Below are 41,721 nucleotides of genomic sequence, written 5' to 3'. Positions count from 1 at the left end.
GGTCTCCGACCGGCCGACGGGACCGGCGGTCACAGGGGCATGCCCTGCCAGCCGCCGAGGTTGGTGGGCGTCGTGCCCGTGCGGAAGTAGACGCGGCCGTCCGTGCCGATGGCGAACACGTACAGGGCACCGCCGCCGTCGACGATCGCGGTCGGGTAGTCGAGGACGGTGCCGCCGAGGTCCTGCCAGGCGCCGTAGCCGGCGTTCGGCGCGGTCTGGGCGGTGGTGCTCACACCGCCGCCGCCGTTGCGCTCGAACAGGACGACCCGCCCGCCGAGGTTGGCCATCGCCGGCTCGCCCACGCCCTTGTGGCCGCCGAGGTCGGTCGGGGACTGGCTCCACGGTCCCCCGGGCCGGGTCTGGTAACTGACGAGCATCGCGCCGGTTTCGGCCTCGCGGTAGGCGAGTTCGATGCGGCCGTCCTGGTCGAGCGCGGCCTTGGGCGGGCTGGCCGGCCGGGAGTTCGGGATCGGGCCCGGGCCGTTGATGGCGTCGTTCGGAGCGGTCTGCCACCAGTTGACGACCCCGTCGCGGGTGCTGGCGAAGACCTCGATCCTCCCGACGCCGTTGCGGATCGCGGTGACCGGGTCCTGGATGTCGATGCCGTGCAGGTCGTCCCAGGTGGTCGTCCAGGCGCCGTTCGGGCTGGTCTGCCGGATCGCGCTGAGCCCGCCGCCGCCGTTCTTGACGAAGAGCTCCAGCCGGCCGTCCTGGGAGGCGACCACCGCGGGCACGCCGACCTGGCCCGCGTTGACGAGCCCGGCGTTGGGGTTGCCGAGGTCGGCCCAGCCGTCCCGCCACACGCCGTTGGGCGTGGTCTGCGGGACGGAGACGATGTGGTGGTCGGTGAGGCGGCGGGCGAAGACCTCCATCCGGCCGTCCGCGTTGGTGCCGACGGCGATGCCCGGAGCCAGCCGCCCGCCCGGGTCGGCGAACCGTGCCGGGCCGCCCCAACTGCCGTCCCCCTGGCGCCAGTACGTGTAGAGGGAGCCCGCCCGGACGACGAAGACCTGCGGGCGGCCGTCCTGGTTCAGCCCGGCCCAGGAGGTGCCGCGCGACCAGCGGTAGTACATCCGGGAGAACCAGGCGGTTTCGTAGTTGCCCGAGTGGTCGTGGCTCGCGTACTCGGAAACGAACACGCCCTTGGTGCCGACCGTCGCCGGGTCGAGGTTCACCGGGCAGTCGCTGATGTTGTAGTCCCGGTAGTTCACCTGGACCAGCGAGCCGCCGTACTGGCTCGCCGCCATGCCCGCGAACTTCGCGGCGGAGATGTGGTCCGAGTGGTCGTCCTTGTAGCGGGTGTCCGGGAGTTCGTCCTGGGCCCGGAGCACGGTCGGCTGGTACGTCACCATGATCTGCCGCAGCACCTCGACGACGTCCGCCGCCGTGTAGGTCGATGGCCCGGACAGCGGGCTGCCCTTCGGGACGACCGTGGTGTCGGTGCCGCCGTTCAGCACGTTGGCGAGCCCGGCGTCGTGCAGGTTGAGGAAGATCAGGTGCACCGGCCGATCCTTGAGCATGTACCGCTCGACCTGTTTGCCCGCGACCGTCCACGCCTCGACCGTCCAGTGCCCGATCTCGTCGGTCGCCGGGTCGTTGTCGCCGACCCCGGTCATCCGGGAGTAGGCGTTGACGGCGCCCATCTGGCGGTTCCAGGTGCGCAGCGGGTCGCCGGCGGGGTCCCAGCAGCCGCCCGCGCACGGGTCACCGGTGATGTTCCCGGCGGTGACGAACACCGTGACGGACGGCGTGCCGTCGGCGAGGGCGTTGGACAGGTCCGGGTTCATGAACAGGATGTCGTCGTCCTCGTGGGCGACGACCTGCATGAACAGCGGCCCGGAGCCGGCGGCCATACGTGCGGCCGCACCCGTACCCGTACCCGTGGCCGCGGAGGCTCGGGTCGCGGTCCCCTTGGCCAGGACGGGTGCGGCGAGGGCGGTCAGCGCGAGGGAGGTGAGGAGTTGCCGTCGTCCGATTGCCATGTGATGTCCCCTCATTCGAGATTTCGAGGTTCGACAGGTGATCACGCCAGGAGGAGATTGGCGGATTGTCGGGGCGGAAAGTGCCCGAGACGGTATATCGCAAATTCCGTCAGGCGCGACAGTCAGCTGACGCACGATCAGGCCACTCCGCCTGCTTCCCGCCGATCTCGCCTGTACAGCGCGGTTTCTGCTGGAACTTCCCCATGGCTTCCGCCTGATGTTCCTCCTGGCGGAAGCCGGGCCGGCGGTGATTGCATGGTGGATGGCGAGCGGTCTCCGAGATTTCTCGGCGCATTCTCGGACCTCCTCCTCCGGGAAGCGGATCGCCGCCATTTCCTGGTCACCCGAGCCATGCGGGAAAACGGTCTTCCGTACCCGGCGAAAGGACTCCTGTGCACGTCGCCCACCGCCCACCGCGGGGCCGCCTGTCCGCCATGACGGCAGCCGCCGTCGTCCTCGGCGCGTTCGCCGCCCTGCCGCCCGCGGCCCCGGCGAACGCGGCCGCCGGCTGCGGGCAGGTCCCCGCCGCGCTCCCGCCAGGCCCGGGCGCGCCGCGCCCCGAGTCCGCGGCCTGGACGGGGAGTTGGGGTACCGCCATGAGCCTGGCCGGACCGTCGGCAGCCTCGGGCGTGACGGGGCGGCAGACCCTGCGCATGGTCGTCCACACCAGTATCGGCGGCAGCTCCGCCCGGATCCGCCTGGTGAACACCTTCAGTCCGGACCCGGTGACCATCGGGCACGTCACCGTCGCGGCCCAGGAGCGGACTTCGGCCCGGATCGGGAACCCGGCCACGGCGGCGGCCACGCCGGTCACCCTGACCTTCGGCGGTTCGGGCCGGACCGTCGTCCCACCCGGCGGCGAGGTCTACAGCGACCCCGTCGCCTTCCCGGTCGCCGCGGACGAGAACCTGCTGGTCAGCCTCTGGCTGCCCGACAAGGTCACCACCGCGCCCTACCACCCGTACACGCTCACCACCTCCTACACCTCCGCCCCCGGCGACGGTGCCGACCGCACCCAGGACACGGGCGGCGCCAACCTCTCCACCCCGTACGCCTACTGGGCCTTCCTGGCCGGCCTGGACGTCACGGCCGCCGGCAGCGACGGGACGGTGGTCGCCCTCGGCGACTCGCAGGTGGACGGCGGGCACACCGACCAGGACTCCAACACCCGCTGGACCGACGACTACGGGCGCGCCCTCAACGCCCGACCGACGCCCGAGGGCGTCGTCAACAAGGGCATCTCCGGCAACCGGATCCTCACCGACGGGACGGGAGGACGCGTCGGCTTCGGTCAGAGCGCGCTCAACCGCTTCGACCGGGACGTCCTCTCCCAGACCGGAGTGCGGAGCGTCGTGCTCTACGAGGGCATCAACGACATCACGATGGACGACGCCTCCGACTCCGCGCTCGAGTCGGGCATCCAGCAGCTGGCCTCACGCGCGCACGCGGCCGGGCTGCGCTTCACCGTCGCCACCATCCCCGCCTTCCAGGGCCACGCCGACTACACCGCCGCCCGCGACCGGGTGCGCCGGTGCGTCAACGACTGGATCCGCACGACGACGGCCATCGACGGCTTCCACGACTTCGACCGGGCGACCCGCGACCCGCTCAACCCGAGCGCCGCGTTCGCCGGTTACGTCTCCTCCGACCACCTGCACTTCACCACCAACGGGAACGCGGCCCTCGCCGAGGTCCTCGCCCCGCGGCCCGCCCCGGCCAGCCCCTCCCACACCTTCTCCCAGACGACGGCCGGAGCCTTCCACGGCAAGGGCACCGGCGACCTCGTCGCCCGCGACGACTCGGACGGGCACCTGTACGAGTGGGCGGGGCGGGGAGACGGGTCCTTCGCGGCCAGGACCGACCTGACGGCCGGCTGGGGCGCGTTCTCCCAGACCACCGCCGGTGATTTCCGGGGGACGGGGCACGCGGATCTGATGGCGAGGGAGGACGCGACGGGCAACCTGTACATGTGGCGGGGTAATGGGGACGGTACTTTCGCGGGCCGGGTGCTGGTCACTGGAGGATGGGGTCCGTTCTCGCAGACGGTCGCCGGTGATTTCCGGGGGACGGGGCACGCGGACCTGATGGCGAGGGAGGACGCGACGGGCAACCTGTACATGTGGCCCGGTAACGGGGACGGCACCTTCGCCGACCGGGTGCTCGTCACCGACGGGTGGGGTCCGTTCTCCCAGACGGTCGCCGGTGACTTCCGGGGCACCGGCCGCGCCGACCTCATCGCCCGCGACGACACCTACGGCGTCCTCGACGAATGGACGAACACGGGCGGAGCCTCCTTCTCCCACGCCCTCCGGCTCACCGACGGCTGGTGACCGGCCGGTCGGCCCCGTCCAACTCCTCCGACTCGTCCTGCCCGGCCGATGCGCTCGCACGGGACCACCGTTCGCAGCGGCGGCCCACCGGGCGGGGCGGCTCGCCGACGGCGAGGAGGGCGGCCACCACCGCACCGACCCCGGCGCGGCGGTGGCCGCCCTACGCCCGACGTGGAACGGGTCGCCTCCCAGAGGAAGGCCCTGGCGGACCTCCCGAGCAAGGCGGGACGCGTCCTGTCCGGAGAGAACGCCGACCGCCTGGCCTCCGCCGTACAGCACCTGGTCGCCGTGCTGACCGCCGTCGGCATCGACTGGCAGCCGCCCGAGCCCCCGGCTGGCGAGATCAAGAACCTGGCCACGGCGGCCCTCAAGCCGAACGAGATCAGCGCGGCCCTCGCGCTGTTCGCCGGTGCCCGGGCCGAACCGAGTTGGTGATCACCGACTGGTGCCGTACAGTCGGGAGCACGACGCGGGGTGGAGCAGCTCGGTAGCTCGCTGGGCTCATAACCCAGAGGTCGCAGGTTCAAATCCTGTCCCCGCTACCACGAACGCCGAAGGGGCGGACACAGTCACGTGTCCGTCCCTTCGGCGTTCCTCGACCTCTACTGAAGGCGCCGGTTCTTCGGTGCGCCAGCACGCCGGTTGACCTGTTGATCGGGGGATTCCAGCCGGTTCCGGACGCGGCGGCGGAGATTGCCGATGGCGAGACGCCGAGCCGCTCGGCCAGGTCGGTCGGCGAGTGATTGCCCCGGCCGAGCTCGTCGTTCCGGTAGGTGTCGCGGGCGATCGTTCCCAGGTCGACAATGGCCCACGTCGCCAGTACCCGGTAGCCCTCCCGCACCCGGAACTGGGCTTCGATCGCCCGGATTCCCGAGGGTGCGGCTGGCGGCGAACGGGGTACCGGCGGCGTCGGGAGGCGCCGTGAGCGGGCGGTTGCGCTGGACGCTGCCGCCGAGACCGGGGAGGAAGCGGCGGCCGGCTCCCGTGCTCGGGCTGCGCGACATCGGCCGGTTCGCCGTGGCGGGTTGCGGGTACCGGTTGACCTGCTGCGGCGGGAAGAGTGCCCTCCCGCCGAGGGGCGGTGGCGAGGTGTGCCCCGGGCGGGCCGGGGCACACCTGCGGGAGTCCGGCGTCAGCAGGCCACCACGGTGGAGACGGTGGCGGTCGAGGCGGGCCAGCCGGGCTGGTTCACCGAGAAGGTGTTGCTGACGGTGGCGCCGCACGGGGCGCTGGAGAAGACGCTGCCGACCTGGTTCGAGCCGGCCTGGACGAGGACGGTCGGGTTGACGGGGGCGAGGGGGGCGCCGCCGACGACCGTGCCGGAGACGGCGAAGCCGACGGACTGGGGCTGCCAGGACGGGTCACCGGCCGTGGCCACCCCGTAGAAGCGGACCTGGTTGCCGGTCACCTCGACGCAGGCTCGGGTCAGCAGCGGACCGGGCGCGCCAGGGGTGCCGCAGGTCACGACCGCGCCGACCGGCCCGGCCGGCGCGGCGGCGGCCCCCTGGACGGTGGCCAGGGTGGTCAGGGTCGCGGCGGTGGCGACGGCGATGACGGTGGTCTTCATGGGTGTCTCTCCTCGGGGGCAGGGATAGGAGGATGGGCGAAATGTGAAATGTCACATTCCTTTGATGTCAGCATGGCAGTCCCCCGCACCCCGGGGTGCGGCATCCGGGAAGAAGGCGACCTTCCGCGGGTATCGGCCACCGAATGACCGGAATGGCCTGTCGGTGATCGCGCAAACCCCTGGCCCGACCCTCCCGGGCGGCCGAACCCCCGACCGGGAAAGCAGGGTTCGGCGCCGACGGGTGCGGGGCACGTAGCCCTCTCGCACCCGCACTGCACCGCGGCCGGAGCGGTCGCCGGCGACGGCGGTAGCTGACGTCGCGGCGGTCGCCGCCAGTGTTCAACTCCTCTGCCTGGGAAGAGACTTGCCGACCGGTCCAGGCATCGCCTTGCGAGGTCGCCGCGTACAAGTCCACCGGCCGCCCGGTGCCCGGCCGGCTCGCGGCCGGCGCCGACCCCACCCCGTACGACGGCTGACTGCGCGGGTACATGGCCGCGGTGGGCGTCGCCTGCGGTAACGGCGGGGGAGTGGTGGTGGTGTGAGAGTCCCGCTGGATCGGCGCCGCCCCCACGGCCTGCCCGTCGTCCGGGAGCCGCCTGTCCAGACCGATGTCTGGGCATCGCGCTGCACCCGGTCCGGGCGACGGTGGCATGAGGGACCAGCGGTCGGACGGTGCCGGCCGTGTTCCCCCGGGATTTGTGAAGGCCGGGGCGCCGTCGAGGGCGGCGTGGCAGGATCGGCGGCACAGTCACGTTGAGGGAGGGTTTTGTGGCTCTGAGTCACGATGAGTGGGTGCTGCTGGAGGCCGTCGCTGCCGAGAGTTCGGGCTGGCTGGCCGGGGAGCTGCCTCTACAGCGCCGGATCGCGGAGCACGGGACCGTGCGCCGGCTCGTCGGAGCGAAGGTGTGCGAGTTCGCGAGTCCCGAACTGCTCGACGGTCTCGCCGTCGGCGAAGCCCGCCCGGCGTGGGCGGTTCGCGTAACCGGCCTGGGGCAGGACCTGCTGCGCTACCGGGCCCTGCGGGACCGTCCAGCCGAGCAGCCCGTCGTACCGGTGGACGACTGCGTGCCGGACACCACGATCAGCGTGCGTGCCTTCGACATGCCCCTTCTCCACGCCGTCCGCGAGGAGGCGAAGGCCGGCCTCCTCCCCGGGGTCGACGCCGACCTGCTGGGCGCGGCGATCGCCAGGGCGCGGACCGTAGAGGGCTCCAGCCGGCGCAGCGTGGACGTCACCGAGGCAGAGCTCGCCGTGATCCTGAAGGTGTTCTATCTGGAGTCCCTGCGGGGTGGCGGTGCTGCCGGCTACCGGCACGTCCTGCGCTCGTCGCCTCTGGCGAATGCCTTGAGGCCCGATCCGTACCGCCCGGAGGCGACCGTTGTGCGGCCTCGCGCCGCTGATTCCGCCGTGCTGGCCCGCTAGGGTCGGGCGGGCTTCTCCGTGATGCCGATGCCGGTGGCGACCCGGGCGAGGACGTCTTCGGCCTGGTGGTCGCCGACGTAGGCCGGGACGGTGGTCGCCGCGTTCCGGACGGGTGCGCCCAGGTCCTCTCCCAGGCCCTTCGCGGTACCCGCGGATGCCCGCAGGTCCGCTGGTCGGATCGGCGGGCACGGGTGGAATTCAAACAGAATGCCGGACCCTGTTGACCGTGGGGCTGATGTTATTCGAGGCTTTTATTCGCCGATTCTAAACATTCGCACCGGTGTTTAAATTGCCGCTTCCTGTTTCTATTCTCCGGATATGGCGAACGGCGTTTTCCACACCGCGTACGGCATCGAGATCAACCTGACCATGCCCGACCTCGGCCATCCGGGTCGGCCCGGCCTGCTGGAGGAGGTCACCACCCCGATCGACCGGCGCGAGCGCGAGCTCCTGGAGTGCCTGGAGCACCACGGTGACGGCGCCTGCCAGGCCGAGGAGGACGGCCGGTCCCCGTGGATGACGATCCGCCGCCGGACGGTCGGCGGCCGCACCGTCTGGGTGGCCGCCCACCTGCCGGTGCGCCACACCCCCACCCCGGAGGAGAGCGCGAAGCACCAGGCGATGAAGGAGCGGATCGCCCGGGCCGCCGAACGCCACGGCCACCGGGCCGAGATCGAAGCCCGCGCGACCGACGGCCGGATCCGCACTGACGTCCTCGTCACCGGCGACGACGGCCGGCGGATCGGATGGGAGGCCCAGTACTCGCCGATCACCGCCGACACCGTCCGCCGCCGCTCCCGCGCCGCTGCCGAGCACGGGATCGTCCCGCTGTGGGTGACCGACACCGACCGCTCCGCCGTCGTCGAGCGGGCACCCTGGGCCCGGGTCGACGACTTCAGCTGGAAGGAGATCGCCTCCCCGCTCGCCATGGTGGTGCGCGCCGGGGTGCGGCACCTGCAGCAGTGGAAGTGCCTGCCGGGCAGTGTGCGGCCCTGCCCGGTCAACGGCAGCTCCTGCGGGCGCTTCCACGCCGAGTGGTTCCTGCCCGCGCTGTGCCTGCCCGCGAAGGCGCCCACCGAGGTCGACCAGCTCGTCGTCGCCAGCGCGGACGGCGAGTTCGTTCCGATGCGCATCCCCGACCAGCACGACCCGCGCTCCGTCTCCCGGATGTGGGTGCCCGCGGTCGATCGGGACCGCTGGCACGACATGTTCGGCCCCGACGAGGACGAGGACTCCCCGGCCGAACCCGGGGCCGGGGACGCCGGCATCACCTACACCCGCCAGGAACTCGACGCGACCTGCCGCTACGGCGAGGAGACCTTCACCTTCAACGACCCCCGGCCCCGGCGCGGGAACTCCGCGGGCACCGGCCTGCACATCTTCGACGAGGTCCCCGAACGGCTGTTCACGGTGCCCCGGCAGGACCGCCGGCTCGACGCCACCGAGACCCAGCGCCGCGAAGTCGCCCTCGCCCACGGCTGCGAGCCCTGGCAGATCGGCCCGTGCGCCGGCTGCGGGACACCGATCCGCCGCTACGGCGACACCGGCGTCCACGCCTGCGAGGCCTGCCGGGCGAGGACCGCCCGACGGTGAGCACCAGGACCAGCACGGTCGGCTTCCACAGGACCGCCCGGGGACTCGGGGGCACGCGGTGGGCGGGGCGAGGCCGTCCCTCCGCCACCCGCCGCCCGGTACCACCAACCGTGCGGCCGGCCCCCTCGTACGGGCCGTAGTTGCCGCCGGTGCGGGCGACGCTCTTCCGGGCCCCGCGCCCGCCGAGCAGCGCGGCCCGGGTGGCGAAGTCCGGCAGCAGCAGGCGCGGCGCCCGGCGTCCGTACAGCGCGGTCGGCAGTCCTGCCCCGTCAGGCCCCGGCGGTGTGCCACCTGGCGCTGCCGCCCCGTTCAGGGGGTGTCGGCGGCGCAGCTCGCGCAGCAGTCGGTGTCCGGCGAGGGTGCGGGCCGGGGCACAGAGCAGTCGAGTGGGAGTACGTGGTCGGTGACGGGGCGGTGCGGTATCCGTGAAGTTCGACCTCCCGATTCCCAGTAGCCATCGGACGATAGGGTTCCGTCCATGGAGTTCCAGGTCCTCGGCCCCGTGTCGGTCAGCGGGAGCGACGGGCCGTTGCCGCTCGGGCCCGCCAAGCGGCGTAGCCTGCTCGCGATGCTGTTGCTGCGGGCCAATGTCGCGGTCTCGGTCGACACGCTCACCGAGGCGCTGTGGGACGACGAGCCTCCCCTGCACGCGCGCACCGTGATCCAGGGCCATGTCTCTCGCCTGCGGGCACTGTTGGCGGGTGTCGACGCATCGGCGTACGGCGTCGAGCTGAGCACGCGCGGCTCCGCGTACCACCTGGAACTGCCGGAGACGCTGCTCGACGCCCACCGCTTCGACGGCCTGGTGGCGCTCGCCCGCCGTGCCACCGACCCCGGTGACCGGGCCGCGCTGCTCACCGAGGCGCTCGCCCTGTGGCAGGGCCCCGCGCTGGCCGGCGCCTACCCGTCGCCGCTGCTGCGCTCCGCCGCGCACACCTTGGACGAGGCGCGGCTCGCCGCGGTCGAGCTGCTCGCCGACACGTACGTCGCGGGCGGCGAACACGAGCGCGCCGTCCAGCTGTTGCGGCCGGAGACCGGGGCCCATCCGCTGCGCGAGCCGCTGGCCGCCCGACTGGTCGAGGCGCTGCACCACGCGGGGCGTTCCTCGGAGGCCCTGGACGCCTACCACCGGGCCCGCCAGGTCCTCGCCGACCAGCTCGGCGCCCGTCCGGGCGCCGAGCTGACCGCCGCCTTCACCGGCGCGCTCGGCCCCGAAAGCGCCCCCGCGGTCCGGGTCGAGACGCCCCAACCCGTCCTGGAGTCGGTGCAGTTACGGCCCAACCTGCTGCCTCGTACCCCGCGCGGATTCCACGGCCGCACCGTCGAGAGCGCCGCGCTGACCGCGGCCGCGGCCGGACCTGACGGGCCGGTCGTCGTGGTCACCGGGCCCGCCGGGGTCGGCAAGACCGCGCTGGCCGTGCGCTGGGCGGCCGACCGGCACTCCGACTTCCCCGACGGGACGCTCTACGCCGATCTGCGCGGGTTCAGCGACACCTCGGACCCCGAACCGGCCGAGCTGCTGCGGGAGTTCCTCGTCGCTCTCGGCGTTCCACCGCGCCGGATGCCCGAGTCGGCGGACGCCGCCGGTGCCCTGTTCCGCTCGCTCACCGCCGAACTGCGCCTGCTCGTCGTCCTCGACAACGCCCGTACCTCCGCCCAGGTGCGCCCGCTGCTGCCCACGGGACCCGGCTGCGTCACCGTCGTCACCAGCCGTGCCCGGCTCGCCGGTCTCGTCGCCTCCGACGCCGCTCGCGTCCTCGCCCTCGACGTCCTCGCCACCGACGACAGCGTGGCCCTGCTCACCCGTCTCCTCGGCGAGCACCGAACCGCCGCCGATCCCCAAGCTGCCCGCCGTACAGCCGAGTTGTGCGGCGGACTGCCGCTCGCGCTGCGGGTCGCCGCCGCTCGGCTCGTGGAACTCCCCGCCCTCGGCCTCGCCTCCTTCGCCGACCGGCTCGCCGACGAGCGCCAGCGGCTCGAGCTGCTCGCCGCCGAGGACATCGGCGTCGCCTCCGCGCTGCGGCTCACCACCGCCCACCTCCCCGCCGACGCGGCGCAGCAGTTCACCGCGCTCGGCCATCACCCGGGCACGCACGTCGACCGGTTCAGCGCCGCCGCGCTCGCCGGCACGACCCCGCCGGACGCGGCCCGCGCCCTCGACCGCCTGGTCGCCGCGCACCTGCTCACCGAGACCGCCCCCGGCCGCTACGTCCTGCACGACCTGGTCCGGCTCTACGCGCGTGGCCAGAGCCGCGACCCGGCCGCCCGCGCCGCGGCCCGGCTGCGCCTGTACGACCACTGCGTGGCGACCGCGCTGTCCGCGTCCGAGGCCGCGGAACCTGGCGGGGAGCCCGCCTTCGTGCAGCCCGATGACTTTCAACAGCCGCCCGCAGTACGGGACTTCACCAGCCGGGAGGAGGCGATCGGCTGGTTCGCCGCGGAACGCGACGACCTCGCCCTGATCGCTGCCGCGGCCAGCGCCGAGGACCGGCCCGAGCGGGCCTGGCGGATCGCGGTGACCCAGTGGCCGCTCGTCGTCTGGCGGGTCCTCGCCGACTGGGCGCCCACCCTGGAGGCCGCCCTCGCCGACGCCCGCTCCTGCGCCGACCCCTATGCGGAGGCCCGCGTCCTGACCCTGCTCGGCTGGGTACTCGCCGAGGAGGGCCGCACCGCCGAGGCCGTCCGGCACCTGCGCGTCGCACCCGAACTCGCGGCCTGCGCAGGCGACGTACTCGGCGAGGCCACCGCCCTGGTCAACCTCGCCGCGGCCCTCCCCGACGACGAACCCGGCGCCGCCGAAACGGCCTGCACCCGAGCCCTCGCGCTCGCCACCGAGGCCGACGACGCACACACCCGGATGCTCGCGCTCCAGCACCTGGCCCGCATCCACCTCGGCGCGGGCCGCCACCGGCAGGCGTACGAGGCGGCCGAGGTGGCGCTCGGCCTCGGCCCGGAGCACGAGGCGGTCGCCCGGCGGGTGCTCCTGCGCACCTGGCAGGGCGAGGCGCTGGCCGGGCTCGGCGACACCGTGGCCGGGCGGCGCTGCCTCGCGCGGGCCGCGCTCGAGGCCGAGCGGACCGGCTACGACGCGGGCGCCGTCACCGCGCTCGATGCCCTGCTGCACATCGCCGACCAGGACGCACTGCCCGAACTGCGGCGCCGGCACGCGGCGGCACACGCCAGGATCCGGGCGCGTTAGCCAGGCGTTAGGACCGCCGCCGCGCTCGTTAGTGATCTGCCAGCGCGCCGCAACACCCTCGTTCCTGCAAGGGGAAGCGACCTCGTACAGGATCGCGACCCACGAACGAGAACCGGGGGAACCAGCCATGCGCACCACCACCCGTCCCACCCTGCTCGCCGTCGGCGCCGTCGCCGCGCTCGCCCTGTCCCTGACCGCCTGCAACGACGTCAGCGGCACGCAGGACAGCGGCGCCGCCGGCACCAGCGCGTCAGCAGCCGCCCCGTCGGGTTCTACCTCGGCGTCGGCGCCGGCTGCGGCCTCGGCTGCGGCCTCGGCATCGGCTGCGGCCTCGGCGCCGTCCGGGGGCAAGACGAGCACGAGCGGTGGAGGCAAGACGTCCTCCGGCACCGGCGGGGGCGGCGTCACCGCGGCCTGCACGACCAAGAACACCTCGGTGGCGTTCCTCCAGTCCTCGGGCCACGCCAGTGACGCGCAGCCCGCCGCCGCGACCCTCAAGATCACCAACAGCTCGGGCGCCCCCTGCACCATCGTCGGCCCGACGACCGTGGTCGCCGCCGACGACCAGGGCAAGGCGAGCCCGGTCTCGGGGGACAACTCCACGGCCGGCTCGGCAGCGGTCGACATCCCGGCGGGCGCCGCGGTGGTGGCGGACGTGCTGTACAACGACGTGAACGGCGAGGGCACCGCGTCGGCCCGTTACACGTGCGCGGTGCAGGCGTCCCACGTCAAGGTCGCGCTGCCCAAGGACGCGGGCACCACGGTGAACGTGATGAAGGCGAACGGCTCGCCGGGCGGCGTCTTCAGCGTCTGCGGCACCGACTTCAAGGTCGGGGCCTTCGCGGCACGGTAGCGCCTGGCGCGGCCCCGTCCGTCCGCACGATCCTCGGCGTGACGGCGTGGATCAGGCGCCGGTGTAGGCAGGTGCAGGTGCAGGTGCAGGTGCAGGTGCAGGTGCCAGGCCGGGGCCGGCCTGCTCGTCGGGTGGCGGGGGAGAACCGGCGGGCCGTGCCGGCGTGATCGGCCGGCGACGTACGACAGGGACAGGGCGGGCGGGATGAGCGAGCACGGCCGACGACGGCCGCACCGCACGGTGGACCGGGTCGTGTGGATCCTGGAGGCCGCCGCGCGGGCTCCGGGCGGGGTGACCGTGGCCGAGTTGGCGCGGGCGGCCGGGGCGCCGGCGAGTTCGGTGCAGGACCTGGTCAACGGGCTCGTCGCGACGGGGTTCCTGCTGGAGCAGCGCCGGCGCTACCGGCTCGGGCCCGCCCCGCACGTCCTCAACCTCATCGCCGGCCGGGTCGTCCCGCGGATCGGCCAGGCCGAGCTCAACGAACTGAGCCGCGTCGCGGGTACCCCGGTGCTGCTCACGGTGCGGGTCGGGCTCGACGCCGTGCACCTGGCGCGCGGCGGCGAGGACGAGATCCCCCGCCTCCTGCCGCTGGCCGACGAGCACATGGCCCGGCCGCTCCTGCGCACCGCCGCGGGCCGTCTGCTGCTGGCCCTCACCGACGAGGCGGAGCGCCGCGGGCTGCTCGACGAGCTCGCCCGCCACGACCCCGAGGCGGTCGCCGAGTTCCGCCGCGCTCTTCCGGGGATCCGGGCGTCGCGGATCAGCCGCAGCGAGGGTCTGGCCGATCCCGAGGTCAGCGCGCTCGCGATCCCCGTCACCGACGGCCCCGTCGTCACGGGCGCCCTCGTCCTGACGCACCGGCGTCGTGGCCGCTCGGAGCGGCTGAGTCTGGACCGGGCGGCGGCCCGGCTCCTCGCGCACATCCAGGAGGGGCGGACGTGACGTCCGCACCGGTTCACGGATATCCGTGAACGCGGGCGCTCGTGCCGTGTCGGGAACGAACATCCCGGCATGACTTCGAACCCGCTGACCACGGCCGGGCCGACGCCTCCGCCGTCCACCGCCGAGATCGTCCTTTGGCTGCTGCACACGCTCGGCGACCCCGATCCGGCCCGGGGGGCCGAGGACGTCACCGTCGTCGGGGCGGATCCCCTGGTGCCCTCGGTGCACCGCCTCGCCGACGCCATGTCCGCCGCGATCGGTGTCTTCGGGCGGCAGACGGCGGCGGTCGGCGAACAGCGCGGCCACCCGCACCAGAGGGTCGAGGTGCAGGCCGGGGCCGCGATCGACCAGCTCATGGCGACGTACCACACGACGCTCTCGGGACGCCCGCTCCTCTCCCTCCTCGACGACCCGACCCTGCTCGGCAACAGCGACTTCTACCGGGCGCGCGACGGCCGGTGGATCTTCATCATCACCACCTATCCGCATCTGCGGGACGCGGTCCACTCCGTGCTGAGGTGCGGGCTCGACAAGGTGGGGATCGCGCAGGCCGTGGCCGGCTGGGACGCCTTCACGCTGGAGGAGGCCGTCTGCGCGCGGGGCGGCGTCGCCTGCGCGGTGCGCAGCCGGGACGAGTGGCTCGCGCACCCCGCGGGGCGGTACGTCGAGCAGCGCCCGGTCGTCGAGATCGAACGTGTCGGCGACGGACCGGTCCGGCCGCTGGAGCTGATCGGTGCGGCCGACGAGGCGCTCGCGGGCGTACGGGTGCTCGATCTCACCCATGTCATCGCAGGCCCCGTCGCGGCGCGGCTGCTCGCCCAGTTCGGCGCCGACGTGCTGCACCTGTCGCGTCCCGACCGCCCCGACCCGATCCCGATGATCGCGATGACCGGCGGCGGCAAGCGCAACGCCTACTGCGACCTGCGCGACGACCACGACCGTGCGGCCTTCCACGACGCGCTCCAGGACGCGGACGTCTTCGTCCACGCCTACCGGGGACTTGCCCGGCACGGGGCGTCGACCGAGGAACTCGTCCGGCGCCGCCCCGGACTCATCACCCTCGAATACCACGCCTGGGGCGCCGACGGTCCGTGGGGCGAGCGCGGCGGGTTCGACCAACTCGCCTGCTCGGCAACCGGATTCGCCATCGAGGAGTGGACCGACCGGCCGTCGCTGCCGCCGACGTACCTGCTCAACGACTACCTCGCCGCCTACCTCGGGGCCGCCGCCGTCGCAACCGTCCTGCGCCGGCGTGCGGCGGAGGGCGGCTCGTGGCGGATCCGCGTGACCCTGGCCGGGGTGTGCCACTGGGTGCGAGAACTCGGTCTGCTCGCGCGGGAGGACGTACTCGGCCTGCCCCGGCCCGGGCGCGCGCCGCTCGCCGCGCTGTCGACCACGGAGACGGACTTCGGCCCGCTCACCGAACCGGCGACACCGTTCGCGTACAGCGGGCGCACGGTCCCCCAGCCCGGCCGGCGGACCCCGCTCGGGTCCGCTGCGCTCCAGTGGCGCTAAGCCACTTCTACGCGACCAGCCCTGGCAACCGAAACCGCCGCCCCCTGCCGACCGATGCGGCGAGTCCTTTCGCATCCGCCTCGTCGGCGCCACGCGTCCGCCGCCGCCCGTACCGCACCACCGTTCACCCACCCCACCCGACACCCCAGGAGGCACAGCCCGATGTCCGAGCAGCCGAGCGGCCCGTCCGGCCGCCGGCGCCCCGGTCAGCGCCCACTGGGTCTCCGACCGGCAGGCCGGCCCGTCCGTCCTCCAGCACGGCACCGAGGAGCAGCGCCGCTTCTTCCTGCCCCGGATCGCCGCAGGGCAGTGCTTCTTCTCCATCGGCATGAGTGAGAAGAGCAGCGGCTCCGATCTCGCCTCGGTCGCCACCCGTGCCGAACGGACCGCCGACGGCTGGCGGTTGACCGGTACCAAGATGTGGACCGGCGGCGCTCACGTCAACGACTACGCCATCGTCCTCGCCCGCACCGATGAGGCCGAGGACAGGCACGCCGGCCTCAGCCAGTTCATCGTCGACCTGCGCGCCCCGGGCGTGCGGGTCGAGCCGATCCGGCTGATGAGCGGCGAGCACCGCTTCAACGCCCTCCACCTCGAAGGCGTCGACGTCCCCGACGGCATGCTGCTCGGGCAGCGGGGCGACGGCTGGAAGCAGGTCACCGGCGAACTCGCCTTCGAACGCAGCGGCCCCGAACGCTACCTGTCCACCTTCCCCCTGCTGGTCTCCCTGCTCCGCGAACTGGAGCAGCGCCCCGCGACAGCCGAACAGCTCACCGAGGTCGGCGTTCTGGCGGCGCGTCTGCACGGCATCCGCCGGCTTTCCCTCGGCGTGGCCGCCGCCCTGGACACCGAAGCCTCGCCCGACACCCAGGCCGCCCTGGTCAAGGACCTCGGCACCCGCCTGGAGGGCACCCTGGTCGACACCGTCCGCAGCGTCCTGCCGACCACCGCCGACCCGCACGCCACCCCCGGCAGCCACCCGGAACTGCTCGCCTTCGCCCTGCTGCACAGCCCCGGCTACACGCTGCGCGGCGGCACCAACGAGATCCTTCGCGGCATCATCACTCGCGGTCTGGAGCAGCACTGATGAACACCCACACGATCGACACCAGCACCCCCGTCATCTCCGCCGACGCCTACGACACCGCCGCCTTCCACGCCGACGCGGACTCCATCGCCGTCGTCACCAACACGACCGCCCCGGACGCCGTAGCCCTCCCCGCCCCGGACGCCCCGACCGCCGAACTCCTCGCCGCCGGCCAGGAGGCAGGACGCCGCGCCGTCCCCGCCCCTCTCGCCGAGACCGCCCTGGTCGCCCGCCCGCTGCTGCGCCGCGTCGGCCTCCCCGTCCCCGACGGCCCGCTCAGCTACGCCATCGCGCCCGAGCTGACGATCCGCTACGCCCGTCCGGCCGCCTCCCCCGTCGGCTCGGCCGGCTGCCTGGGCGACGACGACACCCTGCTGGTCACCGGCACCCTGCGTCGCGTCCCCTGGGCCCGCACCGCCACCGCCGTCACCGTCCTGGCCGCCGCCCCCTCCGGACCCGTCCTGTTCACCCTCGCCCCCGACCGGGCCGTCCTCACCCCCGGCGGCAACCTCGCCGAGGAACCCCGTGACGACCTGCACCTCGCCGCTCTCGAGATCCCCGCCTCGCAGGTCCGCCGGATCTCCCCGGAACTGTTCGACGAGGCCCGGCTCCGCGCAGCCCTGGCCCGGGCCGCCCTGATCGCCGGAGCCGCCGAACGCTGCGTGGAACTGACGGTCGCCCACACCACCGCCCGCACCCAGTTCGGCCGTCCGCTCAGCCGCTTCCAGGCCGTCAAGCAGGAGGAGGCGCGGCTCATCGAGGAGGCCGCCCTGGTACGCGCCGCCGTCCAAGCCGCGGCCACCCCCCCCTGGACACCGGCGGGGTGGCCGCCCACTTCGCCGTCGCCGCCGCCAAGACCCAGGCATCCGCCTCGGCCGCCGAGATCGCCCGCATCGCCCACCAACTCCACGGCGCCATAGGCATCACCCGGCTCAACCCGCTCCACCTCGCCACCACCCGCCTGTGGTCCTGGCGTGACGAGGACGGCGACGAAACCACCTGGGCGCCCGCCCTGGCCCGGTCCGTCACCGCCGCCACCCTCTGGCCCACCCTCACCGCCACGCCCTGACCCTTCGCCCCGCGCCTGTCGTCATTCGCGGTGCTCGACAGGGTGGAGTGTCGCCCACGACTCGTCCCGTCCCCCCGTCGAGCACGGCGTCCGGGGCGCCGCCGGAGTTGCCGACCAGCACCGGCAGGCCGGCCGCCGCCGCTTCCAGGAACACGATGCCGAGCCCCTCCACGGGGAGGGCGCTGTCGAAGGCGGCGGCGCCCGGGGTGGAGGACGTGTAGACGACGACGCCGTCCGGGGCGAAGCGTTCCGTCATCGCGTGGACGAAGGTCTCGATCCCTCCCTGTCGGGGCGGGAAGTCGTTGGTGACCACGAGTGTGCGCGGCACGGTTCAGGCCCGGCGGCCCAGTCGCCGGAGCAGGGCGTGGGTCCAGCGCAGTCGGCGTCGGGGGGCGTGACGGCCGGTGGGGTGTTGCCGGAGGACAGCGGCGGTGCGCATGCGGTCTCCTGAATCGAGGGAATCCGGGCGGAGCCGGACCCAGCCGACCAGGACGAAGGGCACCACGAGGTAGCCGAAGCGGGTGGCCGGGGCCAGACAGATGGCGAGGGCCAGCCCGAGGGCCAGCCGGTCGGAGGCGGCGACGACGGTCCGGGGCGGGTGGGTCAGGAGCGAGGTGCCCACCGCGGCCGCGGCCAGCGCCAGGAGGGCGAGGGCGAGCGCGCGGCCCCCGGGCACGTGGGCTGCCAGGAGATGACCGGGCAGCGGGCTGTCCGCGGGGGAGGCGGTGACGCCGGCGCCGGTGGGGAACAGCACCGTGTGCTCCAGGAGGGCATTCGGGGTCGCCAGTACGGACGGGATCACCACCGTCCCGGCGACGGCGACGGTGACGGCGAGGGCCCGCAGCGCCGCGCTCCGTCCCCGGACCGTCGCGAGCAGTACGAGCGCGACCGGAACGAGCGGCCAGGCCGTCCACTTCAAGGAGGCCGCCGCGCCCAGCGCCAGTCCGGTGCCGCCCGGCCGCCCGGTCCCGGCCAGCGCCAGCGCCAGGCACATCAGCGCGCTCACCGGCAGGTCCACCCCTCCGACGGCCAGTGGGAGGGCGACGGCGGGGAAAGCGGCGAGTGCCGCCAGCCCCACGCTTCCGCGACGCCCCGCGGTGATGCGGGTCGAGACGGCGGTCACCGCGAGGAAGGACAGCGTGAACCACCAGCGCGCGTCGCCGGCGACCACGTCGCCCAGCAGCGCGTGTGGCAGGCCGAAGACCGCCATGCCGGGAAGGTAGGGGTTGTAGTCCGCGAGGGCGGCGGGCCGGTCGAGGTACGGAACGCCCGTGGACAGCAGTCGCTCACCCGAGCGCTGGACGACGTCGAGCTCCAGTTGCCCCTGGCCGCGCAGGACCAGCAGGACCAGCGGGACCAGAACCGACCCGGCCGCGGCCACCCGGACCGCCCGGCGCCGCCACACCCCCTGCCCGAGTCCGCTGAGCAGTGCGGCCGCCAGGTACCCCCCGGCCGCGGTCGCGCCCCACACCCGGTGAGGGCCGAGGGCCGATGCCAGGCCCAGTCCTCCGGCGAAGAGCGCGCACAGCGTCCAGGCGACGACGGGCGGCAGCCGGTGTGCCCACCAGGCACCGGGCTCGGACGCGGTGGTGGAAACGGTGCGGTGCGTCAGCAGACGTGGTGCGCTCAACCGGCCCAGCCTCCTTGGTGGGGATGTGCACACCAGTCTCGGGATCCGGGAGGCCGGGATCGTCAAACCGGGATGCGATCCCGGGCGTCAACCCGTGGTATGACGCCAACCCCCGTTATCAACCCGTCAGTTGACGACGATCACCGTCCTCTCCCGCAGAATCGGGGCATGAGTCCCGTGTGGCGCTCCGCGTTCGCCCACCTGCAGGCCTGGAGCCGTTCGGCCGCGTTCCCGTATGCCACCGGGGTAGTACCCGCGGTGGTCGCGGTCGTCGAGATCACGTCCGCCGGCATCGGCTCCATGACGGTTCTGGTCACGGCGGCGTGCGCGATGGCACCGTTGCCGCCCGCACGGCACACCGCCGGCCCACCGCGACGACTACGACTTCGGCGCCTGTACGGACATGTTCTTCACAGGACACCGACGTCTTCATGCTCTACAGCTCCCGCTTCGACGGCATCGGGGACCCCGACGGCGACGCCAACCGGCAGCCCGGTGTGGGGGACCTGCGCGCGGGGGCCTGGTTCGAACCGTTCGGGAACGTCACGGCCCGCGCCCCCCACCGGGGCTTCCGCCGCTGAACGGTCGGCCCTGTGCTCCGGCTCGGGGGTGCGGTGGACCCGGGCGCCGCACCCCCGATCGCGTAACGCGCGGGTCAGCGGGCGTTTCCGCGGGGCTTGAGGGGGAGGCCGGGGAGTTCGGGGGCGGGGAGGCGGTCGCCGGGGTAGCCCTGGACGGCGCCGAAGCGGTCGGTGGCGGCCTGCCACTCGTCGCGGGCCTGGACGATGTCCTCGTGGGAGCGTCCGATGAAGTTCCACCACATGACGATCTGCTCCTCGAAGGGCGTGCCGCCGAGCAGGACCAGGCGGGCGTCGGTGTCGCCGGTGTTGGTGAGGGTGAGGGTGTCGCGGCCGGGGGCGGCGTAGCCGAGTTCGGCGGGGCGCAGCGGGGTGTCGAGGAGGCGGACGTGTCCGCTGTCGACCAGCAGGCCGTGTTCGAAGGCGGGGTCGACGTCGAGGGTGACGGTGGCCCCGGGGTGCAGGGTCAGCTCGGCGCCGAGCAGGGGGGTGAAGGTGGGGACGGGGGAGGTGTCGCCGGCGAGGGTGCCGAGGAAGACCTGGGCCTCGCCGCCGTCCAGGGCGACGGGGGAGGGCACGTGGTGGTGGAAGTCGCGCCCGGTGTGCCGGTGCTCCTCGGGCAGGGCGACCCACAGCTGAACGCCGTGCAGGACGGTGGTGGCCGGGGTGGAGACCTCGGAGTGGGCGATGCCGCGGCCGGAGGTCATCAGGTTGACCTCGCCGGGCCGGACGTACGCGTGGACGCCGAGGCTGTCCCGGTGCTCGATCTCGCCGGTGAAGAGCCAGCTCACGGTCTGCAGTCCGGTGTGCGGGTGCGGGGCGACGTCCATGCCGCCGGTGCTGGTGACGTCGTCGGGACCGTAGTGGTCGACGAAGCACCAGGCGCCGATCGTGCTGCGGGAGCGCTGGGGCAGGGTGCGGCGTACGGTCATCGCGCGCGGGCCGCCGAGCGGCACGTCCCGGGCGGGCAGGACCTCCACCCGCGGGTCGGCGGCGGGGGTGGCGGCGCGGTCGGTCTCGGCGGTGCTCACGGGTGGTCCCTCCCAGGTGCAATTAGTTCTATATTCAACTATCATGCCATGGCAGAGTGGCGCACGACACCCTGATCAGCCTAAGGAGTCCAGGTGAGTGATGTGGCGGCGGTTCCGACGGACCGGCGGGTGTTCATCGACAAGCAGAGCCCCCAGGCGTACAAGGCGTTCCTGGCCGCCGCCGAGGCGGCGCGCGAGGTCGCGGCCGCGGCCGGACTGGACCGCCGGCTGATCGAGCTGGTCAACCTCCGGGTGTCGCAGATCAACGGCTGCGCCTACTGCCTGCACGTGCACACCAGGGCCGCGATCCGCGAGGGCGAGACCGCCCAGCGCCTGGGTGTGCTCGCGGCCTGGCGGGACACCGAGGTGTTCAGCGACCGCGAGCGCGCCGCGCTCGGGCTGGCCGAGGCGACCACCGCCCCGGCGGACGCGGCGCTCCAGGAGGCCGCGTACGGCGTGGCGCGCGAGGTGCTGAGCGACGAGGAGATCTCCGCGGCGGTCTGGGTGTCGATCGCCATCAACGCCTTCAACCGGGTGTCGATCCTGAGCAAGCACCCGGTCCGTCCGGCCCCGGCCCGGTAGCCGCGCGCGGTGGTGGCGCCCGGCGGAGGGTCTCCGCCTTCCGGCGGACGCCCTCCGTTGTGAGGTGTACGACCGGCTCCTCCCGGCGGGGGATGACGGACCGTCAACGGTGCGGCGAGGCTGGGCGACGAAGGCGAGGAGCTGCTCGCCGACTGCGAAGGTGGGTCGCATGGCACGTCGTACGTTTGTTTCCGCGCTGGTGGGGGCGGTCTGTCTGACACTGGCCGGGCCGGTGGTCTCGGCCGGTGCGGCCGGGGCCGCCGACGCGCGGCCGGGCTCCGGCGACCCGAGGGCGGCGGCGCTGCGGGCGGTCACCGGGGCCGGCGCGGTCGGGGCGATCGCGGAGGTCAGGGACGGGAACGGGGTCTGGCGCGGGGCGTCCGGCGTCTCCGACCTGGCCACCGGCACACCGGTCCGCGCCGACGGGCGGTTCCGGGTCGGCAGCGTCACCAAGGTGTTCGTCTCCACCACGGTGCTCCAACTGGTCGGGGAGGGGCGGATCGGCCTGGACGAGCCGGTCGAGCGGTACCTGCCCGGGCTGGTCCCGAACGGCGACCACATCACCGTCCGTCAACTGCTCAGCCACCGCTCCGGGCTCTGGGACTCCACCAACGAGAAGGGCGGGGTGTTCCCCGACTGGACGGACGCGGCGGTCGTCCGGAACTGGCTGGACCAGGGCGGCCTGACCCGGCAGATCACCCCGGCCCAGGTGGTGGCCTCCTCGGTGGCGCACGCGCCCGACTTCCCGCCGGGCACCGGGTACGGCTACTCCAACGTCAACTACACCCTGCTCGGCATGATCATCGAGAAGGTGACCGGGCACGCCTACGCCCAGGAGGTCACCGCGCGCATCCTGCGCCCGCTCGGCCTCACCGACACGTACTTCCCGGGCACGGCCACCGGCATCCGGGGCCCGCACGCGCACGGCTACTGGACGGTGCCCGAGGGCCCCGGCCCGGCGGACTACAGCGACCGGGACGTGACGGTGGCGAGCGTCACCTGGGCGAACGCGGCCGGCGAGGCGGTCTCCACCCTCGGCGACCTGAACCGCTTCGACAAGGCCCTCCAGGGCGGCCGGTTGCTGCCGCCCGCGCTGCTGAAGGAGATGAACACGACGACCCCGATCGAGGTCGAGGGCGTGCCGAGCGGGCTGGGCTACGGGCTCGGGATGGCCAGCTGGCAGCTCTCCTGCGGTCCGATCTACGGGCACAACGGCTCGGTGTCCGGGTACAGCTCCGAGCTGTGGAGCTCGGGCGACCGGCAGGTGTCGATGTCCGTCACCCCGCGTGGTGGCGATGCGGAGCTCGTCGCGCAGATGCGGGCGGAGGTCGGCTTCCTGGAGCAGGCCTTCTGCGGCACCGGGAAGGCGACGGGCTCGGCGGTGCAGGGGCCGGCCGCCGTGATGCCGAAGCTGGGCTGACCGTCTGCCGTCACGTGGTTCCACCGCTCCGGCTCGTCCGCGCAGGTCCTCGACCGGCGTCGGCGGGTCGGAGCGGTGCGGTTTCCGCCGTGCGCCGTCCGGAAGCGCCCTGACTCGGGCCGCGCGGCGCGGTTCCGTCGGGTAGTCGTGGACGGGTGCGGCGCGGCGCGGCGGGGCGAGGGTGAGGTCGGTGGGGAGGTGGCCGGCCCTGACGGTTTCCGTCAGGTCCCGGCCGGATCGGCCGTGGGCGTCGACACCGGTGCGGACGCAGGTGCGGACGCGGGCACGACAGCGCGGGCCAGGCGGCGCAGGGCCTGTTCGTCGTCGGAGCCTGGGACGGCGGTGTACACGGCGATCACCTCGTCCGGGTGTCCTGCGACGTAGAGGGCCTCGGCGGAGAGGCTGAGGCGGCCCACCGGCGGGCAGGCGAGCAGGAGCTTCGTGTGGTTGCTCTCCTGCACCACCTGCTCGTCCCAGAGCCGGCGGAACACCGCGCTGTGCGCACTCAGTTCGCCGATCTCCCGGGCGAGGCCGGGGTCGTGCGGCCACCTGCCGACCTCGGTGCGCAGATAGGCCACGGTCTCGCGGGCCTTCTCCTCCCAGTGCACGTACAGCCGCCGGGCGCGCGGGTCGGTGAAGACCAGCCGCCCAACGGTGCGGCGGTCCGGGCGGACACGGGAGAAGTCGGCGAACACGGCTGCCGCCAGCCCGTTCCAGGCCAGGATCGTGCCACCCCGGCCGACCAGGTAGGCAGGCGTGAGAACCATCGAGTCCAGCACGTGCTGCATGTTCGACCGCCGGTCCGTGGGGAGGGTGGCCTCCTCGATGCCGACCGGACGCGCAAGACTGCGCAGGTAGCGGCGTTCCCCCGGGCTGAGCCGTAGGACATCGGCCACCGCGGCGAGGACGGCGTCCGAGACCCGCGACGCCTGTCCTCGTTCCAGCCGCGTGTAGTGCTCCACGCTCATGGCCGCCAATGCGGCGACCTCCTCGCGGCGCAGGCCGGCCACTCTGCGGACGCCGTGGGCAGGTAATCCGACCTCCTCGGGGCGAAGCCGCGCCCGGCGGGAGACCAGGAAGTCACGAAGAGCTTCGGCGATGTCCATACCGACGATTGTCAGCATGCCCACCACGGTCCGCCCATACGCCCCGAGACCGACACCGTCCGGCGGGACTCCGACCGTAGCGGTACCCGACCCCTACGGCGGACGGCCCGACGGCCCGACGGCGCCGGGGCCGCGACCGGTCGCACAACCACGGCCGGTCCGCCAGGGCACACTCTGCCCTCCCTCGGGGCCGAGGCCGCGGCGCATCCTCGTCCTACGCCCTCCGGCCGGAGGGCGCAGGGGCGGCGGAACCCACGATCGGGGACGCACTCCTGCCTCGCAGCACCCAGCCGGCACAGCCTCCTCGGCGAGGCCGGCCCACAGGAAGAGGAAACCAGCCATGGCCACCAGGACCACCACCGCACGCACCGGTAAGCGGCGCGCGGCCACCGCGCTCGCCGCACTCGTCGCGCTGGTCGGCATCACCGCGGGAACGGCGGGCACCGCCTCGGCGTCGGTCGCGCACAAGAAGTGCACCATCGAGGTCTGGTACGAGGACCACTGGGTCACCGTCTCGACCGCCTGCTGACACCTCCCCGGACCTGCGGCCCCGCCGTCCTCGGATCTCGGGCGGAAATCATCCGGGCGAGGTGGGGCCGCCGGTCCGGTCAGGGGGGACAAACAACACAGACCTTGGAGGTCGGCATGGCTCGGCAGGGGGCGCTTCGGCGCGGGTTCGGTGCGGTGGCGGTAGCTGCTGCGATGGCGATGGGCACGGTGACGGGGGCCGCGGCGGCCGATGTCCAGGGAGAGCACGGCGGCGGGCACGGTGCGACGCGGACCGCGATGGCGGACCTCGTCCGGGCCGAGAGCCTCCCCGGGACGATCGCGGGCGTCCGAGAGGGTGACGACAACTGGTCGGCGGCCGTCGGGACGGCCGACACCGCGACCGGACAGCCCCGGTCGCCCCGGGAGCGGTTCAGGATCGGCAGCGTGACGAAGACCTTCACCGCGACCGTGGTGCTCCAGCTCCAGGCCGAGGGCCGGCTCGACCTGGACGACACGGTGGAGAAGTGGCTGCCCGGCGTGCTGCAAGGGGTCGGGAAAAAGGGATCGGCGATCACGATCCGGCAGATCCTCGGGCACACCAGCGGACTGTTCTCCTTCGATCAGGATCCGCTGATGCTGAAGCGGCTCGCCTCCCCGGACTTCCTGAACCACCGCTACGACACCTACCGGCCCGAGGACCTGGTGCGGCTCGCGGTCCGCCACCCGCTGCTCTTCAAGCCGGGGAAGCAGGTCAAGTACTCCAACACCGACTACCTCCTGGCCGGGATGATCATCGCCAAGGTGACCGGCCGCCCGTACGGCGAAGCGATCGAGCAGCGGATCATCCGACCGCTCGGCCTCTCCGCGACGAGCCTGCCCGGCACCGCGGTCGACCTGCCCCGGCCGCACGCGCTCGGCTACTCCAAGCTGTTCGGCGGCTCCACGACGCCAGTGGAGACCACCGAACTCAACCCCTCGTGGGCCGGAGCGGCCGGGGAAGTGATCTCCACCACCGCTGATCTGACCAGCTTCTACTCCGCCCTGATGCGCGGACAGTTGCTGCCGAAGGCCGAGCTGGACGAGATGGTCCCCGCCACCGCCACCGGCGGCCCCGGGCTGGGTATCGGCGATGTGAAGCTCAGCTGTGGGATCACCCTCTGGGGCCACACGGGAGGCATCCACGGTTCGTCGACGGTGGCACTGACCACCCGGGACGGACGGCACGCGGCGGTGTTCAACACCAACGCCGACTGGGTGGACGGCGAACGCAAGCTCGCGGAGGCCGAGTTCTGCCACTGAGCAACGGGGCAGTCGGCGACGGGCAGTACTGCCGCGAGTACGTCGCCAGGCTCCGGACGGTGGCCGGGCTGGTGGCCGCGCTCCACCTCCCGTCCGCGATCTGACCGGCGGTCCGGCGGCCGGTGGCCGGCAGTCGGAGCCCCGCCCGCCCTCGACAACAGGGGGTCGGGCGGGCTTCGGAGTTCCGGTGGGCGGCTCGGGTGCGTACGGTGATCCACACAGATCATCGGAGAGGGGTGCGCGCCATGGCGGGGACGGAACCGGGCTCGGAGACGGTGCTGACCACCGAACGGCTGGTGGTGCGTCAGTGGACGGTGGCGGACCAGGAGCGCGCGTTCGACATCTACTCCCGCTGGGAGGTCGCTCAGTGGCTCGGCCGGACGCCGCGCGCCCTGGCCCACCCCGAGGAGGCCCGCCAGTACATCGAACACTGCCGTGAGCGCTCCACCGGCCCCCGGTACGGGGTCTGGGCGGTCGAACGGCGGGACACCGGCGTGGTCGCGGGAGCGGTCCTGCTGCTTCCCGTGCCGGACGGGGACGGCGAGGTCGAGATCGGCTGGCACCTCCACCCGGACAGCTGGGGCCGGGGCATCGCCACCGAGGCCGCCCGGGCCGTCCTGGCCAAGGGCTTCGCCGACGGCCTGACCGAGATCCGCGCCATCCTCGCCCCGGACAACACCCGGTCGGCGGCGGTCTGCCGGCGCCTCGGGATGACCAGTACCGGACTGACCGACCGCTGGTACGGCCGGGAGCTGGCGGAGTTCCGCATCGGCCCGGCCCAGGGCGGGCAGGCATGACAGCGGGGGGAGGAGCGGCGGACGTGACGCTCAACCTCTGGCGCCGCCCGCTCGACGAGGTGCCGGCCGAGGTGTGGGACCGGACCGAGCTGACCGTGCTCATCCTCGCCGAGACCGGCATCCGGGAACTCACTCCCGGCATCGGCCGGTTGACCGGGCTGCGGACCCTCGACCTCGGGCACAACCGGCTCGCCGCGCTACCGGTCGAGCTCTGCGACCTCACCGGGCTCCGGGACTTCCTCTACCTCCACGACAACGCGCTGACCGCCCTGCCCGAGGAGCTCGGCCGGCTCACCGCGCTGCGCTACCTCAACGTGGGCGAGAACCAGCTCACCGAACTCCCCGCCACCATCGGCGGACTGGCCTCGCTGGTCGAGCTGCGCGCCCAGCACAACCGGCTCGCCGCCCTGCCGGAGGCGATCGGCGGACTCGGCGCGCTGCGTGAACTCTGGCTGCGCGGCAACGAGTTGACCGGACTGCCGGACTCGGTCGGCGGCCTCGCGGAGCTGCGCGAGCTGGAACTCCGGGAGAACGCCCTCACCGAACTGCCCGCCGTGCTCGCCGGGCTTCCGCGACTGCGCCGCCTCGACCTGCGTGGCAACCGGGTCACCGAACTACCCGACTGGCTGGCCGACCCGGGGGCGCTGCCCGCGCTGGAGAAGCTGGACCTCCGGTGGAACGAGGTGCGGCCGCCGGCCCGGCTGCTGGCGGCGCTGGTCGCACGCGGGTGCGTCACGCTCTTCTGAGCCGCCGGGCCGGGATTCGGGCCCCGATCCCGCTCTGGAAAAGATCACCGTCGGCAGGCCGGAGCTGTTACCGTGGAACGTATGAAGCGCGCTGCACTCGCCACGACGACGCCGGAGAGAGTCCCGGCGCGCTGACTGCTGACCTAGTCCGAAGCCCCGGGGCGAGTGCCCCGGGGCTTCGCCGTTTCCGGTCCCACTCGCCCGCAGACCGAGTGGAGACCACCATGCGTAACCAGCCCTCGCACGACAACGCGGCCCACGACCACCGCAGGCTCGGCCGTGAACTCGACCTCTTCGACACCGACCCGCTGATGGGCTCCGGCCTGCCGTACTGGCTCCCCGACGGCGCCGCGATCCGGCACTCCCTGGAGGAGTTCATCCGCGACCGCGAGCGCCGGGCCGGCTACCGCCACGTCTACTCCCCGGTGCTCGGCAAGCGCGAGCTGTACGAGATCTCCGGTCACTGGGCGCACTACCGAGAGGACATGTTCCCGCCCATGGAGCTGGGCTCCGAGGAGATGGTGCTGCGCCCCAGCCTCTGTCCGCACCACGCGCTGATCTACCGCTCACGCTCCCACAGCTACCGGGAACTGCCGCTGCGCATGGCCGAGTTGGGCGGCATGTACCGGTCCGAACTGTCCGGGGTGCTGGGCGGGCTGACCAGGGTCCGGGCGATCCAGCTGAACGACGCCCACATCTTCTGCACCCCGGAGCAGGCGGCCGACGAGGCCGTCGCCGCACTGGAGCTGATCCGCGAGGCGCACCGGGCACTGGGCGTCGTCCCGGTCCGCTACCGGCTCTCGCTGCCCGGCGCGGGCGGCAAGTACGTCGCCGACCCGGCGCTCTGGGAGCGTGCCGTCGCCCTGCTCACCGAGGTGCTGGAGCGCTCCGGGGTGCCGTTCGAGGCGGCGGAGGGCGAGGCGGCGTTCTACGGTCCCAAGATCGACGTGCAGATCGCCGACGGCGCCGGGCGCGAGTTCACCCTCTCCACCGTGCAGATCGACTTCCACCAGCCCGAGCGGTTCAACCTGCACTACATCGGCGCGGACGGCGCCAAGCACCGCCCGGTGATGGTGCACCGCAGCGTGATCGGCAGCGTCGAGCGCGTGGTCGCCCACCTGATCGAGCTGTACGGGGGCGCGTTCCCGGCCTGGCTGGCACCCGTCCAGGTGGTGCTGCTGCCCGTCTCCGAGGCCGAACTGCCGCAGGCCGAGCGGTTCCGGCAGCGCTGCCTGGACCTCGGGCTGCGCGCCGAGGTCGCCGGCCCCGAGCACGGCAGCCTCGGCGCCCGGATCCGCGCGGCCCGGCTGGTGCCGTACCAGGCGGTGATCGGGGCGAAGGAGTCCGTGGACGACCGGGTCGCGCTGCGGCTGCGGGACGGCCGCCGGCTGGAGCCGCTGCCGGCTGAGGAGGCGTGGGCGCGGATCGGCGCGCTGGTGGCGGCGTGCGACGCGGAGCTGTGGCCGGAGGGCGCCTCGGGGCGGCCGGAGAGCTGATCGCCGGGGCGGCGGCCGGGAACGGGGAGGTGGCGGCCGTGATCGAGGGGGGTGGCGGCCGTCGGCTCCGTCGGCCGCCGCGCCGGTGGCGTACGTACGACTAGTGCGGTGCACGGTGTGTCGGCCGGGCCGCGGGTGGCGGCCGCCCGTCGAATGGGCCGGGCGGCCGAGTCCACCGCCGCTGTCCCCACCCGTCCGGAGGTACCCCGATGCGCATTCCCTGCGGCCTCGCCGCTCCCGTCCTGGCCGGCTCGCTCGCCCTTGCCGGGGCGGTGGCCGCCACCCCGGCCGGCTCGGCCGAGCTGCGGCCGCTGCCCAGCCCCGCGGTCCAGTACTGCGCCGCCGTACTCGGGCACGTCCCGGGCGCCGATGCCGCTTCGCAGGCCCTCGGGCGGGCCTGCTCCTCGGACTACCGGGCCGAGCAACTCGCCCAGGCCGAACGTGACTTCGCGGCGTCCGGGCCGGCGGACCAGCCCTCGCTGCCGATGGAGTAGGCCAGGCCGGGACGTTCCGTCGACCGGCCCGCGCCGCAGGAGTCCGAGGCCCCGCGCGGCGCGGGTCGGTCAGTAGGACTGGAGCTCGACCAGGCGGCCGTCCGGGTCGCGCAGATGGGCGCTGCGCAGGGTGGGGCCCCACTCCGGGCGGTCGGTCGCGGGCGCGGCCGGGGTGCCGCCGTGGCGCAGGCAGAGGTCGAGGGCGGCGTCCACGTCGGCCACCCACAGGACCAGCATCGCGGCGTCCTGCGCGAGGGCGGCGGGCACGGTGGGTGCGCCGGTGTGCCCGGGCGGCTCGGCGGTGGCGAGAGCGGCGGCCATCGCGGAGCGGTCGAAGAGGGCGAGCAGGGCCTGGTCGGCGAGGTCCCAGTTGGCGTACGGGCCCTCGGGCGAGCCCTTGACCAGGGTGGCGCCGGTGAGTGGCGGGAGGACGGCGCGGTAGAAGTCGAAGCACTCGGCGAAGCGGGTGACGAGCAGGCGGGGGTACAGGGCGTCCACGGGCGAACTCCTGGCAAGGGGGCGGCGGTTCCGAATCAGTGGGTCGGAACCTACTATAGGGACGGACCCTAGACTGTCGCCATGGCCTCCGAGAATCCCCAGCACGCCACCGAGAACCCCCAGTCCGCCGCCGGGCTCCCCCCGACCCTGCTGGACCTCACCACCTACCTGCTCTCCCGGGTCGGCAAGGCGGCGCGCGGCCGGTTCGCCGAGCGGTTGGCCGAACGCGGCCTGCGGCTCTGGGACATGGCGGTGCTGGCCGCGCTTGCCGACTTCGGCCCGCAGGCCCAGCGGGACCTGGTGCGGCGGCTGGCCATCGACCCGAGCGACCTGGCCAAGGTCGCCGACCAGCTCGCCGCCGCCGGGTACGTCGAGCGCGCCAGGGACCAGGCCGACCGGCGGCGGGTCTCGGTCTCCGTCACCGACGCCGGACGGGCGCTGCTCGCCGAACTCGACGCCCAGGCGCGGGCGGTGCAGGACGAGGTGCTCGCGCCGCTGGACGCGGGGGAGCGGCGGACGCTGCAGGAGCTGCTGCTGCGGGTGCACCTCGGGATGGCGGAGCGGCGCGGCGGCCTGTGAACAGCCGGGCGGCTCGACCGGCTCAGGCGGTGGGCTGCCCCGGGCGGCGGGCACCGGCGAACTCGCCCGCCCAGCGCGGGACGTCGAGCACGTTCTCGACCCGGGCGACCAGGGTGCCGGTCCGCTCGGCGTGGATCATCGCGCCCTCGCCGACGTGGATCCCGACGTGGTGCAGGGGGGCGTCGGGGCGGGAGAAGAAGAGCAGGTCGCCCGGGGCGAGCGCGTCGCGCTCCACCGGGGCGCTGAGGTTGAACTGGGCGACGGTGTAGTGCCCGAGCTCCACGGTGCCGTGGCTGGCCCGGTACCAGCAGTAGAGCGACAGGCCGCTGCAGTCGAAGCCGACCGTCTTCTCGCCCATGCACACGCCGTTCAGCCAGCCGTTGTCCTCGTCGCAGAAGCCGAGGCTCGCGCCCAGCCGGTCGCCGCCGCCCCAGGCGTACGGCACGCCGAGCTGGCTCGCGGCCACGGCGGCGACCCGGCGGCCCAGCGCTGCGGCCGGCAGCGACCCGGCCGTCTCCGGCGGGGTGTCGGACGCCGCCTGGGCTGCCGGGCCGAGCGCCGGGACGAGGCCCGCCCCGAGCGCGAGTCCGAGCATGCGGCGCCGACGGACTCCGGAGGCCTGGTCGCGGCCGGACGGTTGGGGCTCCATGGCGGTGCCTCCCGGGGCTGGAGGTGGATGAGCGCCCGGGGGCGTGGTCCCCGGGCGCAGGTACCAGGATGGCGCTCCGGCGGGCCGGTCCGCCATCCCCCGCAACGGTGAATCGTGGACGCAGGAGGCCCGGAACGGAAGGGAGTTCACCGGTTAAATGGTTTGACGGTCGCTCAGGAGAGGCCAACGATGGGCGCGAACGTTCGGTCGGGACCGTCGGAGGACCACATGAGCAGCGCCGTCAAACTGATCCGCACCACGCGGCTGACCAGGGCGGTGGACTACGCCTACGCGGCGGAGGTCGACGCCCCGGTCCGCTCGCTCTGGCTGGCCGGGGCCTGCCCGCTCGACGAGGAGGGGCGGACGGTCGCCGTCGGTGACTTCGAGGCCCAGGCCCACCAGGTGATGCGGAACCTGATAACCGTGCTGGAGGAGTCCGGCGCCTCCCTCACCGACATCGCCCGGACGACGGTCTACGTGGCCTCCGCCGACCAGGCGGACCTGGTGAAGGTGTGGAACGTCTACCGCGCCTACATGGGGGAGCACGACGCCCCGAGCACCCTGCTCGGCGTCGCCGTGCTCGGGTACCACGACCAGCTGGTGGAGGTGGAGGCCGTGGCCGTCCTGCCCTCCTGAGCCGTCCTCATCCGACCGGTGCCGACCGGAGCCGACCGGTGCCGACGGGGTCGGCGGGCCCCGCCCGGCCGTTCCGGCGGAGGAGGGCCGCGGCGGCACCGGGGCGCCCGCAGCGTTGTCAGAGCGGCTTGGCAGGATGCTCCCCATGCTCCTGACCCGTTCCGACCAGCGCCGTGACGACCGGCCCGCGCCTCCCGACGTCCGGGGCGACTTCGAGGTCCACCTGACCGTGGAGCCCGGAGCCGCCGAGGCGCTGGCCGCGTGGGCGCGGGGCCACGACGTGAAGTTCACCCACATCCTGCTGGCCCGCGGTGCGGCGCCCTCGCAGCCGATGCTCACCCTGCGCGCCGACGGCACGCTGGCGGAGGTCGCCGCGGTGACGTCCCGGACGGCCGAGGGGCTGGCCCGAGCCGGGTTCACCGTCCTGCGGGCGAAGATCGAGGCAGCGCCGTGGGCACACGGCGTCCCGGCCTCGGACGAGGACGCCGTGCCGCACGGAGCCGGCCGGTACTTCGAACACCACGTCAAGCTGCTGCTCCCGGGCCCGGTGCCCGAGGCGGAGCACGCGCGCCTCGCCACCCTCACCGAGCTGGCCGTCCGGCACGGTGCGCACCTGTCGCGCAATCCGCGCCGGGTGCGCGCGGACGGCCGGTACGAGTGGTTCGTGACCCAGCGGTGCCGCTCGGTGGGCCTGGACACCGCTGGCCGCCGGCTGGAGGCGCTGCTGCGGGACCTCGCCGCCGACGGCCGTGAGGTGGTGTCCGTGGAGCGCGAGTTCGTCGTCGTGGACAGCCACGAGGACCTGGACGCGGGATGGATCAGCGAGCACGGGCACGGCGCCCGGCCGTACGGAGACGGAGAAGGAGAGCAGGGATGACCGAGGGCAAGTCCCCGTCGCCGGTGGCGTGGGAGAACCTGAACTGGGGACCGTGGCAGGGCGTGGTGCTGCCCAAGCGGCCGCCGTCGGAGGAGGTCCGTGAGGACCGGGACCTGCCCAGGACCATCCGGCCGGTCGACGACGAGGCGGTCAGCCAGCAGCCGGTCTTCGACCCCGCCCTCGCCGGGTACGCCCGGGCCCTCCGGCCCAGCGAGCCGGCCTTCGCCGACCCGCGGCTCGCCGAACGCTGGCTCGCCGCGCGGCGCGAGGCGCTGGCCACCGTGCTCTCCGCCGTCGCCGACTCGCCGTGGGCCGACCACCTGGTGCTGCGCGGCAGCGTCCTGCTGCGCGCCTGGTACGGCGAGCAGGCGCGGGAGCCGGGCGACCTCGACTTCGTGGTCCGCCCGGCCGACTGGGAGCTGGCCGACGAGCGCACTGGCCGGATGTTCCGGGAGCTCGCCGCCGGCGCCGAACGGCTCTCGGGCACCGTGCGGGTGCACGCCGACCAGGCGGTCAGCGACGAGATCTGGACCTACGACCGGGTCCCCGGGCGCCGGCTCGTCCTGCGGTGGACGGCCCCCGGTGTCCCGGGCGGGTCGGTCCAGCTCGACTTCGTCTTCACCGAGCACCTGCCCGTCCCGCCGCAGCCCTACCTGCTCCCCGGCGTCACCGGCCCGCTGCTCGGCGCCACGCCCGAGCTCTCCCTCGCCTGGAAGATCCTCTGGCTCGTCTCGGACATCCACCCGCAGGGCAAGGACCTGTACGACGCGGTCCTGCTCTCGCGCACCGCCGAGGTCCCCTACGAGCTGCTCCGGGAGGTCTTCACCCAGTCCGACCCGAACTGCCTGTACTGGCCGGTCTTCCCGGAGCAGATCACCGGACTCGACGTCGACTGGGACGAATTCGCCAAGGACTACCCGCAGTTCGCCGACCACGGCGAGGATTACCCCGCGCAGCTCCTCGCCCGGCTCCACCCGACCTTCGCCGACCACGGCGAGTACGCGCTGCGCGCCCGCTGGCTCGCCCCGCTGACCGAGGAGCTGCGGCAGACGCTGGCGGACGCCGGCATGGACGAGGTCCAGCGGCGGATGTCCGGACGCCGCATGCTCCCGGACAACACCCTGGTGATCACCGGCGAGCTGCTCGGCGGGGACCTCGACGGCGCCCACCGCGTCGTCTCCGGCCACCTCGGCAGCCAGGTGGACCGGATGACCCACCAGCTCGCGGAGGCCGCCGACCGCTACGCCGCCGAACTCTCCGACGGCCACGGGACGGGAGGCGGTTCCGACAGCTGACACTGCCGCCTGACAGCCGTACGACCGACCGTCAGGACAGGCCGCCCGGCCGCCGGGGCCGCCGCACGGGACGCGGCCCCGGTACGGCCGGTGCTGCGGCACGGCCTGTACGGCGGCGCGGCCCGCTCCGCGGTCAGTCGATGTAGCCGGCCGTGCGGTAGCCGCCGCGGGCGGTGCGGTCCACCTCGTCGGCGCCCCAGGTGTGCGGCACGGTCAGCTTCCAGCGGGCGCGCAGGACGGCGTGCTCCTCGCGGTTCCTGGTCACGTACCACTGCCCCATGCGGCACCAGGCCAGCGGCTCGTCGGCCTCCGTGGCCACCGCCCGCACCAGCTGCGCCGCGTGCCGGGCCACCTCGCCCTCCAGCGCCTCCAGGTACTGGTTCATCCGGTAGGTGGCCTGGTCGCCGTGCTGGAACATGGCGTACTCGGAGCCGCCCGCCATGTGCAGCCGGCCGTGCTCCATGGCCACCTTGCCGCTGCGCACCACCTCGCCCTCCTGGGCCGTCCCGGCGATCCCGGCGTTGAGCCGGTCCAGCAGCTTGGCCTTCTCGGGGGTGGCCTCCGGGATCTGGCCGCCGCCCGTGCCGCCCTGCGCGGAGTAGACCTCGTGCAGGTCGTAGTCCCCGGTGTAGAGGTAGCGCTTCCAGTGCGGATCGGCCTTCAGCTGGGTCAGCGCCGGGCCGCCGTCCTGTGTCCGCAGGTCGATCGGCACGTACTGCTCGCCCCCGGGGCCGGTCTGCACGATGCCCAGGTCCAGAACGGACTGGGGCGGGCGGTCGATCCGGATGCCGGCCAGGCCCTGGTCGTTCCAGTGGCCGACGAAGCCGCTCAGGTCCTGGGCCTGCAGCCAGCGCAGCACCGTCGCCGGGTCGCCCTCGGCCTGCCCGGGCCCGGTGCCGTACTTCTTGCGGACGGAGGAGGGCTTGATGGACTTCTCCAGGATGGTGTGCGGCTTGGGCTTGGCGCCCTCCGCGATGCGCCGGATCGAGTGCTCCCCGGTCTCCCGCACGGCGATGGTGTACTTGTGCTTCCGGCACACCTCGGAGATGGCGGCCCAGTGGTCCTCCCACACGATGGTCCGCAGGTCGGCCGCCCGTCCGCCGGAGGCGGCCTGCCCGTCGGGCGTGGCGGCCTCGCAGATCCTCAGCACGTTGTTCTGGTCCAGCTGCACCCGGGGCCGGCGCGGGGCGGCCTGGTCGCCCGGTGCGCGCTGGAGTCCCACGGCCGCCCGGCGGTCGTCCCGTCCGGTGCCGTCCCGCTGCTCCGCGATCATGCGCGCCGTCGCCGCGTTGCCGACGGTGCGCTGCAGGGCCGCGGCGCCCCGCGCGGGCGCGTCCCCTTCGGAGCGTGCTCCGGTGCCGGGGCGCCGGGCCGGGCCCGCGTCGCGCTGAGGCTGCCCGGCCTTCTGCGGCTGTTCCCTCGAGTGCATGCTGCGACCTCCTCGGTCCCCTCCGTCCCTTTATACAAGGGGAGTTCGCCGATGCCGGAGGAAAGCTCAGACGGTGCCCTCCCGGTCCGCCGCCCCGGGCCCGGAGGGCCAACCGGTCGTGCACTCCAGGACCCGGCCGTCGGCCGTGCCGACGAGCAGGCGGCCGGCCCCGGTGGCGGTGAGCGCGGTCGGGACGACGGGGACACCGGCGACGGTCAGCCGGTGGCGCCGGCGGAGGGCGCCGGTGCGGAGGTCGAGGGCCAGGAGTTCGCCGTTGCGGTAGGCGACGTGGGCGGTGTCCGGGTCGGTGTCGAGGTCGAGGGCGACGTGGTCGGTCCGGAACACCCAGCGCGGCGTGCCGTCGGTGCCCGAGCGGCGGACGACGAACGAGCCGCCGGGCTGCAGCCCGTGGCCGCTGTAGACGGTGCCGGCGTACACCAGGTCGCCGTCGGCGGTCTCCACGCCCGGGCCGGGGAAGTGCGTCTCCCCGGGCTCCCAGGAGAACGGGAACAGGGGTTGGAGGTCCGCCCCGTCGGGGGAGCGCACCGAGAGCACGTACGGCTCCGTCTCCCGACGGCCCGGCGGCGGGGCCTGGTTGACGTAGTCCCGGCTCCCGCGCCGGATCCGCAGGCGGTCGTGCACGTCGAGGTACGGGACGGTGCGGTGCCGGAGCAGCAGGCCGTCGGGGAGCGTGGTGCCCCCGGGCTGCTCCGGGGCGTCGTCCTGGTCGCCCTCCTCGTCGTCCTCCTCGCGGGCGAGGGTGGCCAGGACCGCGCCGTCCGGTCGTTCCTCGACGGCGAGGACGTGCCGTCGGGGCTCCCAGTCCGGGCTCAGGGCGGAGAGCGCCCGGTGGGCCTCCTCGTGTCCGTCGGTCCGCGGGGCCGGGACCCGGGGGCCGGCCAGGTCGTCGAAGGTGAGCGAACGGGGCGCGGCGGTGCGCCAGTCGGGCCGCCGTACGACGGCGACGTGGCCCTCGACGTGCGCCTTCCGGTCCTTCCAGTCGTCGGGCGGTGACATCAGCACGCGCAGGGCCTGGTCGTCGAGCCAGGTCAGTCCGAGGACCCTGCGGCCGAAGTCGTGCTCGATGAGCGAGGTGGTCGTGCCCGTCTCCCAGTCGAGGAGCAGCAGCTCGCCCTCGAAGAAGTAGCCGCCGTCGTACGCGCCGGTGCCGACGGCGAGAAGGGGCGCGGTGGGGTGGAAGGCCAGCGCGTGCACCGGGAAACGCGTCCGGAGCACGGCCCGGCAGCCGAGGTCCCCCGTGCCGTACACCCCGACCGTCGCGGTCCGGGCGAACGCGCGCTCGCCCGCGACGGCGAGCAGGCCGCGCCGCTCGTCGGGCACGGCGAGGACGGGGCGGCCGACCTCGGCGAACGGGCGGTCGCCGAGGACCCGGAGGACGCGGACGGGGTGGAGCGGGGAGGTCATGCGGAGATTCTCCCAGTCGGCGGCGACGGTCCCCGGGCGGGTCCCGCCGAGCGGGGCGGCGGCCGCCTCAGCGTCAACGCCGATTGACGCTTACCATGCCCAGCGGGCCGTGTTTGCAAGGAAGTTGGCCGGTCCGCCCCTACCCTTGGGCCATGAAACAGCACATCGTCACGCTGGTCCTCGCGGGCCTCCTGCTCGGCATCGTCGCGTTCGGTGCCGGCTGGTTCGCGGCGGACTCCCGGCAGACCGCCCCGGCGCCGACCTACATCACGGTCACGCCGGAGCCGGTCGCCACCGGCGCGGTCTCGCCCCCGGCCTCGGCTGCCTCGGCCGGTAGCCGGTAGCCGGTAGCGGGCGGCCGGTGTCCGGAGGCGGGGGCGGCCGTTACTGCCGGACCGCCCAGAACCGGTCGGCCATGTTGTCGTACGCGACCGACGCGGACAGCGACTCCGCCGGCTCCTTCCAGAGCATCTGCCACTGGCCGTCGCCCGGGTCGTTGTCCACGATCACCTCCAGACCGCGCGCCGTGTTCACCCAGCTGCTCGCCTGGTCGCGGAAGCCGTAGTCGGTGAAGTACACGGCGGCGTCCTCGTGGAAGAGGTTGAACTGGAGCCGGCGGCCGCCCCAGTTCCGGTCGGAGTAGAAGCAGTAGTAGGACGGCTCGCTGACCGGGGTGGGGCAGTGCTTCCAGTCCGGGCTCCGGACGGTGCGGCGGCGGTGGTCGCCGCTCCACGGCGGCGCCTGCGCCTGCCCGGGCAGTGGGAGCACCAGCACCGCTCCGTCCGGGAAGGTGATCTCGTTGGCGGCGGTCTGCCGACCGCCCTTGCCCGCGGCGAGCTGGGCGTCCACCGCCTGCTGCAGCACGTCGCGGTCGCCGTCGCTCAGGGAGGTGATGATGGCTCTCTGGTCCCCGGCCTGGCTGGGCGCGGCGGCGGCCTGCGCCCCGAGGGGAGCGACCAGGAGCACGAGGGCCCCGGCGGTACGGACGAGGAGTCGGCGGACTCGAGAGTGCGTCATATGCCAAACGTAGCCGCGCACATACCGCCGGTAACCTTGCTTTCTCGATCAGACGGCGCGTACGCGGCAGCGGTGCGCCGGTGCGTACGCGCCCCCGGATCGGGCGTGCCCGCGACCCGCTACCCGTCACCCGCTACCCGTCACCCGTCACCCGCTACCCGCTACCCGCTACGCCTCGCCGAGCGGCCCCCGAGGAGCACGGTCGGCGGGGCCCGGCACGAGGGGCGCGGTGACGCGCTGGGTCGGGGCGGTGCTGTCGTTGTCGTCGCTGTCGTCGTCGTCCGAGTTCACCGAGGCGGTGATCGAGCCCGTCAGCGAGGAGGCCAGCCCGAGGAGCAGGAAGAGGACGAGCAGGCCGCGCGCGGCACCGCCCAGGACCAGCGGGCGGGTGGCCGAGACCGGGCCCGCAGGCTCGCTGCCCGGCTCGTCGCCGAACAGGCGCTTGGGGTAGGCGGACGAGATCATCGTCAGATAGGCGGTGTAGCGCACCCGGTAGCGCAGGATCGCGGCCGTCGCCTCGTACAACGGCTGCGGCATCCGGCCGAGGACCAGCACCACCAGCCAGAGGACGAACGACACCGTCCACCACCCCGCGTACACCAGGCCCTGCACGATCGAGGCCGGGACGACCAGGATGATGCGGAACAGCACGGCCAGCCGGTTCAGCTCGCCCGGCCGCAGCTCGACCTGCACCGGGTACTCGGGCACCTCGAACCGGAACGGCGGATAGCGGTCCACGGTGAGCATCAGGTACGCGGTGACGCGGGTGTCGTACGGGACGAACACGGTGAGGTAGTCCGCCACGAAGCCGGGCAGCCGGCCGAGCACCAGCGCGCCGAACCAGCCGACGACGGTGACGAAGAACGCCACCACCGACAGCACCCAGACCACCACGAACTGGGGGATCAGCAGCAGCGCGCGCAGCAGCACCGTCCAGCGGTTCTGCGGGGCGGGCGCCGGCATGTCCAGCACCGGGAGCCACTCACGGCTGACGGGGGCGGGAGGAGCCTGCCACATCCGGGCCTCCACGGTCTCGGGACGACGGGACCCGGCCGTCGGGCGGCGACCGGGTGCCCTCCGAAGATCGCAGCCCCCCGCCCGCGGCGCGCGCCACGCTGCGCCGGACGGGGCAGCCGCAGGAGTTGGCGGGGATGCTCCAGCGGCTGTCAGGCGAGCTTCGCGCAGAGCGGTTCGGCGGAGCCGTGCCTGAGGGTCAGCGTCTTGTAGCCGGTGGAGCTGATGTCGATGGTGTAGACGCCGTCGACGAGATAGAGGTCGCGGGGCAGGTTGCCGCCGTTCGGACCGACGCCGAGCAGGACCGGGCCGTGGGCGTGCCAGGTCTGGGAGCTGTCGGGGCGGTAGTCGACGACGGCCCGGCCGCCGGCGTCCGCGACGTACGAGGCGCCGGTCGTCGCGTTGGTGATCCGCAGGACGAGGGCGCCCCGGAAGGCGGCGCGCCGCACGGTGGTGCCGTCGGGGGCGTACTCCAGCACCCGCCGCTGCCCCTCGTCGACGACGGGCTCCAGGTGCACGGGGAAGTCGCAGCGGGAGCCGGCCGGGAGGTCGGACGCCGGCGTGGGCCACGCCTCCCACCCGCCCTGACCGGCGACGGCCCCGGGCGCGCCGGAGGAGGCGGCAGAGGAACCGGCGGAGGAAGCGGCGGAGGCGGGCGGGACGGTCGCGGCGCCGGCCGGAGCGGCCGCCAGCCCGGTGACGGCGGCCAGCGCCGCGGCCGCGGCAGTGAGCAGGATTCGTCGCATGATCGGTCCTCCTGGCGAGGTGTCGGACGTGCGGGGGCCCAGCCTGGCAGGCGCCCCTGACCGGATTCTCACCACGATCCCCGGGCCGCCGCCGCCCGAAGCCTCCCGCTGGGCGATCCGGGTCCCAGACCTGTCATCGGCCCCCGGGTGGGCGACCCCCTTCGAGGCGCCGTTCGGGGCCATGGCAGCATGGGCCGCATGACGACAAACCGAAAGGTCCATGCCGCGTAACCGGCCAGGACGGATCCGGGCCGGCCTTCCGCGCCGGCACCGTGAGCAGAACACCAAGACCATCATCGACGGGCTGTCCCCGCGAGTGCTGTCCGAGATCGCCCGCCTCGAGCGCACCCGCAACTACCTGGAGCCGGGCACGGTCGGCTGGGCCGTGCGCATGTGGAAGGAACACGTTCACCGGTCCGCGCGCGAGCTGTGGCACCACTACGAGCACGGCGACGTGCACGAGTACTGCTGCGGCAATCCCCTGCAGGCCCGTGCCGTCCTCGACACCGTGCTTCAGGGCATGTCCCCTCGTGGTGCCCGCGAGCTCCGGAGAGTCATCGCCCACCTCGACGGTCAGCTCGATCACCTCTCACTCCCGCCACCCCCAACAGGGCCGTAAAGCGCAAGCCGAGGTCGGCGTTTGACGTGTCCGAAGCGTTCGACCATGAAGGCCTGCCGAGTGCGGGCATGTTCGCGGGCAGCGCGCGGCCGGCGGCGGCGCCGGTGCGGGTTGGCGACCTGTGGGGTCCGTCGGGCCTTCTGGTTCGCCCGTGCCGGCCGTCGCCGGATCGCGGGCTTTCCGATGTCTTGACGAACCCATGACACTGGCGGACCATCAAGCTGGCGCGCGCCGAACCTCCTCCACCGTTCCGCCCCCCACGGACCCCCACAGGAGGACAGTCATGCGACTGCCCCGCCGAGGGAAGCCCGCCGCGGCCACCGCCGTCCTGCTGGCCCTCGCCCTCGCCACCCCGCTCACCGCCAGTGCCGCCGACACCGGCACCCCCGCCCCGTTCACCATCGGTGCCGCCGACAACGACGGCGCGCGGCAGTACCGGCTCGACGGCCCCCGCACCGTCGCCGAGCGCACCGCCGTCGCCGCCACCGGTGCCTCCGTCGACGCCGTCCTGCCCGACGCGGTGGTGGTCACCGCCACCCCCGCCGAGGCCGCCCGGCTGCGGACGCTCGGCTGGTCGCCCGTCGCGCTGCCCGGCCCCCGCTACGGCGACGAAGGCGACGGAGGCGGCGCGGGCCTGGCCGGGCCGGAGTACGACTTCCCGCCGGCCGACTCCGGCTACCACAACTACGCCGAGGCCACCGCCGACATCGACGCCGTCGTCGCCGCGCACCCGGACATCATGAGCAAGCGCGTCATCGGCACCTCCTACGAGGGCCGGCCGATCGTCGCGGTGAAGATCAGCGACAACGTCGGCACCGACGAGGACGAGCCCGAGGTGCTGTTCACCGCCCACCAGCACGCCCGCGAGCACCTCACCGTCGAGATGGCGCTCTACCTGCTGCACGAGTTCGGCGACAAGTACGCCACCGACAGCCGCATCGCCAACGCCGTCAACAGCCGCGAGATCTGGGTGATCCCCGACCTCAACCCGGACGGCGGCGAGTACGACATCGCCACCGGCCGCTACCGCAGCTGGCGCAAGGACCGCCAGCCGAACTCCGGCAGCAACAGCGTCGGCACCGACCTCAACCGCAACTGGAACTACAAGTGGGGGTGCTGCGGCGGCTCCTCCGGCTCCACCTCCAACGAGACCTACCGGGGCAGCGCCCCGGAGTCCGCCAAGGAGACCAAGGTGGTCGCCGACTTCGTCCGCAGCCGGGTCGTCGGCGGCAAGCAGCAGATCACCGCCGCCATCGACTTCCACACCTACAGCGAACTGGTGCTCTGGCCGTTCGGCTGGACCACCGCCGAGACCGTCCCCGGCATGACCGCCGACGAGTACAACACCTTCGCCGCCATCGGCCGGGACATGGCCGGCACCAACGGCTACACGCCCGAGCAGTCCAGCGAGCTCTACATCACCGACGGCGCGATCGACGACTGGCTGTGGGGCGCCCAGCGGGTCTTCGCCTACACCTTCGAGATGTACCCCGGCCCGAACGGCAGCAGCGGCTTCTACCCGCCCGACGAGGTCATCGGCCGCGAGACCGCCCGCAACCGCGAAGCGGTCCTCCGCCTGGTGGAGACGGCCGACTGCGTCTACCGCGCGATCGGCAAGCAGCAGCAGTACTGCGGCGTCTCCGCCTGAGCACCCGCCCTCGGCACGCGCGCTCCGGGTGCCACCGCCCGGCGCCGGCTGCGGGACCACCC

General features: G+C 73.7%; 39 protein-coding genes, 1 tRNA gene and 2 pseudogenes. 28 read left to right on the top strand and 14 right to left on the bottom strand.

The features are described from left to right. Positions 1 to 29 precede the first annotated feature (29 nt). On the bottom strand, positions 30 to 1,982 hold the full coding sequence (locus tag ACFRQN_RS15790) for a PIG-L family deacetylase (RefSeq protein WP_380740870.1): 1,953 nt from the start codon (positions 1,980 to 1,982) through the stop codon (positions 30 to 32). 434 nt (positions 1,983 to 2,416) lie between these two features. Here ACFRQN_RS15790 and ACFRQN_RS15785 point away from each other — a divergent pair, with 434 nt between their 5' ends. The 3 genes from ACFRQN_RS15785 (at position 2,417) to ACFRQN_RS15775 (ending at position 4,857) form a co-directional block, all read left to right on the top strand. Then, a complete protein-coding gene (locus tag ACFRQN_RS15785; RefSeq protein ID WP_380740869.1) occupies positions 2,417 to 4,312 on the top strand; it encodes an FG-GAP-like repeat-containing protein in 1,896 nt (631 codons plus the stop codon). 171 nt (positions 4,313 to 4,483) lie between these two features. After that, positions 4,484 to 4,747, top strand: coding sequence for a hypothetical protein (locus ACFRQN_RS15780; protein ID WP_380740868.1), 264 nt, complete (start codon positions 4,484 to 4,486; stop codon positions 4,745 to 4,747). 33 nt (positions 4,748 to 4,780) lie between these two features. After that, positions 4,781 to 4,857, top strand: a tRNA-Met gene (locus ACFRQN_RS15775). 587 nt (positions 4,858 to 5,444) lie between these two features. Here ACFRQN_RS15775 and ACFRQN_RS15770 read toward each other — a convergent pair. Further along, complete coding sequence (locus ACFRQN_RS15770) at positions 5,445 to 5,879, bottom strand: hypothetical protein (protein WP_117486174.1); 435 nt, start codon at positions 5,877 to 5,879, stop codon at positions 5,445 to 5,447. Between the two features lie 792 nt (positions 5,880 to 6,671). Here ACFRQN_RS15770 and ACFRQN_RS15765 point away from each other — a divergent pair. From ACFRQN_RS15765 to ACFRQN_RS15725, 9 genes are all read left to right on the top strand, one after another. Then, the gene (locus tag ACFRQN_RS15765) at positions 6,672 to 7,301 is read left to right on the top strand and encodes a hypothetical protein (RefSeq protein WP_380740867.1); all 630 of its coding nucleotides are present in this window, start codon (positions 6,672 to 6,674) and stop codon (positions 7,299 to 7,301) included. Positions 7,302 to 7,619: 318 nt separating this feature from the next. Then, complete coding sequence (locus tag ACFRQN_RS15760; protein WP_380740866.1) at positions 7,620 to 8,894, top strand: hypothetical protein; 1,275 nt, start codon at positions 7,620 to 7,622, stop codon at positions 8,892 to 8,894. Between the two features lie 478 nt (positions 8,895 to 9,372). Beyond that, positions 9,373 to 12,093: a BTAD domain-containing putative transcriptional regulator gene (locus ACFRQN_RS15755; RefSeq protein WP_380740865.1), complete on the top strand. Its 2,721-nt coding sequence runs from the start codon at positions 9,373 to 9,375 to the stop codon at positions 12,091 to 12,093. Positions 12,094 to 12,220: 127 nt separating this feature from the next. Continuing rightward, positions 12,221 to 12,946, top strand: a complete 726-nt coding sequence (locus ACFRQN_RS15750; protein ID WP_380740864.1) for a DUF4232 domain-containing protein — start codon at positions 12,221 to 12,223, stop codon at positions 12,944 to 12,946. Positions 12,947 to 13,150: 204 nt separating this feature from the next. Beyond that, positions 13,151 to 13,888, top strand: coding sequence for a helix-turn-helix domain-containing protein (locus ACFRQN_RS15745; protein WP_074002924.1), 738 nt, complete (start codon positions 13,151 to 13,153; stop codon positions 13,886 to 13,888). 69 nt (positions 13,889 to 13,957) lie between these two features. Continuing rightward, a complete protein-coding gene (locus ACFRQN_RS15740) occupies positions 13,958 to 15,403 on the top strand; it encodes a CoA transferase (RefSeq protein ID WP_074002923.1) in 1,446 nt (481 codons plus the stop codon). 328 nt (positions 15,404 to 15,731) lie between these two features. Next, the gene (locus ACFRQN_RS15735) at positions 15,732 to 16,490 is read left to right on the top strand and encodes an acyl-CoA dehydrogenase family protein (RefSeq protein WP_380740863.1); all 759 of its coding nucleotides are present in this window, start codon (positions 15,732 to 15,734) and stop codon (positions 16,488 to 16,490) included. Further along, positions 16,490 to 17,410 (top strand): acyl-CoA dehydrogenase family protein, encoded by a 921-nt coding sequence (locus tag ACFRQN_RS15730; RefSeq protein ID WP_380740862.1) that lies wholly within the window; start codon positions 16,490 to 16,492, stop codon positions 17,408 to 17,410. Before ACFRQN_RS15735 ends, ACFRQN_RS15730 begins: the two co-directional genes overlap by 1 nt. Further along, on the top strand, positions 17,314 to 17,559 hold the full coding sequence (locus ACFRQN_RS15725) for a hypothetical protein (RefSeq protein WP_380740861.1): 246 nt from the start codon (positions 17,314 to 17,316) through the stop codon (positions 17,557 to 17,559). Before ACFRQN_RS15730 ends, ACFRQN_RS15725 begins: the two co-directional genes overlap by 97 nt. On the opposite strand, the pseudogene ACFRQN_RS15720 reads toward ACFRQN_RS15725, so the two are convergent. The 3 genes and pseudogenes from ACFRQN_RS15720 to ACFRQN_RS15710 form a co-directional block, all read right to left on the bottom strand. Next, a pseudogene (locus ACFRQN_RS15720) lies at positions 17,543 to 17,737 on the bottom strand (glycosyltransferase); the annotation flags it as partial. The gene ACFRQN_RS15725 and the pseudogene ACFRQN_RS15720 sit on opposite strands and share 17 nt — an antisense overlap. After that, positions 17,732 to 17,887: pseudogene (locus ACFRQN_RS15715) on the bottom strand (alpha-(1-2)-phosphatidylinositol mannosyltransferase); the annotation flags it as partial. The pseudogenes ACFRQN_RS15715 and ACFRQN_RS15720, both read right to left, overlap by 6 nt. A gap of 3 nt (positions 17,888 to 17,890) precedes the next feature. Then, positions 17,891 to 19,189 (bottom strand): glycosyltransferase 87 family protein, encoded by a 1,299-nt coding sequence (locus tag ACFRQN_RS15710; RefSeq protein WP_380740860.1) that lies wholly within the window; start codon positions 19,187 to 19,189, stop codon positions 17,891 to 17,893. Positions 19,190 to 19,620: 431 nt separating this feature from the next. On the opposite strand from ACFRQN_RS15710, the gene ACFRQN_RS15705 reads away from it, so the two are divergent. Further along, entirely contained in the window at positions 19,621 to 19,770 is a 150-nt protein-coding gene (locus ACFRQN_RS15705; protein ID WP_380740859.1) for a hypothetical protein, read from the top strand. 74 nt (positions 19,771 to 19,844) lie between these two features. On the opposite strand, the gene ACFRQN_RS15700 is transcribed toward ACFRQN_RS15705, so the two are convergent. Beyond that, positions 19,845 to 20,798: a pirin family protein gene (locus tag ACFRQN_RS15700; RefSeq protein ID WP_380740858.1), complete on the bottom strand. Its 954-nt coding sequence runs from the start codon at positions 20,796 to 20,798 to the stop codon at positions 19,845 to 19,847. Between the two features lie 93 nt (positions 20,799 to 20,891). On the opposite strand from ACFRQN_RS15700, the gene ACFRQN_RS15695 reads away from it, so the two are divergent. Continuing rightward, positions 20,892 to 21,380, top strand: coding sequence for a carboxymuconolactone decarboxylase family protein (locus tag ACFRQN_RS15695; protein WP_074002918.1), 489 nt, complete (start codon positions 20,892 to 20,894; stop codon positions 21,378 to 21,380). A 169-nt stretch (positions 21,381 to 21,549) separates the two neighbouring features. Beyond that, the gene (locus ACFRQN_RS15690) at positions 21,550 to 22,800 is read left to right on the top strand and encodes a serine hydrolase domain-containing protein (protein WP_380740857.1); all 1,251 of its coding nucleotides are present in this window, start codon (positions 21,550 to 21,552) and stop codon (positions 22,798 to 22,800) included. A gap of 221 nt (positions 22,801 to 23,021) precedes the next feature. On the opposite strand, the gene ACFRQN_RS15685 is transcribed toward ACFRQN_RS15690, so the two are convergent. Then, positions 23,022 to 23,906 carry a helix-turn-helix domain-containing protein gene (locus tag ACFRQN_RS15685; RefSeq protein ID WP_380740856.1) on the bottom strand — a complete coding sequence of 295 codons (885 nt, stop codon included), beginning with the start codon at positions 23,904 to 23,906 and terminating at the stop codon, positions 23,022 to 23,024. Between the two features lie 340 nt (positions 23,907 to 24,246). Here ACFRQN_RS15685 and ACFRQN_RS15680 point away from each other — a divergent pair, with 340 nt between their 5' ends. The 6 genes from ACFRQN_RS15680 to ACFRQN_RS15655 all read left to right on the top strand — a co-directional run bounded on the left by ACFRQN_RS15680 (position 24,247) and on the right by ACFRQN_RS15655 (position 29,227). Continuing rightward, complete coding sequence (locus ACFRQN_RS15680) at positions 24,247 to 24,435, top strand: hypothetical protein (RefSeq protein ID WP_074002916.1); 189 nt, start codon at positions 24,247 to 24,249, stop codon at positions 24,433 to 24,435. Between the two features lie 116 nt (positions 24,436 to 24,551). Next, positions 24,552 to 25,694: a serine hydrolase domain-containing protein gene (locus tag ACFRQN_RS15675; protein ID WP_380740855.1), complete on the top strand. Its 1,143-nt coding sequence runs from the start codon at positions 24,552 to 24,554 to the stop codon at positions 25,692 to 25,694. A 245-nt stretch (positions 25,695 to 25,939) separates the two neighbouring features. Continuing rightward, entirely contained in the window at positions 25,940 to 26,491 is a 552-nt protein-coding gene (locus ACFRQN_RS15670) for a GNAT family N-acetyltransferase (protein ID WP_049650601.1), read from the top strand. A 23-nt stretch (positions 26,492 to 26,514) separates the two neighbouring features. Further along, entirely contained in the window at positions 26,515 to 27,237 is a 723-nt protein-coding gene (locus ACFRQN_RS15665) for a leucine-rich repeat domain-containing protein (RefSeq protein ID WP_380740854.1), read from the top strand. A gap of 224 nt (positions 27,238 to 27,461) precedes the next feature. Then, complete coding sequence (gene thrS, locus ACFRQN_RS15660; protein ID WP_380740853.1) at positions 27,462 to 28,733, top strand: threonine--tRNA ligase; 1,272 nt, start codon at positions 27,462 to 27,464, stop codon at positions 28,731 to 28,733. Between the two features lie 209 nt (positions 28,734 to 28,942). Then, complete coding sequence (locus ACFRQN_RS15655; protein ID WP_380740852.1) at positions 28,943 to 29,227, top strand: hypothetical protein; 285 nt, start codon at positions 28,943 to 28,945, stop codon at positions 29,225 to 29,227. A gap of 69 nt (positions 29,228 to 29,296) precedes the next feature. On the opposite strand, the gene ACFRQN_RS15650 is transcribed toward ACFRQN_RS15655, so the two are convergent. Beyond that, positions 29,297 to 29,725, bottom strand: a complete 429-nt coding sequence (locus ACFRQN_RS15650; RefSeq protein ID WP_380740851.1) for a VOC family protein — start codon at positions 29,723 to 29,725, stop codon at positions 29,297 to 29,299. Positions 29,726 to 29,806: 81 nt separating this feature from the next. Here ACFRQN_RS15650 and ACFRQN_RS15645 point away from each other — a divergent pair, with 81 nt between their 5' ends. After that, positions 29,807 to 30,304 (top strand): MarR family winged helix-turn-helix transcriptional regulator, encoded by a 498-nt coding sequence (locus tag ACFRQN_RS15645; RefSeq protein WP_380740850.1) that lies wholly within the window; start codon positions 29,807 to 29,809, stop codon positions 30,302 to 30,304. A gap of 22 nt (positions 30,305 to 30,326) precedes the next feature. On the opposite strand, the gene ACFRQN_RS15640 is transcribed toward ACFRQN_RS15645, so the two are convergent. After that, on the bottom strand, positions 30,327 to 30,953 hold the full coding sequence (locus tag ACFRQN_RS15640; protein WP_380740849.1) for a C40 family peptidase: 627 nt from the start codon (positions 30,951 to 30,953) through the stop codon (positions 30,327 to 30,329). A 228-nt stretch (positions 30,954 to 31,181) separates the two neighbouring features. Here ACFRQN_RS15640 and ACFRQN_RS15635 point away from each other — a divergent pair, with 228 nt between their 5' ends. The 3 genes from ACFRQN_RS15635 (at position 31,182) to ACFRQN_RS15625 (ending at position 33,761) form a co-directional block, all read left to right on the top strand. Next, positions 31,182 to 31,589, top strand: coding sequence for a RidA family protein (locus tag ACFRQN_RS15635; protein WP_049652920.1), 408 nt, complete (start codon positions 31,182 to 31,184; stop codon positions 31,587 to 31,589). A 145-nt stretch (positions 31,590 to 31,734) separates the two neighbouring features. Beyond that, entirely contained in the window at positions 31,735 to 32,466 is a 732-nt protein-coding gene (locus tag ACFRQN_RS15630) for a hypothetical protein (protein WP_380740848.1), read from the top strand. After that, entirely contained in the window at positions 32,463 to 33,761 is a 1,299-nt protein-coding gene (locus ACFRQN_RS15625; protein WP_380740847.1) for a nucleotidyl transferase AbiEii/AbiGii toxin family protein, read from the top strand. The genes ACFRQN_RS15630 and ACFRQN_RS15625 overlap by 4 nt, the downstream gene beginning before the upstream one ends. Positions 33,762 to 33,894: 133 nt before the next feature. On the opposite strand, the gene ACFRQN_RS15620 is transcribed toward ACFRQN_RS15625, so the two are convergent. After that, on the bottom strand, positions 33,895 to 35,190 hold the full coding sequence (locus ACFRQN_RS15620; protein ID WP_380740846.1) for a hypothetical protein: 1,296 nt from the start codon (positions 35,188 to 35,190) through the stop codon (positions 33,895 to 33,897). A 66-nt stretch (positions 35,191 to 35,256) separates the two neighbouring features. Beyond that, positions 35,257 to 36,615, bottom strand: a complete 1,359-nt coding sequence (locus ACFRQN_RS15615; RefSeq protein WP_380740845.1) for a hypothetical protein — start codon at positions 36,613 to 36,615, stop codon at positions 35,257 to 35,259. A gap of 152 nt (positions 36,616 to 36,767) precedes the next feature. Here ACFRQN_RS15615 and ACFRQN_RS15610 point away from each other — a divergent pair, with 152 nt between their 5' ends. Continuing rightward, positions 36,768 to 36,959 carry a hypothetical protein gene (locus ACFRQN_RS15610; RefSeq protein ID WP_049652898.1) on the top strand — a complete coding sequence of 64 codons (192 nt, stop codon included), beginning with the start codon at positions 36,768 to 36,770 and terminating at the stop codon, positions 36,957 to 36,959. A 40-nt stretch (positions 36,960 to 36,999) separates the two neighbouring features. On the opposite strand, the gene ACFRQN_RS15605 is transcribed toward ACFRQN_RS15610, so the two are convergent. The 3 genes from ACFRQN_RS15605 to ACFRQN_RS15595 all read right to left on the bottom strand — a co-directional run bounded on the left by ACFRQN_RS15605 (position 37,000) and on the right by ACFRQN_RS15595 (position 39,392). Beyond that, entirely contained in the window at positions 37,000 to 37,632 is a 633-nt protein-coding gene (locus ACFRQN_RS15605; protein WP_079272205.1) for a peptidase inhibitor family I36 protein, read from the bottom strand. A gap of 168 nt (positions 37,633 to 37,800) precedes the next feature. Then, positions 37,801 to 38,649, bottom strand: a complete 849-nt coding sequence (locus tag ACFRQN_RS15600) for a DUF4389 domain-containing protein (protein WP_380740844.1) — start codon at positions 38,647 to 38,649, stop codon at positions 37,801 to 37,803. 149 nt (positions 38,650 to 38,798) lie between these two features. Further along, on the bottom strand, positions 38,799 to 39,392 hold the full coding sequence (locus ACFRQN_RS15595) for a hypothetical protein (protein WP_380740843.1): 594 nt from the start codon (positions 39,390 to 39,392) through the stop codon (positions 38,799 to 38,801). Positions 39,393 to 39,612: 220 nt separating this feature from the next. Here ACFRQN_RS15595 and ACFRQN_RS15590 point away from each other — a divergent pair, with 220 nt between their 5' ends. Together ACFRQN_RS15590 and ACFRQN_RS15585 are read left to right on the top strand one after the other, a co-directional pair. Next, positions 39,613 to 40,011, top strand: coding sequence for a hypothetical protein (locus tag ACFRQN_RS15590; RefSeq protein ID WP_380740842.1), 399 nt, complete (start codon positions 39,613 to 39,615; stop codon positions 40,009 to 40,011). A 283-nt stretch (positions 40,012 to 40,294) separates the two neighbouring features. Next, on the top strand, positions 40,295 to 41,659 hold the full coding sequence (locus ACFRQN_RS15585) for a M14 family metallopeptidase (protein WP_380740841.1): 1,365 nt from the start codon (positions 40,295 to 40,297) through the stop codon (positions 41,657 to 41,659). The last annotated feature ends 62 nt before the right edge of the window (positions 41,660 to 41,721 follow it).

It is taken from the genome of Kitasatospora sp. NPDC056800, assembly GCF_042789775.1.
Lineage (GTDB): Bacteria > Actinomycetota > Actinomycetes > Streptomycetales > Streptomycetaceae > Kitasatospora.
The sequence above is the reverse complement of the archived record's forward strand: the minus strand, read 5'-3'. Positions and strand labels throughout refer to the sequence as shown.

Coding starts and splice junctions, on each gene's coding strand:
- ACFRQN_RS15790 (WP_380740870.1), bottom strand. CDS start 1,982: ATGGCAATCGGACGACGGCAACTCCTCACCTCCCTCGCGCTGACCGCC.
- ACFRQN_RS15785 (WP_380740869.1), top strand. CDS start 2,417: ATGACGGCAGCCGCCGTCGTCCTCGGCGCGTTCGCCGCCCTGCCGCCC.
- ACFRQN_RS15770 (WP_117486174.1), bottom strand. CDS start 5,879: ATGAAGACCACCGTCATCGCCGTCGCCACCGCCGCGACCCTGACCACC.
- ACFRQN_RS15760 (WP_380740866.1), top strand. CDS start 7,620: ATGGCGAACGGCGTTTTCCACACCGCGTACGGCATCGAGATCAACCTG.
- ACFRQN_RS15755 (WP_380740865.1), top strand. CDS start 9,373: ATGGAGTTCCAGGTCCTCGGCCCCGTGTCGGTCAGCGGGAGCGACGGG.
- ACFRQN_RS15750 (WP_380740864.1), top strand. CDS start 12,221: ATGCGCACCACCACCCGTCCCACCCTGCTCGCCGTCGGCGCCGTCGCC.
- ACFRQN_RS15745 (WP_074002924.1), top strand. CDS start 13,151: ATGAGCGAGCACGGCCGACGACGGCCGCACCGCACGGTGGACCGGGTC.
- ACFRQN_RS15740 (WP_074002923.1), top strand. CDS start 13,958: ATGACTTCGAACCCGCTGACCACGGCCGGGCCGACGCCTCCGCCGTCC.
- ACFRQN_RS15735 (WP_380740863.1), top strand. CDS start 15,732: ATGAGTGAGAAGAGCAGCGGCTCCGATCTCGCCTCGGTCGCCACCCGT.
- ACFRQN_RS15730 (WP_380740862.1), top strand. CDS start 16,490: ATGAACACCCACACGATCGACACCAGCACCCCCGTCATCTCCGCCGAC.
- ACFRQN_RS15705 (WP_380740859.1), top strand. CDS start 19,621: ATGCTCTACAGCTCCCGCTTCGACGGCATCGGGGACCCCGACGGCGAC.
- ACFRQN_RS15690 (WP_380740857.1), top strand. CDS start 21,550: ATGGCACGTCGTACGTTTGTTTCCGCGCTGGTGGGGGCGGTCTGTCTG.
- ACFRQN_RS15685 (WP_380740856.1), bottom strand. CDS start 23,906: ATGGACATCGCCGAAGCTCTTCGTGACTTCCTGGTCTCCCGCCGGGCG.
- ACFRQN_RS15680 (WP_074002916.1), top strand. CDS start 24,247: ATGGCCACCAGGACCACCACCGCACGCACCGGTAAGCGGCGCGCGGCC.
- ACFRQN_RS15675 (WP_380740855.1), top strand. CDS start 24,552: ATGGCTCGGCAGGGGGCGCTTCGGCGCGGGTTCGGTGCGGTGGCGGTA.
- ACFRQN_RS15670 (WP_049650601.1), top strand. CDS start 25,940: ATGGCGGGGACGGAACCGGGCTCGGAGACGGTGCTGACCACCGAACGG.
- thrS (WP_380740853.1), top strand. CDS start 27,462: ATGCGTAACCAGCCCTCGCACGACAACGCGGCCCACGACCACCGCAGG.
- ACFRQN_RS15655 (WP_380740852.1), top strand. CDS start 28,943: ATGCGCATTCCCTGCGGCCTCGCCGCTCCCGTCCTGGCCGGCTCGCTC.
- ACFRQN_RS15645 (WP_380740850.1), top strand. CDS start 29,807: ATGGCCTCCGAGAATCCCCAGCACGCCACCGAGAACCCCCAGTCCGCC.
- ACFRQN_RS15640 (WP_380740849.1), bottom strand. CDS start 30,953: ATGGAGCCCCAACCGTCCGGCCGCGACCAGGCCTCCGGAGTCCGTCGG.
- ACFRQN_RS15635 (WP_049652920.1), top strand. CDS start 31,182: ATGAGCAGCGCCGTCAAACTGATCCGCACCACGCGGCTGACCAGGGCG.
- ACFRQN_RS15630 (WP_380740848.1), top strand. CDS start 31,735: ATGCTCCTGACCCGTTCCGACCAGCGCCGTGACGACCGGCCCGCGCCT.
- ACFRQN_RS15625 (WP_380740847.1), top strand. CDS start 32,463: ATGACCGAGGGCAAGTCCCCGTCGCCGGTGGCGTGGGAGAACCTGAAC.
- ACFRQN_RS15620 (WP_380740846.1), bottom strand. CDS start 35,190: ATGCACTCGAGGGAACAGCCGCAGAAGGCCGGGCAGCCTCAGCGCGAC.
- ACFRQN_RS15615 (WP_380740845.1), bottom strand. CDS start 36,615: ATGACCTCCCCGCTCCACCCCGTCCGCGTCCTCCGGGTCCTCGGCGAC.
- ACFRQN_RS15610 (WP_049652898.1), top strand. CDS start 36,768: ATGAAACAGCACATCGTCACGCTGGTCCTCGCGGGCCTCCTGCTCGGC.
- ACFRQN_RS15605 (WP_079272205.1), bottom strand. CDS start 37,632: ATGACGCACTCTCGAGTCCGCCGACTCCTCGTCCGTACCGCCGGGGCC.
- ACFRQN_RS15600 (WP_380740844.1), bottom strand. CDS start 38,649: ATGTGGCAGGCTCCTCCCGCCCCCGTCAGCCGTGAGTGGCTCCCGGTG.
- ACFRQN_RS15595 (WP_380740843.1), bottom strand. CDS start 39,392: ATGCGACGAATCCTGCTCACTGCCGCGGCCGCGGCGCTGGCCGCCGTC.
- ACFRQN_RS15590 (WP_380740842.1), top strand. CDS start 39,613: ATGCCGCGTAACCGGCCAGGACGGATCCGGGCCGGCCTTCCGCGCCGG.
- ACFRQN_RS15585 (WP_380740841.1), top strand. CDS start 40,295: ATGCGACTGCCCCGCCGAGGGAAGCCCGCCGCGGCCACCGCCGTCCTG.